Source organism: Vibrio sp. bablab_jr001, assembly GCF_016464285.1.
Taxonomy (GTDB): domain Bacteria; phylum Pseudomonadota; class Gammaproteobacteria; order Enterobacterales; family Vibrionaceae; genus Vibrio; species Vibrio fluvialis.
Map to the genome: position 1 here is coordinate 1 of NZ_JACDWZ010000092.1, position 56,907 is coordinate 56,907.

Sequence of the window (56,907 nt, forward strand, 5' to 3'; positions counted from 1 at the left end):
CACACCAACCTGACCATGCACTGTATCTGAACCGCCGCCGCTACGTCTTAAAATTCTCGAATGTCCTTGAAATGCATCAAGCTGAACACTGCTAAATGCTCGTCCTGAATCAATCCCACGCCCTTGGTCAAGCACACGGAAAAACTCACCTCCCGTTTCAGGAAAATCAATCATTCCTGTTCCAGCGTTTACGAACTCTGGTAGAGCTTCAGCAAGTCGCCAAAAAACAGCGGTTGGTACTGAGTTGCCAAGTACGTTCAAAGTGCCTTCTGGAAATGTCATACTCATCCACGGCCATTGGGTTGAACCTGTGCGAGATTTCTTAAACGGTGTCCAGTAAAACGGCTTGGTTTCATCAATCCAACCCGTTTGACGATTTGCTGTGTTTAATGGGTCTTTACCCGCTAATGACTCAACATTGGAGTACCACTCCCAATAGTTGACTTTTCCGTTTTCGTCTTTGGTATAACAGACCTCGCCTACCGTGTAGATGCGTGTTGAGTTGTATGGGAGGAATTGAGAGATGCCAACGTGAGCAGCATCTTTGTCGTCCGCATATTTCTTGGTAGCTTCAATATCTTCATAGTCCGCATATACACTCGACAGATCAATTTTCGCTACAACATTGTCCGCATTGGAGGAATACATCTCCACTGCATAACGCACTGAATCTGTAGCCCCCTGCTCTAAGGTTGGCTTGTAATCCCCTTTACCACGGGCATAACCGTAGATGGTACCGTCTTCTAATCGAATGCCCACCTCATTGATATAAAAGCCGCCCACATCTGCAGGTAAATCACCTTTGAACACCAGTAGTGTCGGAGTGTCTTCATCAAACAGCAGTGCGCAAGGAACGGCATACTCCTCTTTGATCATGGCCGTTTGTTCACGCGGGTCTTTCTCATCCGCAAGAAAACCACTCCCAAACACCATTTCAGTGACGTTTAAACTTCGGTTAAGTTGAATCGAATTGTTTTCTGCCGCAATGCCAGCGTTGGTTAAGTAACAGCGTAAATCTGTATTTTCATCAGCCATGTTTAATTCTCACTGATTTTACGGAATAAAGTGCAACGGCTCTGGTGTTGTCCATTACATAAAGTGGAGGAACGGGTTCAGCGGCGATAACGCGAATGATGCGAGAACTTTGTAGTAGTAAACCGCGATACTTCTTCGCACCATGCCGCCTTGATAGCGTAATGTTTGATGTGTCTCGCTCGGACTTGTAAGTCATCACACGCGAGTTAATACGCTGAGAGATTTCAGCGGTTAATGGCTGTTCGTCCAGCCTACCTTCAACACTTATCGAATAGGGTTGTTCGCCACGCACGACCGAAGAAGTAAACCCCAATGCTTCCAGTGCCCTTTTAAGCCCGTATCGAGTGCCTGCTTTGCTGTGAATGGCAAATGCATTCGCGGTTGTCTTACGCTGCTGGGCTTTTGAATCACTCGGTTGCCAGTCCGCTACACCACGTTCTGCAGCGAGCAGTACCACAAACTCATCAGGGGTTAACTCAGGATTTTTCAGATCAGGGTAAGGGTTCGCTTGATGCGCCAGAACCTGATCCCAGGCATATTCCAGTGCTTCTTCAATAAGGGTTCGACTTTCAGGCTGAGCACTAACAAAGCCGTTATTCTGCTCGGACATTAACAATCACCTCCGCGCAGTGTGGCGCTTCATCCCAAGCGCACACGACATCTTCAGCCGGTTGCAACACCTTCACGCGCTTAACACCTAGTTCATAAAACTCATGCCCGATTTCTTCGCGGTCAATTACTTCTTCAAACCGGTGCTTGCGCTCGGCAAAGCCTTCACCCGCAGCAACCGCAACAGCTTCAGTCACATGGTTGTTTGGGTTCGCGCCTGTATACAAGTCGACTTCAATCACGTACGGCTTAATTGTTGCCGCTTTCACCGTAACTTCATCGCTCTCCTGAGCAATGTCATCACGGTTTAAATACTTCTGAGCCCGGGCAATTAACTCGGAACTCGGTGTACCGTCTTCACTTTCACGGCTGAGAATGGCAACACTCACTTTGCCTGAATTCGCTGCGGTCATGCGTGCTGCTGCGTCTTTAACCAGAGCCGTTTTCGTGTCTTCCGGGAAGGTATAACGGACAACGACCGCGCCATCTTCCGAGTCAACCGTGATCGTCGGCCGCTCGTCCAAAGTCAAAGCATGGAACTTATAGCCTAAGCGCGTTCCCGTGGTGTGAAACTGATACGCAGCCAAATCGAAACGTCTTAGCAAATCTTCATCGGATTCCATCACCGCCGCTTTGGGCGGAAATACCGAGGTATCCGCAGCTTTTAGCGTTTGACGTTTCAAGCTGTACTGCAGTGCCAGCAAATCCACCATGTCAGACTCGGTGACATACTTGCGAAACATCTGTAGCGCCCAGTAGTTTTTCTCACGAGTGTCGGCAATGTATTTCAAGATCAGTGCTTGAAGCACTTGAGCTAAAAGCTCGCTGTCATTGGTGAGAGCTTCCTGTAAATATTCAGCTTTCTCTTCGTCGCTATCCGCGCAATAAGTCACGGCATAGTCAACGTACTCCGCGAGCAGTGTTTCAAAATCCGGTTCCAAAAATGCCTGAGGCTTAGTCGTCATAAAGGTACGCTCGTGGTTACTTGCTCACCTTGCCAACTACCGACCACAGCCACGGCAAAACCTGTTGCCGTGGCAACGGCCTGACACTGGCTAACAGTAAGCCCTGTCAGGCCATTTTGCTCATTGGTGAGTGCTTCAATGGAAAGGTTCTGGATGATCATCGCTTCAGCAGGGCTTTGATTCTTTCCCAAACGGCCAACAGCCCGATTACCGAAGGTTCTGCGCTTAATGCGTGAAGTCACTTGAGTGGTTAACACTCGCCTGATTCGGCATGTCAGTGCATCAATGCCGGTTACCGTAAGTCCGGTGTCTTGGTTAATCGCTATCATGACATCATCGCCTGACTGGTTGGGCGGTTCTCATCGTCGTAATGGAAGTGAAGTTTCACACTGTAGCCATCCACAACCACATCGCCGTTCGTAATGTTCATGCCGCCTTCGAATATCGCAGCCCCACCGCCAACTCCACCAGAAACTGCAAACGCCCCCTGATGGTTGAACATGCCCGTATTAATGAAGCTGCCCGTGAAAATGCTGTCGCCGGTTCGATTGGTATTACCTGTATGTTCCTGATTACCGATATGAGTTAAGTCAGCAGTCAAGAACATGCCGCCCGGGTAGTCACAAGTCATAGAGCCAGCATCGAGGTCATAAACCTCTTTCATGCCGCCACCGTAATCGGTCATCACTTCGTTTTCTTTGAGCGTAGGAAACGGATACAGGTTGGAACGCAGCCCCATCAACGCCACGGCATTATTCAGGTTATCGCCACTTCCGAGGTTAATCAGAATGCACTGCTCACCCACACTAGGGCGGCGGTAGTGTTTTACCCGCCCTGCTGCAGGTACAAAAAAAGGAGCGCCTTTTGCCAGGTTCGCTCCAGTCTGAACATCAACAGTATCAGCATTGGCCTGTGCGACCGTTCCTAATCGAATGATGTTCTCCAATCGGCGGTTGGTACTCGCCAACTCTTCAGTCAACCATTCAACCTGCTTCTGCAGTGCTGCCATTCGCTTGAGTAATTCCATCCAGTTCCGTCCCGTCAATGTCCAAGTAGGTTTCTTCAACTGGCCCCATACGAACACGCTGGCGCATGGTCAACGTTCGAGTCAGCACCCCCATCTGAGGATCAAAGCGGCTGGGAAGATTAGACACAATTTCAGCATCTTCCACGTCTTCATAAGCACCGAAACGTTGCTTAAGCAGCTCGCGTTCAAGGCGTGTCGAAGCATCCAACGCCTCAAGATCAAAGCCGCTTCTGTTGGTAGGCACTTCAATCAGAAAACGGAGCTCTATATCGTGAGCTTTTCGGCCATCGTTGGAATATTCATTTATCGGTTCAACTTCACCAACGACATAGCTGATCCTCGTATCTTCCAGTGGGCGCGGGCTTCGCACATAAGTAGAACCAATCTCGATACTGAGCGCCTGCTCAAGGTGTTCGATGACCTTAGCGACCCACTCACGCGGCGCGCGAAAGAACGTTTCTGAACTCACGATGGAAGAAATCCTCAAACTTGCGGTTAATGTCAGGTAGGTAGTTATTGATGATGTTTTCGGTATCTTCGGAAATGTCCACCGTCACCATTTCAATACTGCTGCGCGCTTTGCCTGTTCTGCGAAACACCAAAGGCTGATCACTTCGCATCTGTGAAATAAACGCGCCTTCATAGAACTCACTGCCCACCCGAACACCTAACTTGTTTTGAATAGGTTTACCTGTGCGGTGAACTCCAATCTCGTTTACTCCTATCCAGAGCTTAGAAATCTTGCCGTTCTTATAGGTACGAAAACGTGATTGCAGGGCCTTGTTATCAATATGAAGTTCATAACCGAGCTCTGCCATCGTCACTGTTCTTAACCATCGATTGGTTAAGGTAGCAGCTCGCTGTACAGCCTTAGGAACCTCTTTTCCAAACGCTTCATATCTGCGAATAAAATCGGTATCCAGCAACATTCGGTTGTTATTGGTTAGCATACTCCGACCAGCCATCTGCACGCGCTCCATTACCTTTTCGAATCATCACGTATTCACGGGTGATCTGGCTGTCAGTACCATTCCCAGTAACGGGCAACTTGTAAACCAAAATATAGCCGTTACCTTCGTATGTGGTACTGCACTCTTCTGGCAACGATTCATTGGTCAATAATCGATGAACCACATGCTCACCGCGCTTCGCTTGTTTGATGTAACCGTTTATCTCTCGCTGATCGCCTTCTAAAGTGGTTATCAAAATGGGATAGCCAAAGCAATCCGCGATAGATGCCCGAAGTAACCCTCGGGCAGATTCAAATAAGCTACTCATGTTTAAGGGGCAGGCACGAACTCGGTGATCACATCACCAAGCAGCAACACACCGCCATCCATGAACACGCCAACAGCTTGTGCAACAGCACCTTCTGCAGTTGGCTTAGTTTTCGTGAATTCACTCGCTTCGTAGTACGCGGCTTCACAAGTGAAGGCCGGAGCATCACCCTCTTTGATTGGCCCATCAAAATGGCCATCAATATGACACGTCACCGTCACGCCAACTTCTACCGATTGAGTGGGCACGACCACCAAAGCACCAACCAGAGCAGGAACATCTTTCACCAAACCGCCAGCTGGAGCGACTACCGCAATTTTTTTACCATCGCTATAACGCATAGTTTTCACCATAAAAAAGGGCGAGCATCTGCTCACCCATATCAACCAAGTAACCTATACCAGGTTACGCAAATGTCGCTTTCGCAATGCCACGGCGATCCAACACTTTCGACGTAATGTCGTAAGTAATGCGGAACTTCGCACCGTCACTGGTCCAGCCGTCGCCTGTTTCCAACCACGGGTCTTGCTGACCATCAAGGAAGCCCATCACCACCGTGTCGAAGTCTTTCGCCGTTAAACCAATCGCACCTTTAATGTCAGCAACACGGGCGGTCTCAATTACCTTGTTGAACTTCTTATAGGCAGGGTTGAAGCTGTCCGGTTTAGATGCCGTATTCAACACGGCTTCCAACATAGAAGCATGATCGGGGCTGGCAATCAGGAATTCACCACGCAGGTCCAACGCATCACCACCGCCATCTTTTGAACCATCAAAAGGAACAGAGGTGGCTGTCGCGAAAATTTTGTGCAACGCCATGATCAAAGCCTGATAATCACCCGCGGCAACACCTGTTTTTAAGTTGCCCCACTTATCGGCGCTGGGTGGAGCTAAGAAGATATCTTTACCATCACCCATCTTGCCGCTCAGGATAGCGTTAAACATCAGCTTGTCCGACAGGCGGTAACCTGCCTGCATGAACTTACGTGGCACTTTGGCGATCAAACCGATTTCGTCATTGATGATGGCCTGACGGGTAAACTGAATCGCACGGCCAAAGGTTGCCAACTGAATGCGCTCGCCGCTGCCTTTTAAGATTGCCGCTTTGTATTCACCATCCTCACCAATCGACATTAGGTCCGGCGAGTCATTCACCATCACCAATTCCGTTTCTCGGAAATCACTGAGGTTTTCGGTATTCGCCAGTTCTTTCCACAATGGCGCACGCACTTTGGCTTCGTCGCGCATTACGGTGCGAATACTCTCGGTAATGATGTCGCCGAAATCACCTGAGTTAAACGCGCGGTTGACCAGCTCATTTTTGCTCATGGCAGATCCCGCGTTCACACCCAATGCAGCACGCGCCATGTTCAGTAACGATTCATGGCCAAAGCTGTTGTCTTTTTCCAGCTCGCCAACACCTGCCCGGGCATTCAGTGCATTCTGCAGTTCATCTTTGACGTGGTCACCGTTGCCCAAACGCAGGTGAGTAGCGGTAAGATTCGCTTTAGTACCCGCACTGCTTTGATCGCCCAGCACATTCAGCAACTGCTCGCTGGCAGTTTCAATGGTAATGTTCGGGTTGCTCAGAACCTGATTCGTCAGCTCATCACTCAGGTTCAAGCTTTTGCATAGGTTACGCAGGTTTTCTTTCTCGTTACCCATGTTTTGTAGAATCTTAGAGGACGCTTGTTCTACGGTACATTCCGTATCACCAAGCAATTGGTTCGTCAGCTCGTCGCCCACGTTATGCTTTGCGCACAAAGCGCGAATATCCTGCTGGCGTTTAGCTTCTGCTTTCACTGCATTTTGCAGTTCTTCAGGGGTTAGTGGTTTCGGCATATCGCTTACCTGTTCGTCTAAATGGTTTTGTAAATGATTAGGGTCGGCGTCTGCCGCCTGTTGCTGTTTGTCTTCACCGTCTTTATCTGGCTTCACATTCAAACCGTTGATCAGTGAATCGGGGACATTTTTGAAGTTCGATATTTCCTGAATATCTTCTTCACTGAAGCAGTTGGTGAGATCGACAGGGTCGACCACTTCATCAACCAGCCCCCATTCAAGGGCTTTTTCTGCGGTGAACCACGTTTCCTTCTTCATGGCTTCTAAAAAGTCATCTAACGTTTTCTTGCCATCAGCGCGATCAACGTATTCCTGAGAGATGAGATCTCGCGAGTTATTCCACTGCTGCAGCGCAGCTTCTAAATCTTCGTCTTCCCCCCACGCACCAATTTGTGGGTTGTGAATCATCATCGTGGTATTGGCTGGCATTTGGCGCACATCACAAGCACTCAGAACATAAGTGCCGATAGACGCCACAAGTCCATCCACCACACCCGTTGTTTTGCCCTTATGAGCTTTCAGCGCGTTATGAATGGCAATGCCTTCGTACACGCCACCACCGCGGGTATGAATATGAACTTTGATGTCCTTATTCCCAATGGCCTGCAGCGCAGCGACAAGATCAAGGGCAGCAATGTCGTAACTACCAATAATGCCGTGAATGTAGAGTTGCGCTGGCTTGTCTTCGGCTTCGTTGGTTAACGTGTACCAGCGTTTATCAGTTGGTTTAGGCATCGAGTGTTCCCTCGCCGTCTTTGTTGGTGGTGATCGTATCGGCAGACGCAATGTTGTGAGCCGGGTCAGCGGTACTGACGATGCCCATGTCATTAAGCTGCTTGCGCTCTGCCTGAATTTCTTTGCGGGTAGAAAGCGGGTTAATGTTGCGTTCACGCTGAGCCTGACTGAGCGAAAACAAGCTCAGGCGAGTCCCTTTCTCAATCCCTTCCATCTCTTTCTTCGGATCAATCCAGGGCATCACCGGAGCCTGATAAATCGCGTTAAAGAGGCTGTTTGCGTCGACATCCGGCGGCAGCTTCAACTCGCCGCTGATAAGCGCCATCGCCAATGCACGACGATACTGCGGACGGGTCCAGCTCAGTACAAACTTGCGTTGCAACACTCGATACCGGGCGTATGAATCCACCAATTCCTGACGATTCGAAGAATATGCACCGTCATAGTTACGGGTTACCGATGAGTTATTCACCCCGACAGCGCTGCTGACCAGCTTTTGCTGTGAGCTGCGGAATGGATTACTCATCGACTCTTTACGGTTCGATTCCACCACACCGGCATCTTCACCGGGCGCCAGTTCAAACGAGTTGCCCATCCCCAAAAAGATGTCATCACTGCGTTCAAACTCGTTGTCACCCACATTCACTTCACGCTTGATGTAATAAGCAAAACGGGAAGCGATTTCGGCACTCACCATTTCAGACTGATCGTAACTTTCCAAACGGCCGATTAAATCCAACACCGAATGAAGAATGGAAACCCCACGGTTCTGATGAAGCCTGCGCGTGAATTTGAGGTGACAAATAAACTCAGCGTCCACCTCCGTGAATGCAAAACCATTCGCATCTTTCTGAATCAGATAGCTGACCGCTTGCCCTAACACATTGCGCTTAATCCCCTCCATCAAACCGCCTTCAGGTTCCGTAATGTGGCGGGGGACGTATTGCGGCTCAAACGCCTGAATCGCAAATGGAGTTGTTGATGGGTAGATAAGCTCGGGATGCTTCCCCATATACATGCGCCCGAACACTTCCCCATCACGCAACCAGGTGCGGCACGCCAACCATTCGGTTTCGCTGCGCGACGTTTCCTTATCAATATTTTGCGCCAGCGAATGCAGTTCCCACCACTTGGCGATGGCCTGCGCAAATTCAATGTGGACTTCACCTTGATGAGTGAGCGGCTGCGGCTCCACCATAATCCCGTTCGGCCCCACAACGTTGGCGCACAGTTCGTCGAGAATTGCCGTCACAAACGGATTGTTTTCATCGCCATGTCGGGCACGTTCGTAAATGGATTTCGCGCCTTTGTTCAGCTCGTTTGGTGATGATTTAGAGAATTGACGCTTTTGCTTCGTTTTGGGATCTTGAGGAAGAGCTGCGGTGTATTTGTTAAGAAGTGATCGGTCATAGAGTCGTTTTAATCCCTTCTCAGGGCTAAATACTGCCACGACTCTGTCGACTAGGTTTAACCGTCTATTCAAGGTAGTTTCTCCTAATCATTCTTCGCCGCCCGCCATTCACTTCCAACGCAATCAACGTGCTCAAGCGTTGAATTTCCGCTCGGACGGTAGAAAGGCTCGCCAGTGTCAAACGCTCACCTTCGGCGGTGACCACTTCCTGCTGCTTTAAGATCTTCTGCTCTGCCTCGATATACCAGGTAAGGCGCTCACGATTGGTGGGTAATGCTGTCATCCGAAAATGCCTTTTGAATGGTTGTATCGTCGCTTAGGTTTACGCTCGAACTCAGGCGTGACGTCGGCATCAACAACATTGCTGTTGAGCTGCCAGTGTGTCGCCCATAGTGGCGGGTTGTCCCAGTTAATCGTGTCGCCACCTAACTGGTGCATGCCTGCTTCGGCATAACTGCACAGATCGAGCGTTTCGTTAGAAGTATTCGGCGGGCAAACCCAGTTACCTTTATCGTCGATGTACTCCGCGGTCAGTTCTTCGTACCACTCACGCTTGGCCCATTTGGGCAAATGAAAGTACCGAGAGCCGAATTCCAAACGGGAATAGCTCGCCGCCACTCGGTTTTTCAACCGATTGGTATGCAGAAGTAACAAAGGAATTTCACCGTGCGCCAATTTGCTTCGCTTGTCAGGGTGGCTTTCTTTCACCAGCGAATCCATATCGCGGCTTGCCCCTTTCACCAAACGGAACAAATGCGATAAACCTTTTGGCTTTAAGCGGTTGTAGAACTGGTAAGCAAAGTCTGTGACTGAGGTTTTCTTACCGTCTTTTTCGCCACTCGATCCGCCAGAGTCACACAAGGTAAGAACGGGTTTCATCACGCGCCCTGTACCATCGGCTAGCGGATACGTTTTCTTGATCACCTGTTCAATCAGCAAATCCCAGTCTTCGGAATACACCGCCGGGTTCACACGTTCGTTATTGCGGTTTGGGTTGGTCAGAATTTCAAAGCGGTCAATCACCCAACGTTGCAGGCCGACACCAAACACCTGAGCCTGAACAACAAAGCGCGCATTTTTGCTACCGCCCTGAACGTCGATGCTCATAACGAGGAAACGACCATCTGCAGGAACAACGCCGCGCGGATAGTCCACCGCTTTTTCCATCAGCTCATGGGCGCCAATATCGTTGCTTTGAGTTTGAAGAATGTACGGTCTGCCAATATCAACGTTGTAAAACGACATCAGCTTGTTCTCATCACCCGTCGTATGAAACTGTCGTTGAGCCGCCAAATAGAGGCGAACTAACTCGTCCCAACTTTGATAAGTTGCCGCCACGCCTTCAAACCAAAAGGTTGCCCATTTCGACTGCCTTATGTGGCTTTCATCGACGACTTCTTCACCGTACTGATCAATTGCGCCTTCGCGGAACCATCGACCTTCCAAGTTCTTGGCCTGTTTCTGATTTTCGCCGATGATGTGCGTGCAACGTGGACACTTAACGTGGGCCGTTTTAGACATCTCGATATCGTTATCAAGCGAGTCATCCCAATGCAGCACCTCAAACACAGGCATAAACCAGTGTTCACAATCATCACACAACCAATAAAATCGACGTCTGTCACCTTGGTTGTAGATTTCTGCGATTCCCCCACATGGCTGCGCTTCGTGCGCTCCTAACTTTTCTTCTGGTAACGGGTTTCGAACCAAACGACCAGGAGAACTTTCTGCCATCGCCATACCCGACGATTTTGCATTTTGAACACGCTTTCGCATTAGGGAGAATTTATCCCCTTCCTGCCCGATTCCATCATCATCACGGTCATAGTCAGAACACGCGACATAGCGATAAGTTTCTGCCGACAGACTGGTTTCGGTAGCCGAATCCAAGTTGAGATTCATTCCATTCAGGAAGTGTTTGTACGTCAGCGTATCGTCTGACTTTCTGCCGGTTCTGAGCTTGGCGATCCCTTTTGTCGCTGAAAAGCAACGTGCAAGGTCTTTTTTCGCCATGCTTTCTGCTTTCTTTTTCGTAGAGTAGATCAGCAACATATCACCCGGTGATTGGGTGAGAGCGTAGTTAATCCACCCTTCAACCAATGCTTTTGTTTTGCCGCTACGTGCTGGCCCCATTAACGCGACAACGTCATAGATTCGACGCGGCAAGCTGTTCATTGGCTCTCGCATATATGGCACTTGAGACGATAAGAACTTGGTGACGTCCGTACCGTTAGAGATCCACAACTCATCATCGGCAGCTTCTACTGGGGTTTTATCTTCTGGACGACAAAGGTAGGCCAGCTTTCTGCGAATGGAAGCCGCATCAGCAAACTTAACGCCTAAGCAATCATCAAACTTGTTCAAGCTCATCAGTCACCGCCTGTAGATCAAAATTAAATAGCCTTTCCAACTCTTCAAGCTGCTGCGGGGTAATCGTTGAAACTGCTGTTTCTACACGAGTAATCGCCGTTGTTTTAAAACCCTTAATGGCCGTGATACAGCGCCCCAGCTCACTTTCAAAATCGGTAACATCGACCACCTCTTCGGTGTCTTTCATAAACTTGAGCTTTTCGCCTTGCGCCTGAATGTAAGCGCGAAACTCAGCAGCCGTTTTGAACCCCATCAAATCAGGCGCATCACTTTCTTTCACTGGTGCTTGCGTGAGATAAGGCGCAACCTGCACCACATCGTAGAGTGGCGTTGAACCTTTAAAGGCAACAGGCTCGATACCTGCCGCTTTCAATTTTTTTCGGATCGTTGACCTGTGGTAATCAAACAATTCCAGTTCTGTCAGATTCCAGAGGCGTTTCTCATTGTTCATCATTACCTCGTTGGTTATCCCGACTCTCCGAGTGGTCACGCCGCTTGTTCGCCTTAGGCTGACGTTGCCGTTAATGAGAGGTGTCCCCACCTGACTTGTGCCTTATTGAATTTTCACTTGCGCTCACACGAAGGAGTAAGCAATCGGTCAGATTGCTCCATGGTCATAGCTAACAAAGAAAACAGCGAGGCACCCGCGCTAACCGTTGGTTATTGAATAGGGCCACCACCGTAAGCACGTAACACAATGGCCTAAGCCTGCAGAAGCTCGACGACTTCTAATAAGAGATACTTTTTTGCTTTTGGTGGTGAAAGAAAGCCGGGCTAAAACCCAGCGATATTCGACATGTAATCGGCTAACCGATCAAAGAGAGTTATTTTTCAATGCTTCCATACGAGCAGCATGGAACTCAGCATCTTGTGCCGTTCGCCGCTTGTACATTCGCCACTGCATAAAAGACAGAATGACGGTAGAAAGCACACCAATTAACAAAGCAATATTAGAAAGCGACAAATAGCCACCAATCGCGGTAGAAACACTCGCGACATAGCTAGAAGCTGATACTGATTTATCCATAGAAGCCTGATTCATCATTGGTTACCTCGCCGTAACGAGTGGTTGAGCGACACATTCAACAGGCAGCGCTTTTACATATTCTTGCAAGCCGGTTAACTGCTTAATGACTAGTTCGTGTTGGTTTCGGAGACGGAAATAAGCTCGTTCAGCGTTTGCGGTAAGTTGGGCGGTTCGCTCATCATCCATGCTGGCGGCGCCGGGCTTTGCGGACACTGCGGGACAACGGGCATTGACGAGCAGCCGCTTAGCACCAGCAGCCACATCACGCTCAAGCCGTTCAATTTGCGCTTTAGCATCATTCAGTTCCTTGGTTTTGGTTTCAGATATCAAAGCCACTTCTGCGTTATTCCGCTTCATGGTTTCAATAGTGGAAGCATGGGATTCAGAAAGCTTCGTTGATTCATCCAGCTTCAGCTCTAAGCTGCTAATCCGGGATTTCTGAATAAAGAACATCGCCACCAGGAACGCGACCAACACAACACCGATTAACTTGGCATTCATACCGTTCTCGCATAGCCGCACACGGCTTGTTCTATTTCGCGCCGGTTCATCAACCCTTTCCAAGGCTGACCGCCCGCAAACACCCAACGGGTCATTTCATCACAAGCTCCGTTGAGATCACCCAAGTTCAACTTCTTAAGTAAGGTAGAACGAATAAACGCCCCTGCCCCAGTGTTGTATGCAAAAGAATACAAAGCGGCTCTTTGGGTAACAGAAACCGTGATTTGAATATGTGGGTCGATAAGCCCTGCAATATATTTGAGGTCTTTATCAAGCAGTGCCTTACACTCTGCTTCGGAATAGGTTTTATCTTTGATGATGTCATCGCCTGTATGCCCGTAACAAACGGTCAGTACACCTGCGACATCGTAATAAGGTTTGTAACGCACACCTTCTAAATCCATCAGCATTGCGCTTGCAATAGAGAGTGCTGCTGTGGAAATTGCCGCCACAACACGGACAGATAACTTACTCACTCGCTCACCTCCAAGACATAAAAAAAGCGCCCCGAAAGGCGCTTAAAAATAGGATTCCAGAATTGTGCAATTGCCAGAAACGCAAAAGCCCCACCGATTAGGTGAGGCTTAGCAGCGTGGTAATCCTGCTCCATTTAGTGGTGAATGTCAATGCTCACCCACTAAATCATGAAATTTCAGCTTCTTTAAGTCTTGTAACGAACATATTGAAGCTCACATCTCTGCTTGCTAATACATCAAGGCTTGCTGGTGTTTCGTAATAAATTTTTGATACTTTATCGTAAACTCCTGGGCGTTTCTTCAAGTGCGGATGCCCGCCAATGTCATTTAGCAATGCTTTTAAATCATCGAAACAGCTATTTGCATGCAAACAAACCTTAGCATCATCATCGATAAATGTATTAATTAGCCAACACTCTAAGGAGTTGATAGTGATAGCGAAAATAAGTTTATCTTCGTACTTCGCATACATGTTTGGATCGTTGGCATTAATCGCAGCAATTAATCGGCTAACCGCATTTTCGACAATCGTTGCATCTGGTAGTCGTACGCCAGCAGCATCTTTAATCACAATGTCAGCATGAACTTGTTCAGCTATGTCTGTATCAATTTGAATGATGAGATAGTCGTGTGCAGCAAGGTCTTCTTCAAAGCGTTTAGTTCCCAGATATGCTATCAGCCTTAGCCAGTTACCTTCTGCTTTTTTTGCATTTGCGTCAGACTTATCAAGGTGTGGTTGAACAAAAGCGATGTCACTATCATCAATTTCTTCAAAAACACCCATCAAGATGTTTTCTAAAGTGATTTGATCTGTGGGTCCTTCACACGCTAAACCAAATACAGCCATTGATTAGAAACCTTTTGGTAGAGCGTTAGGAATGTAACCACGAAGCATCGCTTCAGATAAACGAATGGGTTCACCGTTAGAATCTTTCGGTTTATCTTTCATCGTTAGTCTTTTTGCTTTGGTTGAACCGTCTCTCTTATTTCGAGATACAACAAAAATACGCTGCTCATCATCACCCAAATCTATACCGTCAAGGACTGCCGGGTTCTGAGTGGTCAAAAATACTTGCTTGTCATATTTCTTAGACAGCTTAACTAACTGTTCAATTAGTGCCTGACATAACTTGGGATTAAGTGCTGCATCAATATTATCAATAGCAAATATTTTAGGTGTATCTTTTGATACGAACAGAGCCATGTAGAACAACATATATAAGAAGCCTTCGTTGGCATTACGCAGTTCTAAGTTTATACTCTTTACATAAGTATCTTTGATTATTAGTGACTGACTAGGAAATTCCGATTCATAATTTATATGAAAATTTTCGTACCAACCGATAAGTTCCAAACCTTCTTCGATATCTTCAATTGCTTCAGGCTGTTTAATGAATATTTCATTGAGTAGGGTTAAAAGTCCTTCACCATAAATACCCAAAGGCTTCAACTTACTCTCTCGGTTTAACTCTTTGAGTTGTTCCACTTGCGGAGAAAATATTGCAAATTTCTTGATATCATCAAATACATCATTAAAAAACTTGGCAAATAAATGAATATCTTTATAAGACTCTAGATAATACGCCACTTGTTCTTCGTCTAAATAATTTCTTCCAATCTCATAGCTAATATTAGCTGACTTATATAATTTAGATAATGTGTCTTTATCTATACCATTTTTAGTGAGCGTGTACATCATTTCAAGGAAAGAAACAAATCCTTCAAAATCAGTTTTTTTCACTGGGTCACCGGCCATACCTTGCACATCAGTTTGTTTTTTAACTTTCCACTCAGAGAATGTCTTGTTATCGTTCGACATTCTATAATGCCGTTCAATCTCCGTACCATGAAGATGGGCCACTTCTGGATCATCAACCTTTGACATTACTGATATTTCAATAGACTCTTCGCAATTATCTGATTTAAAGGCAGAACGCATTAATTTAGGAGAAGCAACTCGAATACCTCTCAACTCCAGAAACTCTTCATCTAAACGGTTAGCTTCAGCAGCTCCAGCCATAGTTAAAGCTTCTAAAATAGTACTTTTACCAGAGCCATTTTCACCAATAAAAACATTCACTCTCCCCAAATCTAACGTTAGATTTGAAGTAGATTTAAAGTTCTTTATTTCAATGGTGTTGATCATATTGCAAATTGCCCTTAATCACTTGAAAACACAAATGAACATAACTGTATAAACTGACGACACCTTACCATACATAGTGGAGGCATGCGCCAACAAATTTAAGCACACTTAGTAAGGTGGTGAACTGAACAGGATTCGCATTACCGCTCATAAGGAGACGGCGCACCGGAGTGCTCCCATTCAGCTCACCAAATCTTCATTCCCTAAATCAACCCACTCTTCACACATAACTTCAACTGCTCATTGATAGCTTGGTTGATGGATAGCAACTCATCTACTTTAAAGTAGCCCGGTTCACTGATGAGTTTGGGGATATCCTCTGTACGGAAGACTACGCTATCTTCAGGGACTACTTGTGTTGATACCACACGACCGTTTTCCATATTCATCAACAAACGCATACGGCTCGGCGGCATGATTGGCATGATCTCGTTTTGCGGTTCGGTATGTTGAGCATCAAAAGCTCGAATCACTTGTAAGTGGAATTTTGCACTGATCCACATGGCATAGGCGTAAACCAATTCTTTGCATACCCAAGTTCCTTGAGTTCTGCCACCTTTAATGACCTTACTGCCGATCTCCAAATCTGGTGATCGCTCAATTTCTCTAATTAATTCATTTGTCTGTTCATTACGCATAAAACGAAATGGCGCATGTTTGGAGTCTCCTCCAGAAGCTTTATGCAGATCATTAAGTGAGTAAAGTCCGTTTAAGGTACGGATTTCTTTCGAAAGAATGGATAAATGTGTCATGTGAAACTCCTTTGGGTTAAAGAGTTCACCATCGAAAGGCTAAAATCGGGTGGTGAACTGAACAGGATTAGCCTTACCGCCCCAAAGGAATGCGGCGCACCGAAGTGCTCCTATCCAGCCCACCATAATTCTATAGGTGTGCGAAATCACGCATAAAAAAACCAGCAAGAAGCTGGCGACAATGCGCCTTTGGGTTATATCTGGAGAGGCTAATCTCACGGGCACTGGATTTTGCCAGTGCACCGAAAGGTTAGCCCCGAAGTTAGGCGCTTGTCAATAGGATTAAAATTGGGAAAGTATTGCGAACTGGTCGTCCATAGCTTCGTACAAATCATCGAATGTATAACAAACAATGTGCTTGCTATCGACTAACAGCCTCTCTACGCGCCCGTCGAATCTTTCCTGACAGTCGCCAAGTTTCAAGCCATCTTTGCGGCCTATGATAAGCGCCCCTGAATACTTGATTGTGTTATGCCCAAACTCTGCTTTCATGTTCTTAGAGTGATCATTAGCAGCTAAGTGCAGGTACCAGTCGATGACTTGGCTGTAACCATGTTCAAAGCGGCTCGCCCAAGGATAAGTAGACGTTTTCTTGTTGATTCTCTGATTAAAAATAGAGTCGAGTTTTGCATTTTCAAACTCAATAAACGAAAAGGTTTTTAGGTTTTTATCGGCTACAACAAAATCTGCACGATACTTCCCAAGAATAGGCAGTTCTTCATTAAAGTTTGCTGGGGCATCAACACCTACAACCCTTCCCATAAGCAATACAAGTTGATCCCTTCGCTTAAAAAACTGAAGTAGCTCTGTTTCACCCAATTCAAGTTTTGACTTTAACAACGCTTTAAACTCATCCAGCTCTTTACGACACTGTTTCGCTTCCAACTGCCCACTTTTCATTAGGATCATTTGCTGACCCTCATTACCTCAGACACTTTCTTTTCTTGGACAATATCGACAATTCTAGTTGTGCCATTCTGCTTGGCATAAACGATCCAGTAGCCTTTTCCTAATGCGCTACGGAATAGTCTTTGCCTCGGTGACAAGGATATTGGCTTGAGGGATCTTTCATTATCGGACTTCAACCAATCCACAGCACGACGAGCATTGACTTGCACATCACGAGGAATAGATTCCATCGCCGACATTGCTTTTGGAGTCACTTTTACGATTTGAGACACGATATTCCCCCTAATACTTTGAACTTTTCATTGTTAACTTAATTATACGGTTACTCAAGCCACTTCCCTCTCAATCCTTTCCATCAAGGCCAGCATGGCGGCGTTGCGTTTGTCTGAAAGCCAGCGGGTCACCTCTTCCAAAACTGGGTGGTAGCGTTTGAACATGGAATAGGTGCAGGCGAACTGGGTGGAACACATCATGGCGAAGCGGGTTTCTTGGTTCCACGGCACACGGCCATCTTCACAGTGAACACAGTTCCGGGTTTGGCGGCGCGGCGTTTTATATACTCCGGTACCGCCGCAACTGGTGCAAATGCGGCCCAATGGCTGAGTGGCTTCTTCAATGGCCGCGTTCACCAAAGCGTACAGCGCCGCTTCGCTTTTCTGGCCTCTCCAGTTACTGGTTTTGTCGATGCACTCCAGCATTACGGCTTTCTCCAGCGCCTTGCGCGAATACGTGCAGCCCTGTGTTTCCACAAACAACACGAGAAAGCCAACCGGTGATTGCTTCCAGGTGATGCCGACCATGGCCAGCTGTTCATCGAGAGAGAACAAGCCTTTGCCGCCACCGTTGTGCATTTGTTCGTAGTTAAGTCCTTTTAAACTGAATTTCGCCAACAACGTTTCTGGTCGCATCACGCGCTCTCCCTTAGTTCGATTGAATCACTGACTTCGTTACCAAACACATCCCAACCTTCCGTTGCTGTTCTGGCAAACATTTCTAAGCGAGGAACATCGCCCGCCAGCTTTACGATGTCCTGACGAAACTCATCCGGCTTTTCGCTGTGCCTGCCGACCGGAGCGCGGCGAACGGCACGCACGCTGCGGCATGCCGGTTTAAATTTGCCTTTGGTCGCGATGATCGCCGATTCGGAGCCTGCGCGGGTGTAATACCCCAAACCAAAGAACGGGTTGTGGTGTTTGGTGAGTTTTTCCCACACAAACCCGTTCATATTGCGAAGCGTGAAACCCCATGCGTGAACCAGATCGATGGCTTCCTGAGGCATGGCCCCAACCCACCACATCACCAACAAACAATCGTCCGCGGCGAGGTCGTTGACTGGCAGCGCCTTCAGATCTTCAATCGTCATGCAATCGTAGATTTGCGCGGCGCCGCTTTTCATATTTCCGCCTGTACGTTTGGAATTGAACGCCCATGGCGGGTCGGCATAAATCACTGAATATTTCTTTGGCGCTTGTGTCATGCGGCCCCCTTCACGCTGCGCAGCTGGCGGCGGTAACTTTCCCATGTGAAGCTCACCCACTCGCCATTCTCAAGCAATCGCTCAATCACCCGGGTGCCGAGAACTTGAGTGAGGTCGTTCGTATTCAGATTGGAAAGGACACCCGTTGGTTTCTCGTTCGTGTAGCGTGAATCGATAATGGTGTTGAGCATAATCGCCTCGTGATCGTTCATACGCTGCACGCCCACTTCATCCAGAACCAATAAATCCACCTCCGCAAGATACTTGAGAAACTGCAGCTCCGTGATGTTCGATTGCTTGTTGTACTTGTCGCGAATCTTCACCATCAGCTCAGCAACGGTGATCACCAAAACGTTTTGTTTGCGAGCCATCAACGCGTTCGCCATCGCACAGGCCAGATGATTTTTGCCCGTGCCGGTAGAGCCAGAGAACACAAAGTTCATTGGGTTACCATCGAAATATTCCGACACCATACGGCGCGCCACGTTGAATGCCTGACGCTGCCCCTGATGCGAGGTGATGTAGTTCTCAAACGTGCACTTGAGATGCTTTTTGCCGATGCCACTGCGGCCCAGCACTCCCTGAACCTTGCAGCTTTGGTGGTGTGCATAGATCTCCTGGCTCGTCTGCTGAATAGACTGATCATGGATCTGAGCCATTTGCTCACGAGTGTACGGAACCACGTGTGCAGGCATGGCCTGCTGTAAACGGTGCATAAAACTCATTGGTCACCTCCCCTTACCCAGCTCGGCGCATCAAACTGGCTGGTATCCATGTGTTCGGAAAATTCTTCAACGTGCGTTACTGGCGGTTTCGCGGTCGCTTGATTTGGCGACTTAAGCGCAAACAGCCCCTGCCACTCTTCGTCGATGGATTGATCAACGATTTTCTGCTGCGCCACCAAATCGCCACGCGAGATTTTGATCAGCTTGAAAATCGCGACCCGCTCTCCCCGTTCAGACTTGTACGGTTTCTTTAAAACTTTTCTGCGGTAATCCAGCCATGCGGCCCAAGCGGTAAGATTCAGCGATTGGGGGTAACTTCCATCCAGAATCAAGCTGCCCTCAAGCGCGTGAGAATCCCCATTGTTTTTAATGACTGGTTCTTTGATAGGTTCAGTGATTGGTTCGGGTGTCATACGATCACCAGGGGGGTGATCCTGTGTCACCACCTCCGTGCGTTGTTTGTCACTAGGTAGTGACAAATTGACACCACTCAAATGAAGCTGATAGACATTGCTGTCGTTCCCCTTTGCACCCTTGCGGGAGCGCACCGAAACCAACCCCATTTCTTCCAGATCTGCGATATGTCTGATAACCGTTCTGCGGCTCATTTCGCACATTTCCGCAATGTGTTCATACGACGGCCAGCAAATACCATCGTCGTTTGCGTTGTCTGCCAGCTTCACCAGAACAAACTTTTTGGCCGCGTTCCCCACTTTGATTTTCAGCGCCTGCGCGGTCAGCAACATACTCATACCGCGATTCTCCCAGCCTGAACCCGATGAAAAATGGATTCCGCTTCATCACGCGAAACCACCCGTTTGCCCTCTGGCCCAACGGCAATCCAAAAGCGAAGCCCGCCCGTAAACATGATGTAAAGGCTCATTGCACAAAGTTCTCCGTGTTCTGCGTTCTAACGTGGTGGTCAGCCACTACGCAGTTGTCTGCTACGCGGCCTTTTGGGCCATCAGTGATTCAAGGTATTTCATGATCGGTGTGTGCGAATCTTTCGCTTCCTGAACTTCCCGGTACGCGCTGCGCAGTTGATCAATCGTGGCGTTCTCACCCAGCGAAATCACCGCACGAAAGGCTTCAGATGTCTCTTTGTTGTGGTCATGCAGCAACTTATCGCGGTTGGCCGTTGTGTCACTGGCGCCAATGCGAGTAATGGAAAAGCCCAGCGGGTTAAATGCCTGGTTCAACATGTCGGTTGCACGATGTGCCGGCATCGCAAGAAGCACCGCAGGTAACAAATCAAGCATGGTAGCCTTAGCCTCGATGCTGCTGCGCTCCACATAGCGGAAGAAGTTTTGTGCGTTGTTTTTGTCGTCTTTGCCCGGCACCTTGAGCAGTTCCTTGCGCTGAGCATCCACCTCATGGCCTAGTCCGAGTTTGTGGTAATGGCCAGCCACTCGATGAGCAATGCACTCTTTGCTCAGTTCGACTCGCCAACTTTCTATCGCGTTACGCATAACGCTCTTAAAGCTGCTGTTCATAGTTTGGTTTCCTTACTGGTTATACATACAGAATGTTGTGAATCACCTATGTCAGGCTGAATCTTGGTATCTTCCTGTTCTGAAGGGTTGGGAAACACTTCCGTGAATTGGCACTTAATGCCTAATGCAGAAAAGGCGTTCACAATCTTCCATCCCATATTGATATTTACCGATCGAATCCCTGATTCGTAGTTTCCGATTGTTGATGGGATAACCCCAACCAACTCACCTAACTTCGATTGACTGATTCCAGCTTGACTGCGAAATAATGAAATATTGTTCATTGGTAGCCCTCCAACGACAGAATACACAAATTGTGTTTACCAGTAAACACAAAAAGTGTGCATACAGCACACACGGAGCGTGTTAATTTATGGATATGAACAAGAAACAAGAAGTGGGATTGCGTCTAAAGCAGTTCCGAGAAGCCCAAGGCATTAGCCAAAAGGCCCTAGCTGAGAAATGCGGCTGGGGAGCTTCGCGTATTGGTAATTACGAATCAGGCGCCAGAAGCATCAACTTAGATGATGCAGAGATAATCGCGTCTGTATTAAAGATTAAGCCATATCAAATTCTATTCGATGCTACAGAGATCGAATCGCTACCAAACCTAGCTCATATCGATATCCAACCAAAATTTCAAACATCATTCCCTCTTTTGAGCTCGGTTCAAGCGGGTCAATGGACTGAAGCATGCGAGGCATACGCGCTGGATGAGATCGATGAATGGTATGAAGCGACAGTTAAGACATCGAAACGCAGTTTCTGGCTGAGAGTTCAAGGTGACTCAATGACCAGCTTAAATGGCGTCAGCGTCCCTGAAGGTACGCTTGTATTAGTTGATACGGAGAAAGAGCATTGTAATGGCTCTCTTGTCGTCGCTAAGTTAACCGATGTAAACGAAGCAACGTTCAAGAAGTTTGTAACCGATGGTGGTCAAGACTACCTAAAACCGTTGAACGAAAACTACAAAATGATTCCAATTAACGGTAACTGCAAGATCATTGGCGTTGTTGTTGAAGCCAGGCTCAGGCTGATTTAAACCCTCCAAATTACTTTCTGCTAAACCGCCTCCATGGCGGTTTTTTTATACTCACCCCGAAAATAAACACATTTTGTGTTTGACACAACAAACACGATTTGTGTAACCTATATCTATCGAAGCAAGTGCGAAGCACGATTTGTGTGCAATGAGCCGCGGCCTGACCAGCCGCGCCCCTCCCCGACTTGACCAATCGGGTAACTGAAAACTTTATGCAATGAGACTTTGAAATGAAAACACTATCTCTGGAACAAGCAAACCAGCTGTTGAACACCATCAAGGTAGTCAACATTGGCTGCCATCAACTTCAGAAGTCGTTAACGAACCTGCCTAAAGACGATCCTGCTCGTATCAGTGCGGAAGCGATTATTGAAGGTGCAGAAGACTTCCGAGGCGTGGAAATGCAAATAAATGAAGCGTCTTACCAACAAGCCGTGAAGCTATTTGATGATCTTGAAAAGCTGCAAGGGCCGTTTAACCAACGTGTCCATGCTTTTCAAGCCTAGAAAGAGAAAACCCCTATCGGTGACCAAACCAACAGGGGCGTTCTTTGTGCAATGAGACTTTCGCCTCGCACGCAGTATAAACGCGGCTGACCACCAAAAACAAGCGTTTAGGCTGAGTGCGGGCATTCACCCACCCAACGTAGGATTCTGTGCAATGAGTACCGTTGTATTTCGTAACTCTCAGGAAGCATTTATTCACAAACACATTTCTAAAATACTGACCGACAAAGGCCATGACGTTTCGGATATCAGCCGGGCTGCTGACTTCGCGGTAGAAACCTACCGTAATACAGCTTCATTTGGCGGAGCTAAAGGCGGTAAGTGTTTCGAATTCTGCCTAGCAAAGGCAGAACAATTACTTGCCCCCGTTAAAAAGCAGGCAGCAAAAAACAAACGTAAGACCAAAGCAGCATGAGCGATGAACGCAAGCGCAAACTCGCTGCAGCACGCGCCCAACGCTTGAGAGATAAACGCAAGAACAGCGGCGAACAAGATATTCGCATATCGCTTTCAGAGTTGGAGCAGAAAAAGCTCACTGAAATTAGCCAGTTCTTCGGGTATCCCAATGGGCCAATTGCCGATGTGGAAACGCTGCAATCTCTTATCCATCGTGTTCATGCAGAGATTCCAACCATCGAAAAGTCACTAGGTAAATGCAGCAAGTGTGGCGAACAACTACCACAAGGCTGCGCCAAGTTACGCGAAGGCGGTTTGTTTAAAGGTGATGCCACTTGCTGGCACACCATCAACCGAAATCGTTTAATTCCACTGAGGGGTCCACAATGAGTGTCATCATCTACGCCCTGGGCTGTGCGGTGTTTTATGCGCTCTATTCATGGAGTGAACGCAATGCAAAGTAAGAAGCAAAGCCTGATTGAAAGTGTGCTGAATGTGATCATTGGCTACGTGGTAGCGCTACTAAGCCAACTGATCATCTTCCCATTCTTCGGGGTGAACCTGCCACTTTCAGACAATCTCTTAATCGGTGCGTTCTTTACCATCGTTTCAATTATCCGCAGCTACACGCTAAGAAGGTTCTTCAACCGCAAGCAGCTGCGTAACCCAATAGCAGGCATGCCGAACTGACCAGCGGCCAACATCAACCAATCAAGGAACTTTGTGCAATGAACTTCGTCGATACCAACTTCAGTTTTAGCTATACCCCACCAAGCTTTCTTGCGACAAAAAAGCAGGAGGCAGCAGCCGCCCCGGTCTATGACGTTCAGAAGTATCCTGAATCATCGGCCACGATCATGTGCCATAAAGAAGTGCTCGACTACTTCCAGAAGGGACGCACCACGATAATTCAGTGGCGCAAAGAACGCGGCTTCCCTGAGCCTATCAGCAAATCACCGCTGCGCTGGATTCGTTCAGCGGTGATGGAATGGGTTGAACATGAAGGTGGGTTTAAAGTGGGCTAATGCCCACACCTTATTGAACTTTAATCTGTTCTTCGATAGCCAAATCAGAAACTTCCCAGTTATACTGGTCCATCAGACGACTCATTTCATTATAAACTGGCTTTTCTTTGTCTATATCCCTGATTGTGAGCAGTATAGTGAATGGAACTTGAACGTCTTCCGCCTCATATCCATCTCTATCCAGAATTTTTACCCTTAATTTCCAGTCTTCAACATCTACCCCTTTGGTGAATCGCTTGTGGTAAACCTTAGTCGGAGACCACTTATCACCATTTTTTACAAGCTCACTCTCAAAATTGCTGCTGTCCTGCTGCCTAGGTATTTTAGAGTCAAATTTCCCTTCTTTTATTTCACCTAAGCCGAGGGTTACATCTACCTGACAATATTCAAACGCGCTCTTAGAGTCGAGCTCTGGTTGGTAAACGAGTGTAATAAAAAACTCCGCTCTTACCTTTCCTTCTTCAGTTCTTAAGCAATCAGGTATAGGGAATGGCAACTTTTGCACTTCAAAGCTCTTTTGTGCATGGCCTTCAAAAACTATTGTGGCTTCGTAACCATTAACTTCAAGAATGGAATCGGCATCTGTAGGAAGCCCCCACCCCATGTACGGTCGAGATTCCTTAGTGACTTTATGTCCAAAGTTTATATTTGCATCGTGAATCATTAATGCCTTTACAAGGTTGGGACTAGCCGAGTCTCCCAACTTATGAAACAAGTTCGCAGCGATGGTCGATACTAATGGCGTAGCAAAGCTAGTACCTATATCGTGGCGTTTAAAGCCATTTGGGCAAATTGAGTTAACGCCTAACGGTATGCTATTACCCGCGAACACCATTACATTTCCACCGAAGTGCATCAGTTCAGGCTTTTGAACAAAGTTAGATACAGGACCTTTCCGAGAGAATGGGGATGGATCCTCATTTTTAACGTGACCATCAACTTGTGCAAGAGAACCTACTGTAATTGCTCTAACTGAATCTCCAGGGCTAGAAACTCCATCGTTATGCTCTCTTTCTGGCGGCCAGTTCCTCAACGACTCGTTATAGTTCCCTGCGGCTATGACACACAAACAATCAAACTTGTCTTGAAACTCGTCTAACATAAGTGCCATCGCAGAAATTTCTTGCATCGAAGTTGGTTCAGATGCTCCTAGAGATAAGTTCCAAACCTTGATTTCTGGTCGTTGACTCGCGACTTCATACATAGCATGAACAATATCAAAAACGTCTCCAACGCCATTTCCTAATACTTCGACACTTACAACTTTAGATTGGCATGTGGGGAATCTGTCGTCTGGATTGAAGTAAGTAGGATTAGAAATAAGTCCACTAACAAACGTTCCATGAGAGCTATCTCGATATGGCTCTGGAACATAGTTATGTCTGTCGATAACCCAACTATTAAGAGGTGAACAGTTCTGGCTAACCCCACTATCCACTACTCCAACAACAGGATAAGAGGTATCTGGTAAAGGATCATTATTTAAAACGTGTTCACTTTCCACCGAGTCTTCTGACATTGGTTGGACAGTTATGCTTTGCGATTTTACCGCACTCTGCACTGTTGCAAAATCAGCCAACTCGTCTAAAAAACCCAAACCATAGTCTTGTACTTTGTAAAGGCAAACATTTTGAGATGGATGTTTTACCCAGACACCACCGTGCTTTTGCAGCAAAGCTTCAAATTTGGTATCTATTGCTTGGTTTAAAAGTTCATCCTGATACCTGAAGAGGCGTACTATCAAAGGCTCTCCAGCACCCACCACATTGCTTATTTCAGGATGATAAACCTCAATTTCTTTTATTGTAGAAAGAGCCTTTACACCAGACTTGGTTTTCGTTGTTTCTACTTTTTTCTTTAGTTCAGCTAAACCGCCTTTGGTAACTTGAATTAGGTATCGACCAAAACCCTCGTCACCAAAAAAAGGACAAGTTTGTTCGTTAAACAGTGAAGTTGGACGATGGGATTTAGCCGTTGCATTGCTTTCCAAAGCAACAACTGCAGTGCATACACCTATATTGTTACTTTTAATTGATTGAGTTAATGAATCTTCAACTACATCCAATGATTGCAACAGTTCAGTTCTAAAGTCATCAGTAACCTCTTTTAAAGGAGTTTGTTTCCCTCCACCGTTAACCGCAGGCTGATAATAATCAGACATTGAAAACTGAACATGTTTTATTGGATGCTTTTCGTTATTCATTATTTATGGTCCTTTATAAGCCGACTAACGTAACTTGGTGTCACGTTCCATAATAGACCTAATAGTTTTCCCGTATACAGTTCAGCATTCAATTGTTTGAGCTTGAACATATTTGCACTGCGATCTGTATCACATTCAAAATCAAGCCAATGATACTTCGAAGAAAGAATCGACTTCATTAAGTCATAGGAAGAATAATCTACTCCTTCGACAATCATCGACCTCAAGTACTCAAATGTAGCAATCTCTATTTCTGCCCCTGTCATTCCTTCCGAAATTGAAGCGAGGGTATCGAGATCTGCTTTAGAAGTCGTAAACCTAAGTAAGAGAGACTCAAAAATCTTGCTTCTTTCTTGCGCTAGTGGGGGTAAAAGCTCCATTTTGTAATGGAAACGACGTCCAATAGCAGGATCAAGCAAATGCGCATGGTTTGTAGCTGCGATAACGATAGTGTCTTTTAACGTATCAATGTTTTGCAGCAGACTGACTACAACGCGTTTTAACTCACCAATTTCATTTTTGTCATCACGAGCTTTCGCTATAGAGTCAAATTCATCTAAAAAGAGAACACAAGGTTCACTCTTTGCGTACTCCATTAACGATCGAATGTTTTTCGAAGTAGAACCAAGATATGAGGATATAAGGGCGTCAGCTCTCGCAGTGACTAACGGCAAACCAACCCTTGCAGCTATATTTGCTGCAAGCTTGCTTTTACCTGTTCCCGGAGGCCCAAATAGAAGCAATGTGGGATTAATCGGAATGTTTAACGCGTTGAGTTCATCTTTTTTTCCCAGATACGAAACGAACGCATTTACCTTTTTGTCTAAATTGTCAGGCAAAAAAACAATCGATTCTTCAAGTTGAGGATGAGTTCTATCAGCCAATTCAAATCTATTATCTTTTTCAACAGGAACTGGACGAGCAAAACTAACCGACTTCTGCCCGACAATGGCGGAATTTGCTCTTCGTTGAGAAAGCTGTTCAGTTAGCCCTTTTGCAGCTAAAACTTCCCCATCACTAGTTAACTTCTCTATTAGCTGCTGTGTATACGCTGATACAACTTGTTCGTCTTTAACAAGGGCTCCTCGAACCAAGTTTGATATCTCTGTAAAATACTTCATCACGTCGCTCATTTATGCATTAATGTACCAATTCTCGCACACAATGAACTAAAACAGCCACAATATTTACAATTCAAATCGACAAAAACACACAAAAGCTCACTTTGTGAACTAACAACACATTGATGGATGTAACGTATAGGGGATACTTACAATTTCTAGAGGTTATCTATATTCAGGCATGGTGCCTATCATCCCTTACGACTTTACATGAAGAACAGTGAGCCTGTTTGAAGTGAGATCGCCGCGTATTAGAAGTCTTTTTTTAGTGCTTAGTGAAGCATTCCTAACACAAAAAATCTGAAATTAATTCCCACCGATCTTCATAACTTTGGTATTCAGGAATATCTCGTAGGTTTACTTTACCCCATTTATCGCTGCGCGGAGCAGCCTCAATTAGAGCTACTGGAAATACATAATATCTAGGCGGAAAAGTTTCTTTTTTACCATCCTTGGAGCCACGGTTGAGTAAAACGACTACGACAAAATCACAGTTGAAATTTTTTATAGGAAAGCCAGCAGCCCCTGTTCGCCAGCGACTTTTAATTTGTACCATCGCTGCCTTATTGGACTCAGGGTTAGTAGCAACTAAGTCGTAACCTGGCATGTTCGTATACGTTTTATATGAAGCAATTCTATGTAACAAAAGTTGGCCAAGTACAAGAAACTCTGCACCTTCAGCTTCTAATCTAGTATCTAATCTCGGCATATAGCTTCCTTGAGGCCTAACGCTGCGTTTGTAGTGAGCAACGCTACTAACACATAGCATCGTGAACACGAAACCCAACATTGGAGTATGATTGCCAAGCGTCGGAAATCACGCTCAAGTTGGTTGATATATGAATCACCTACTACTGTGCCATACACTTTTTGTATATTAGCTCTCTTTCTCTCTTTAGTTGAATTTTTAAATCTTCTGTCAATTCTAGCTTTCCTAAAGGTACAAAAAAACTACGCGGTAAAGTTGAATTACTAGGAAATTCTTTACGCTCAGCTAAAGCTTCACAATAAGTGTGATTTTTGTATTCAACATAAGCGAAATACGCTACACATAAAACCACGACTAATACTGCTAATTTAACCAACTGATCCACTGTTTTATCCCAGTTAAGTGACTATTAGAGACTTTATGCGCATATAGTGCGTATGAAGCACTTAGAGCTGCCTTTTCTTCCATTATCATGCCGCCTTTCATTCGTAGCTTCAAAGCATAATCAGTGAGTTAGTGATCTATAAGACTAATCTCTATGCAAAAGGCTGATTAGATTTCTGCTCCTTTTCATGTTCCAACTCTTTTTGCACTTGTGCAAACAACGCATCTGCAAACTTCTCGTATGCTTCTTTTTGGTCTGATAGCCAATCGTGTTTGTTGTAGATTGCCATTACGCCGACCAGCTCATGCCCGAGCATTTTTTCGGTTACGTGTGGCATGGTGCCTAGTTCTGAACAAGTGGTAGAAATACTGCGTCTAAAATCGTGGGTTCGCCAGTGAGGTAGGTTTAGGTTATCGCGTAACCTTCTTATGTAGCGGTTTGCGGCTGATATAGTGATGGGTTTATGAAGGGATGCGCCAGGGAAAAGGTATTCATCATAGATGTTCATCAACCTTTCCAGCATCGGCTTGATGTGTTTAGGGATGGGTCTGCGAATGGTGTTACCCATTTTGCTGAGTTCTGGAGGGACGGTCCAAATGTCGTTGACCATATCGAAGTGTTCACGCTTGGCCAGACGAAGCTCTGATAATCGGTTACCCCATAACATTGTTATAAGGTGCAGGTTCTTGGTCGTTGTTCCTGCTTTGCTGCGTTCTATGGCTATCCAAACTTTGGCAAGTTCAGGGAGTGATAATACTCGGTCACCAGCTTTGGCCGATTGACCAACATCTTGCTGTCGGATTTTTTCAAAGTGAGTGCCATCAATAAGGAACTTGGATTTACAGAAGTTAAGACAAGCGCGCATTTTGGAAAATGCTGAGTTGGCCGTCTTTGGGTTCTTCTTAGCGATTTCATCGAACCAACACATCCATTCTCGTGCAGAGATCTTCTCTATATCGACATCAGGAAAGGCATTGTAAAAGTAGTTGTTCGCCACTGAACGGTAGAGTGTCTGCGTCCCCTCTTTTTGAGTCGAGACTTTGTGCTCAAACCAATAATCCAAACAATCCTTTAGCGTGAGAAAGTCAGTATCACCAGTAAGGGCAATCTCTGGGTTTCTCCCCTCTTCCTTTAGCTCCAACATGCGTTTGTGAATCTGTCGTGCTTGCTTTAAACTCACACGAGGATACTTGCCGATACGTATACGTTTGTTTTTTCCATTAAATCGGCAGCGATATTGAAACGTGATATTAGCTTTGGGCGACACTTTCGCAACGAGTCCTTCGCCATCATTGATCTCAGATGGCCCGTCGTAGCTGCTTAGTTTCTCAATAGATTTAAGTTGCTTGTCTGTAATGCTCATTCTTCACCCTTGAAAATTTGGACGCAGCACCGACGAAAAATGGACACAGATTTAGACGCAAGTGCAAATGTAAAAAGCAGAAAAACTAAAAATTTCGAAGAAAAACATATCACATAAAACAACTCTAATCGATTGGTAGCAAAGGCTTATTTTGACAGATACCAAACAAGTTAAACAATCAATGAATAACTCAGAACAACCGACATTCTTCTTCTTTGACTACGAGACGTGGGGCACCAGCCCGGCCAAAGATCGTCCGAGTCAGTTTGCTGGTGTACGCACAGACATGGATTTCAACATCATTGGCGAGCCTTTGGTGATCTATTGCCAACTGCCAGCGGATTATCTGCCAGCGCCAGAAGCCGCGCTGATTACCGGCATCATTCCACAAAAAGCGATGGCACAAGGGCTTTCAGAGCCGGAGTTTATTGCCAAAATTCACGCAGAACTGTCGACACCCAACACCACCAGCCTGGGTTACAACAACATTCGTTTCGACGATGAAGTGACACGTTATACCTGCTACCGCAACTTTCTCGACCCATATGCCTGGAGCTGGCAAAACGGCAACTCACGTTGGGATCTGCTCGATGTGATGCGTGCGTGTCATGCGCTGCGCCCGGAAGGTATTGTGTGGCCGGAAAACGATGAAGGTTTTACCAGCTTCAAACTGGAGCATTTGTCGAAAGCCAACGGCATTGAACACGAAAATGCGCACGATGCGATGGCCGACGTGATTGCGACCATTGAACTGGCGAAGAAAGTCAAAGCGGCACAGCCCAAACTGTTCGATTATTTCTTCTCTATGCGCCATAAGCGCAAACTGAATGAACTGATTGATATCGTCAACATGACGCCGCTGATGCACGTGTCCGGCATGCTGGGTCGCGAGTGTCAATACACCAGTTGGATTGTGCCGATAGCCTGGCACCCTACCAATCAGAACGCCGTGATTGTGGCTGATTTGGCCAAAGATCCACAGCCGCTGATCGACTTAGATGTGGACGCTCTGCATGCACGTCTATATACCCGTCACGATGATTTAGCACCGGATGAACTGCCTGTGCCCGTCAAACTGGTTCATCTCAATAAATGCCCGATTCTGGCACCGGCGAAAACGCTGACCGCAGAAAATGCCGCTACCATCGGTATTGATCGCGAATTGTGTCTAGCGAATCTGGCTCGCATTCGTCAGCATCCGGAAATTCGAGAGAAGCTGGCCGCCCTCTTTGGCATTGAACGAGAATTTGAAGCATCGAACGATGTTGATACACAGCTCTATGATGGATTCTTCTCACCTGCGGATAAAGCGGCGATGGAGATCATCCGTTCAACCAAACCTGAGCTGCTTGGCGAGCTGGATATTACCTTCAGCGATAAACGCATCGAACCGCTGCTGTTTCGCTATCGCGCACGTAACTTCCCTTGGACGCTGGATGAAAATGACCAGCGCCGCTGGGCGAACCATTGCCGCGACTACTACGAAACACACCTGCCAGATTACATGCTGAATCTGGAAAACTTAGTTCATGAACATGAAAGTGACGAAAAGAAAATCGCCATTTTAAAATCCGTTTACCAATACGTAGAGAAGCTAGCCTCTTAGTTTCTGAGTTTATTTGATTGCAATTACGGCTGACATTCTCATGGTAAAAACCATCGCACAATATGTGGTCTCAATGGGGTTGATTTTTCTGTGCCTGCTGGCAGGGATCAATCTACAAAGCTGGCTGGAAGTTTCCATTCCTGGCAGTATCATCGGCATGCTTATTCTGTTCTCCCTGATGGCAGGAGGACTGATTCCTGTCGAGTGGGTAAAACCCGGCGCCAACCTGTTCATTCGTTATATGGTGTTGCTTTTTGTTCCGGTCAGCGTTGGACTGATGGCGCATTTTGATATGCTGGTTGCCAATGCCTGGACCATTATTGCCAGCGCGATTGGTGGCACCACACTGGTGATCGTGACACTCGGCGTGAGTCTGGATCGCTTTCTGAAGCGAGGTAAAAAATCATGTGGTTGATTGTCACCATTGTGGTGTTTTTCTTTGCGCGCTGGGTAGCGAAGAAAGGTAATTCCCCCTTCCTGAACCCACTGTTGATTTGTATTGGCATCATTATTCCGCTGCTAATGTATCTGAAAGTACCGTTTGAAACTTACTATGCCGATAACAAGTGGCTGAGCGATTTACTGCAACCCGCAGTCGTTGCTCTGGCTTACCCGCTCTATGAACAGTTACCGCAAATCCGCGCCAACTGGCGCATCATCATGCTCGCTTGCGGCGTAGGCAGTGTGATGTCGATGCTTACAGCCAGCCTGATTGCGGTGGGAATGAAAGCGGATATAACCTTGATTGCGGCCCTGATGGGTAAATCGGTCACCACACCGATTGCAATGGAAGTCGCCAGCAACCTCGGTGGAGAACCGGCTGTCGCTGCCATTCTGGTGTTAATGGTCGGGCTGTTTGGCGCGATTCTCGCTTATCCAATCTACAAGCTGCTGAACGTGACCCACCCTATCGCCCGAGGGCTGACTATGGGGACGGTATCGCACGCACTTGGCACCGCTACCTGTGCGGAGAAAGACCCACGCGACGCGGCATTCAGTTCTCTGGCCTTAGTGGTTTGTGGTGTGATCACCTCCATCCTTGCTCCTAGCTTATTCGCTTTCGCGGTTTGGCTCTCTGCCCTCTAGACTAACAACGTCTTGCTGTCGATGGTCGTACCGCGATCGTCGACAGAGTTCACTCTTTGTCTTTGTGCAATCGATGACATGTGTGACATCACTCTAATTATGAAAACTGAAATGCCGTTACATTTATTTATGTGACAAAAATCTCAGTAAAGATGTGATAGTGACCTAAAATGGAGTTCGATACATTAATAAGGATTCTTTATGAAAAGCCGTATTGAACAGGCGCTAGCGGGCATGCCGAAGCCAATCGCAGAGTTTCTGACTCCGATTACCCTGGCTGATGACTTTGACGCTACCCTTTCTCCCGACCAGTTCAACCAACTGCTTTCCATTTCGGAAATGAGTGATGCTGACCTGCGTGTTGCTTTGCTTCCCTTGGCAGCGGCCTACGCCTATGTGCCAATCTCTAAATTTTACGTCGGTGCCATCGTACGCGGCCTGTCTGGTCGTTTGTACTTTGGCGGCAATATGGAATTTGCTGGTGTGCAGTTGGGTCAAACCATTCATGCCGAGCAAGCGGCTATCAGCCATGCCTGGATGAAAGGTGAAGAAGGTCTGGCAGATATCACCGTCAACTACAGTCCTTGCGGTCACTGCCGTCAGTTCATGAATGAGCTGAACACATCACAGACGCTGTCCATTCAGTTGCCGCAACGTGAAGAAAAATCACTGCAATACTATCTGCCAGAGTCATTTGGCCCATCGGATCTGGGTATTGAATCTGCGCTGATGGCAAAAGTCGATCACGGCAAAACCAGCGATGATGATGAAGCGCTAGTGCAGCAAGCTCTGCAAGCATTGAACCGCAGCTACGCACCTTATACGGCTAATCTGAGCGGTGTGGCACTGCAAACCAGCGGCGGCAATCAGTATCTCGGGGCTTACGCTGAAAACGCGGCGTTCAACCCGAGCCTGCCGCCACTGCAAGTGGCTTTGATTCAGGTACGCATGGCGGGTGAGGAGTTCGAGACCATTGAAAGCGCTGCGCTGGCAGAAATGGCCGAAGGCAGCATCAGTCATCTGGCGGATACGCAAGCGACGTTAGAAGCCATCAATCCGGATATTCCGCTCTCATATCTCTCGCTATAACCAGCAAAAAAGCCAGACAACGTCTGGCTTTTTTATTGCTGAAACCTTATCCGCGCTGGAACGTTTCCAGCGCCAGAGCGGCATCCATCGGTTTATAGAAGTAATAACCCTGGATTTCGTCCACATTCCACACATTGAGTTTTCTGAGTTGCGAGGCGTTCTCAACCCCTTCTGCTACCGTCGTCAGGCCGAGTTCCTGTGACATACTGATAATATTTCGAATCAGCGATTTCGCCTTTTCGTTGGTATCCAGGCCATCAATGTACGATTTATCCAGTTTCACAATATCCAGTGGGAAGTTGCACAGCGAGCTGAACGAAGAGTAACCAGTACCGAAGTCATCCAGTGCCAGTTGCACTCCTAGTGCTTTAATGGCATCCATGCGTTGCAGCGTCTCCTCTTCAACCCCCATCAGAATACTCTCCGTCAGTTCCAGCACCAGTTGGCCGGCTGCCAGTTGATACTGCTCGATCACTTTACGCAGCGTGTCGACCAGACTGCTGTGGTAGAAATGAGGGCTGGAAATATTAACGTGAATACTCACCATCTGTTTGTTGTGAGCCTGCGCCTGCTGAAAGGTTTGCAGAAATTCACACGCCTGATCGAGAATCTGCTCGCCCAGCTCCACAATCAATTTTCGTTGCTCTGCCAGTGGCACAAACACGGCAGGCGACACCATACCAAATTGAGGATGTTTCCAGCGCGCTAACGCTTCAAAGCCCACCAACTGACCGGATGCCGCTTTCACAATCGGCTGATAATGCGCGATGATTTCTCGATTTTTCAAGGCCGCGACGATATCCCGGTTGAGGATTTGCGCCTCCTGCGTTCGTTCAAACTGCTCAGGTGTAACGACCGTTAACTGGTTCGCTACCGATGGGTTGCGGTTCATGACCGTGTAGTATCCACAGTGAGCGATGTTTTCGAAGTTCTCGAAGTCAATGGATGATGGCAGTAAGGCGCCTTTCAAGCCGAGATCGAGTTCCATATCAGCCAAGCTGATTTTCGCTCGATAGGCGGCAAGAATGTGGTTACCCATTCGCTCAACCCGGCCAATTGAACCAGTACAACAAACGACAAATTCACTCTCACTGATTCGCCCGACTTCTTCACGACTGAAATAACGTTTAAGACTGTCGGCAATATGGCGCACACAAGCGTCATAGAGTTCATGGCCATAAACTTCATCAATTTCTTTCAGGCGAGTCGCATTAAAGTACATGATTGAAAACTCGTGATCATCCGACTGATTGCGGAACAAGCTTCGAACCGATTCAATTAAAGTTGGACGGTTCAGCAAACCAGAGATCGGATCGTATTGAGTTAACGTTTGAATCAGTTCCGCCTGTTGTTTCTGTTCGCTGATGTCCTGCACTGCCAACATCACTGAGGACGTGTCGCTGTCCTGGAGCAGCGTCGCTTCCACTGAACACGCGATCTCAGACAAATCAGAGCGCTGCATAAAGGTATCAAACTTATTCTGGCCATTTGCCAACATGACGAAGAACTGCTCGACCGCACACTCCGCATTACTGGTGCCACAAATCGCATCCAGTGTTTTACCGATCAGTTCTTCACGTTGATATCCGAGCAGTTCCAACGTTGCCGGGTTTACATCGGCAATGACTCTATCGCTGAGAAGAATCATGCCCACCGACTGGCCGTGATACAGCGCCTCAAATTTCTGTAGGGTCGCTTTCAGTTGGTCCTGCGCTTGGTTAGAAGACAGCGCTAATGACTCAACCAGTTGAGTAATACGTTCAAATTCATCTTGTTTATTGTCCGAATGTTGCGGCATGCCGCCCAACAAATCCTGAATATTCTGTTCGAAACTGATAAAACGTTTGCCGACCTTGTCCCGGAACAACCAGAACACCACCATCGAGATCAAGGACGTGACCACCAGCATACTGATGATCAGGTAATAAAAGACGTGCTCGCCTTTTTGATAATACAAACGAGGTTCCCAGGTTTTGAGAATCGCGACTTCACTGCCAGTCATATCCCGAATCGAGGCGTAATGAACCAACTCTTGATTGCTTCTGAAAATCGAATGCGGGTTGTCGTCAACACCAAAGGCTTCATGGACACCGGATATCGCATTGGGATCAGTCAGCAATTGGCTTTGCGCCATCAGCAAATCCTGATAAAGCGATGGGAAAGTTCGAGTCAGTTGTTGCCCCCACAGCATCCAACCGACGGTTTCCGACTCACCACTGCTGTCACGGACCGGCGTCATACTGATGATCCACACTTGGTCTCCTATCTTGACCAGACCAGCGTCACTGCTTTTTTGGCTGTCCAAACGTTTCGACATCGTGTGCAAAAATGCGCTTAAGCTTGGTGTCGCGAGTATGCTCTGCACGTCAATATGTGCATCTTCGCTTCGGCCCAGACTGGCGACAAGGTTATAATTGGGGCGCAAAAACGCCATCAAATCGATCGTTAAGGCGTCAAGCGACTCCTCCGTTAAATTTCGTTCGATGTAGTCTGGGTTTTCATCATTAAGCAAGCTATAGGTTTCATCCCAGTAAGCCCAGTCAAAAGAGTTCTTTTCCTGACGATTCACCAGAGATTTAATCACCGCCTGAGCCTGATTGCTGGACCGGTGGATCTCCATGTCTTCGAGTTCATTGATACTGAAGAGAAAAAAGTAGCGAGTGACAAACAGGCAACTAAAAATCACTGCCATGAGTCCCAGTGAGAACAACAAGGCCGTTTTAGTGTGCAGTTTGACGGAGCGAAAGCGAGACATCTCAGCCCTCAGAACGTTAGTAATGGCTAAAATTTTAAACGCTAATGTATCGAATTAAAATAATACACTGCGCTTTTCTATTCGTTGATCATAAAAAAGCCCTGAGATCGTTCCCATCCTAGAATGGGCGAGACTATTCACTGAAAATATGGAATTGGACGAACTAGCCCGCCGTAAATGACGGGCTACACAGATTAAAATCCGTACAAAAAGTTAAGGTTGATGGAGCGGAGTTCCATGTCGATGCCGTCAAAAGAATCGTCATACAACATACGATATTCAACATCCAATATGAAGGGGGTACGGTTTTTGACTCGCATACCGATGCCGTAAGTGAAATCTGTGCCATGCTCATCAAAGCCATCTTTGGCGATCAGACTTAGCCCCGCAACAGCGTAAAAATTAAAATATTCATGAATGGGTAAGATGCCTCGCGCGAGCAACGACGCTTGAGTGTCGTAGACCTCGTCATGTCTGGAGACCCGGAACAGCTCTCGCCCTTCTACCGCAAAATACTTAATCGGTTGATAACCAAACACGATGCCCATCGCTGTCACGTCCGATTTGTTGTCAGAAACAATCGCGTAACTATCACTTTCTAGCTCGGTAAAACTCGTGCCAACGCCTATATAAAAACGGTCAAAATTATCGGTGCTGGCCACACTCACACTGCTTACTACTAAAAGCCCTAATCCTAATCCCAGCAAGGACGATTTCATAAGATGACTCCTTATTGTTGTAGTAATCAAAAGCTTAGTTGAGCGACACCGTTAATCGAATTTTTATCCCTGTCTTTGATTGCACTTTTTGGCGATATCCCGTACTTCAAGGCAGCATCTGTGCACAACACTTGCCGCACGAAACACAACTTGAAGCCGTGACGCTGACTAAAAACCCTGCTAATTTGAACATCTTATGTTCCGTCAACTCAGGTAAGGACACCGATGTTTGAACAGGTTGTCAGTATACTCTTTCCGGTCATGGCACTGGTGTGCGTAGGTTATGCTATCGGCCGCTGGCTTAAACCCGATTTCCGCCCAATCAATCGCATCAACATGGATACGTTTTTGCCTGCGCTGGTATTCTCATCTTTGGCAACCATGCCACTGGACACCGCGCAATTACCGCTGATCTATGCCTCTTTGATCGCAGTGTTGATTCCCGGAATACTGATGATCCCGATTTGTAAACTGGGCGGCTGGAACTTTAAAGCCTGGGCACCGCTGCATATGTTTCGCAATAGCGGTAACCTGGCGATTCCGCTGTTTACCTACACATTTGGTGAGACCGCGCTCTCTTCGGCGGTATTGCTGTTTGTGGTCTCCGCTTGTCTGCATATCAGCCTGGGATTGGCACTGCTGAGCAAAGGTGGTTCGTTTCGTCAGATCTTTACCGCGCCGGTCTTCATCGCCACTGTTGTTGCCATGCTGTTTAACTTATCCGGAACCCCTGTCTGGAAACCGCTCTATGAAGCGACCGCATTACTCGGTCAGGCCGCAGTGCCTGTCATGCTGCTGTCGTTAGGTTCACAAATGACCAATATGCGTCTTGCGGGCTTGCGGGTTGGGTTAATCTCCACCGCCCAATCACTCACTACTGGCGCCGTGGCCTTTGCTCTCATCTACTTCTTCATTCCACTGCCCACCATGCAGCTGCAAATGATGGTGCTGTTTACTATGCTTCCTCCGGCAGTGATGAACTATCTGTTTGCAGAGCGTTTTCACATTGAGCCCACCAATGTGGCTTCGATGGTTCTGTTCGGCAATTTTCTCTGCCTGTTTACCCTGCCGCTATTGCTGATTTTTGCCCTGTCGCTGAAAGGGGGCGGAATGTAAAGATAGGTCAACCCAGGTAAAACAAGATAAAGTCGATTTCGTCTTTTCATTGACAGATCTAATCTATACCCATAGTTAATGAAAGGAATTAGATCATGAAAAAAATTGCCTTAATTGTCAGTTTGTTATGGTTGCCGAATGTATTGTTTACCTGGGAGCCGGACGCGAACTTCTTCTACTGGCGTCATCAGCTCACACTACTGACTGGCGCGATCGGCTTTGCCTATATGGCCGTGTCGATGGTGCTGGCGATGCGTTTACCAAAAGTGGAAGAGTACGTAAACGGGCTTGATAAGGGCTACGCGATCCACAAGCAGATGGGGATCGGTGCGTTAGTTGCGCTGGTGTCACACTGGGTGATCATTGAATCCCCTAAATGGTTGGTCAGCCTTGGATTACTGGACCCGCCTCAACGCCGTGCCCGTTTGGGGCTGGCTGCCGACGGCATCAACTGGATGCACTGGGGAAAAATGGTCGGTGAGTACACCTTTTATGTCTTCGTCGCTTTCGTTGCCATCAGCCTGATTCAGGCGATCAGCTACCGCAAATTCCGTTTCACGCACAAGCTTGCTGGCGCGATTTTCCTTGCTGGTGCATTCCACTCCGTAACCGTTCTGGACTATCAACTGAGTGCGTCAGCGCTGAACATCATCGTTTGGATTTGCGCTGTGATCGGTTCACTGTGCGCAGTGCTCTCTCTCAGCGGACAAATTGGTCGTCGTCGTAAAGTCACAGGTCAAGTGACCATGGTGAAACAGGTAACGGACGAAAGCAGCAACTATCGCGTGCTGCACATCGGCATCACACTGGATGAACCGCTCAATTACAAAGCGGGTCAGTTTGCGTATCTGGATTTTCATGATGGCGAAGCGCCTCACCCGTTTTCCGTGTTGAAGTATGACCCATTTACTCAACAAGCTGACTTTGCGATCAAGGATCTCGGTGATTACACCCACCAACTGTTTAATCAATTGAACGAGGGGCGTCAGGTGACATTGGAAGGTGGTTACGGCCGTTTCCAAATTCCATCGGACGCTCAGCAAGTGTGGATTGGTGCCGGAATCGGGATTGTGCCTTTTGTCGCCTGGTTACAGCACCTGACACAACTGCCGCATTCATCTGGTCGTCATATTGAACTGTTTTACTGCCGTGATAACGACAAACAGCAATATTTCGTCAAGCTGCTGGAACTGTTCGTCAGCAAACTGCCTAATGTCAATCTGCATGTTTTCACGGCCAGCCATAACGAATTTTTGTGTGCAGAGCGGGTGGCTGAACGCCTCAATCTCGCGGAGGCCAGTGTCAGCTTCTGTGGTCCGGTCGGATTTGGATCAAGCCTGAAAAATCATCTGATTAACATGGGGTTATCGCAACAGAACTTCCATTCCGAACGTTTTGCCATGCGCTGAATCCGAGTGTAAGCCAACCTTGCGCAAACGTTTGCTTTTCTGGGTAATTCCAGTATGATTGCCGCTGTTTTTACTAAGGTTATTCCCAGTATTCCACTGATTCTGGGAATCGATGCATAACTATAAGGATTTTCGCTCTATGTTGGGGACTGCTACTCGAGACAGTGCTAAACGTGTACTGTTACTTGGCTCTGGTGAACTCGGTAAAGAAGTGGCGATTGAATGTCAGCGCCTCGGTCTGGAAGTTATTGCCTGTGACCGCTACGCAAATGCACCTGCCATGCAGGTTGCGCATCGCAGCCATGTATTCGATATGCTGGATGCCAAAGCACTGCAACAGGTAATTGATCTAGAAAAACCGCACTATGTCGTGCCGGAAATTGAAGCGATTGCGACCAGCAAACTGGTGGAGCTGGAAGCTCAGGGACTAAATGTGGTACCCACCGCCAACGCTACCCGTCTGACCATGAACCGTGAAGGCATTCGTCGTCTCGCGTCAGAAGAGCTCTCACTCCCAACTTCCCCTTATCGGTTTGCTGATAACTACCAAGATTTTGTCGCAGCGGTCGAGTTCGTCGGCATTCCTTGCGTATGTAAACCGGTTATGAGCTCTTCGGGCAAAGGTCAGAGCGTCATCAAAACCGAACAGGATATTGAAAAAGCATGGCAGTACGCGCAAGAAGGTGGCCGCACTGGCGCTGGTCGTGTGATTGTCGAAGGCTTTATCGATTTTGACTACGAAATTACGCTACTTACCGTTCGTGCAGTGGATGGCGTACACTTCTGCGCTCCAATCGGTCACCGTCAGGAAGATGGTGATTACCGCGAATCATGGCAGCCACAAGTGATGTCTGAAAATGCACTTAAAGCTGCAGAATACGTGGCCGAACAAATCGTCAACGCGCTCGGCGGCTATGGTCTGTTTGGTGTTGAGTTGTTTATTAAAGGCGATCAAGTCATCTTCAACGAAGTCTCTCCTCGCCCACACGACACGGGTATGGTGACGCTGATTTCTCAGGACGTCTCTGAATTTGCTCTGCACGTACGAGCATTTACTGGCTTACCCATCGGCGAAATCACGCAGTATGGTCCTTCTGCCTCCGCCGCAATTCTGGGCCAGGGTACGTCAACGGATATTCAATTCTCAGGTTTAGACGATGCACTGAGCGTTCCGCACTCGCAAATCCGCCTGTTCGGTAAACCTGAAATCAACGGCCGCCGTCGTCTTGGTGTCGCGCTGTCACGCGGAAAAACCACGACGGAAGCAACGGATCGCGCGATTGAATGCGCCAAGGCCGTTAAGATTCACTACTGATTGAATCTTACCAAGATACAAAAAGCGCGCCGTTGAGCGCGCTTTTTTTAATCGTTAACCAGTTGGCTCACCGTATCGGCGACGTTTTGCGCGCCATGACGAATCTCGTCAATCAGGGCCTGGGTCGATTGCAATTGCTGATTGCACTCAATCACTTTGCGCTGAATTTCCGACATGGTTTGTTCAGAAACCTGAGTCAATTCGCTGTTACGTTTAACGATGTTGCCAATTTCATCTGTCGCGTGAGAGGTATTCGCCGCCAGTTTACGCACTTCATCAGCCACGACCGCAAAACCACGCCCATATTCGCCGGCTCTCGCGGCTTCAATCGCCGCATTCAGCGCCAGCAGATTGGTTTGGTCGGCAATGGTTGAAATCGTAGTCACAATCTGTGCGATTTGCTGCGACTGCGCGGTCAGTTTCTCCATCAGAGACGACGCCTGATCCACCGAGCTGTCTATCTGATTTGCCACATCAGCTGCGAGATCGAGTGTTTTTGCTCCATCGTTCGCGATATCCAGCGTGTCCAACGAGGTACGCTGCGCCACCTTGGACGCTTGTTGAATCGCCTGCAAATGGTGAATTCGCGCGGTAATCTCGCTGGCAAATTTCACGACGCGAACAACTTTGCCATTTTGATCTCTGATTGGATTATAGGTTGCTTCTAGCCAGATAACGTCGCCATTACGATTGCGGCGTTCAAATAACCCCGACTTGAATTCACCGCGGGCCAATGACGGCCAAAAATCAGCATGGCTCCGTAAAAACTCCTCGCTGCAAAACATACGGTGATGTTGCCCCTGAATCTCGCGCAGCTTATAGCCCACGCAACGACAGAAATTGTCATTGGCGTTAATGATTTGCCCTTGTGGTGTGAACTCAATGTACGCCAGTGAGGTTTTCAGGGCTTCAAAAATGGCTGCTTGACTGTCGAGCTGTAGCTTCTCTTCCGTGACATCACTGGCCACTTTCACAACTTTGGATACTTTACCCAGCTCATCGACAACCGGAACGTATGTGGCTTCGATCCAAATGTCACGACCATCTTTGCACACTCGACGAAACGTCCCATGTTGTGGTTTACCCTGTGCAAGATCGCGCCAGAAGTTCTGATATGAGGTGGATGACGTCAACTGTTTATCGCAAAACATGCGATGATGCTGGCCCTGCACTTCTTCGAGCGTATAACCCATTGCGCTGAGAAATTGCTCATTTGCGGTCAGAATTCGGCCATCACTGGAAAATTCAATGTACGGCACATTATGTTTGATGGCATTGAGTACCATGCTGGCAGAGCGCATAGCCTCGAGTTGAGCGTTATTGTCTTGTTCTTGTTTACGGCGGCTAAAAAGAAACATACTAGGACCTCATGGTATTACTGGCCGGCTCGATAAAATCGGAAAGTTTGAGATAATGCGCAGCATTCTTGGCGTGCCGCTTATTTTTCAACCTAGCGAAAAGGTGCCGTATCGTACAGCAAATCGGCACCTTTGCAATCCCTGATTAGACCATTTACTCCATTGGCAACAGAATGGATCAGCTCTCAATCAACCACACTTCTTCTGCAAAGCGACTGAGCCCTTTTTGAGCTCGTTTGGGATGCTGTGCATTCGCTTCGTCGCGCACCAAGCGGCGAACCGAAAATCCGTGAAACAGACGCTGGATCTCCGCTTCTCCAACACTAAATGGAGGACCACTTAACTCTTGCTGATCGTAATCAAGTGTCACCAGAAGAATGCGGGCACCTGGGTTAAGCAACTGCTTCAAGCGCTCCACATAATCAGCCCGCATCTCTTCAGGCAATGCAATCAGTGCCGCACGATCGTACACAATATCGACGGTCTGCAGTGGCGCGGTAAAATAATCCCCGGTGTAAATTGACAGCTCATCAAACTGATACAGCTCATGCAAGCTGTTGATCTGCGTCACTGTAGGAGTATAGAAGTGTTCAGCAAAAAAGGCGCGCACGGCAATCGGGCTGAGCTCAACTCCCTGAACATCATTGTGTTTCTCTGCTAACCAAACAAGATCTTCGCTTTTGCCACACAGCGGCACAAATACTCTGTCTTCGCGTTTTGGCTGAGTTGCGTGCCAGTGGTCAGTCAATAATGTATTCACATCGGTCAGGTGGAAACCAATCTGGTTGGAGGCCCATTTGGCATGCCAAAATTCTGGATCTTTCATTGTTCATCTCTGAAGTCATGTGAGCGCGCTAGGGTACCGAATTCTGCTTAAAATCGGTAGCCAGTTTTTATCACTCGGTCAGAGTTTTGTGAAATACACACTTGGTTACACTCGCAAAAGGAACTGTTTATCCTGCTAACAGTCTGAATAGTCGAGCATTGTAATGTGATGGAATACACACTCTGCACATTTGATGTTGGGATGCGATTGAGTTTTACGATTTCAACCCAACCTCTTTATTGAAGAGATTTCTTTGTTTGCACTCTGTTATGGGCCTTCTGATTGCCACTTTTGACCTAACAACGCAAGCTAAGGAGAGTGAATGAGCCTATTCCTACGAACAACGGCACTGATGCTTCTGGTTCTGAGCCGAGCACCTGCTTTTGCGGCTGCTCTGCCATTAGACACGTCACCAAGAGAAGATCGGGGCGAGTCACAAAATCAAGTCAGTTCAAAGCTTTTCAAACACAGCCTCAGCGGCCTTTACGGCATTCAAACCACGCAAAATAGCGTTCTCCAGCCTTATCAGGATTTTGATGTACTCTACAGTAAAGCCCACCAAGCGCAGTGCGAACTGGAAACACTGTGTAAAAGTACGGCCCTGCTAACGTCCACCCAAGCCTATTTTGCCGGCGTTAAATCACAGCATCGCGCGGCAGAAAAAATTGAACTGGATCTTAACGGTCAGCCAGAGCGTATTACCGACCTGGCCCGCGCGACTATCATTGCCAACGACGTCCCGAGTCTGGTTGATGCCTATGAGGCGCTGAGCCGCGAAGCGACCGTTCTTAAGGTGAAAAACCGCTTCAAATCTCCCGCAGACTCAGGCTATCGTGATCTGAACGTACTGGTCCAACTGCCTAAAACAGGCATCATCGCAGAAGTGCAGTTTCACCTTAAAGCGATTGCCGATGTGAAAAGCGGCCCGGAACATGATCTTTATGAGCAGATTCAGAAGATTGAGCGCAACGCAGGACGCGAACAGCGAGCACTCAATGATTGGGAAGTCGCGAAGATTAAGCAGATTCGTCGCGAGTCGCAAAACCTTTACCAGCAGGCTTGGCAGCCTTACATCACCACACACATCCAGGCAGCATAAGCCAAATATGAAAAGACCACGCGAAAGCGTGGTCTAATGCTCGGTCTTTTTACGACTTTTTAATGTTCTCGACTCGGGCTTTTAGTTTTTGCCCTGGGCGGAACGTTACGACACGTCGAGCGGTGATAGGAATATCTTCACCCGTTTTTGGATTTCGACCCGGACGCTCGTTTTTGTCTCGCAGATCAAAATTACCAAAACCGGAGAGTTTTACCTGTTCGCCACCTTCGAGTGCTTTACGAATTTCTTCAAAAAACACTTCAACCGTTTCCTTGGCATCCCGTTTACTAAACCCTAGTTTTTCAAACAGGTTCTCAGCCAAATCGGCCTTTGTGAGCGCCATAAAACTTCCCTCAAAGCTATGTTAAACCTTGCTGCGCAGTGACAGCACCAAAGCAATTTTTGCTTAGCCAATCAACGACATATCGGCTTTACCTGAAAAGTGTATGCCAAGCTTATGATTTTCGCCAACTTTTTTATTGAGACTAAACAAAGTCTAACGGTAAAAAGAGGCGCATATCCCGCGCTTAGAAGCAAAATTTGTCTTCATATTGAAAGAAAAACTACTGATATTTTAGTTACTTATGCCACTTTCTTTAAAATACTCAGAGGTTCTCTCTAATTACAGCGTAGGAAAAATTTTTCGTTACGCCAAAAAAATTTTTTAAATTTATCTGTAAATCAGGCGGTTGCTCAGGACACATGCCAAACTTGTCGCTTCATAGCAAAATTGCAGGCGTAAAAAAAGCAGGCTCTCAAGCCTGCTTTTTCGCACTCAATAACAACGATCAGTCGCGCAGTGTTGCGCCAAATTTCGCTGATACGTGAGCAACAATCGCTTCAACCGCACCGGCGATATCGGCATCTTCCAGCGTGCGTTCTGCGGATTGCAGAGTCAGGGCAATTGCCAGGCTCTTCTTACCATCTTCAACGCCTTTGCCAACGTAAACGTCGAACAGTTTAGCGTCTTTCAGGAACTCGCCGCCCTGCTCCAGACACGCGTTAACGATGTCACCAGACGCCACTGCGTCGTCCACTACAACCGCGATATCACGACGGTTTGAAGGGAACTTAGACAGTGCGACAGCTTCAGGAATCACTTTGGTATTGATTGCCGACCATTCGATTTCAAACACTATAGTACGACCGTTCAGACCAAATTTACGTTCAAGCTCAGGGTGAACCGTACCGATCACACCGATCTCTTTGCCGTCCAGAACAATCGCTGCTGACTGGCCAGGGTGTAGCGCTGGATGTTTTGCCGCCGCGAAGCTGTACGCTTTGCCGTTGGCCGTCAGTTCCAGAATCGCTTCGACATCACCTTTCAGGTCGAAGAAATCCACCGTTGCTGTTTCCAGGTTCCAGTGCTCTTCACCGCGAGTACCAGAAATCACACCCGCCAGGATTGGCTCTTGACGCATGCCGTTTTCAGCCGCTTGATCCGGAATGAAACGCAGACCTTGTTCGAACAGACGAACACGTGGTTGCTGACGTTTTTGGTTATGAACCACAGTGTTCAGCAGACCTTGAATCAGGCTCAAACGCATAGCAGACATATCTGCAGAGATTGGGTTTGGCAGAATCAAAGGCTCAACATCTGGCACGATCAGTTTTTGCTGCTCTGGCTCAACGAAGCTGTATGTGATCGCTTCGTGGTAACCACGGTCAACCAGCAGATCACGAACGCGTTTCAGAGGCAGGTTCGCTTCTTTGTGCAGGTTCATGTTCAGCGCAGCCGCTGGCGCCTGGTTTGGAATGTTGTCGTAACCGTAGATACGGCCCACTTCTTCCACCAGATCCTGCTCGATTGCGATGTCAAAACGCCAGGTTGGCGCTGTCGCTGTCCAGCCTTCCGCAGTGGTTTCAACGGTCATACCCAGACGTTGCAGGATTTCAACCACGTCCGCATCCGCGATGTGGTGACCCAGCAGGTTGTCCAGTTTAGTGCGGCGCAAAGCCACGGTGTTCGGTTTTGGCAGATCGGCATCAGATTCAGCCGCAACCACTGGCGCAACTTCACCACCACAGATGTCGATCAGAAGCTGAGTTGCACGTTCCATCGCAGCAAATTGCAGTGCGTAGTCCACACCACGTTCAAAACGCATTGAAGAATCGGTGTGCAGACCGTAGCTGCGTGCGCGGCCACGGATATGATCCGGAGCGAAGAATGCACATTCTAGCAGCACATCTTTGGTTTCAGTGCTCACGCCCGAGTGCTCGCCACCAAAGATACCCGCAATCGCCAGCGCTTTGTTGTGGTCTGCAATGATCAGTGTGTCGGCGTTCAGTTCTGCTTCGCTGCCATCCAACAGGGTCAATTTCTCGCCCTGCTCTGCCAGGCGCACCACAATACCACCGTCGATCTTCGCCAGATCAAACGCGTGCATTGGTTGGCCTTGTTCCAGCATCACATAGTTCGTGATGTCGACAACCGGGTCGATAGAACGAATACCACAGCGACGCAGCTTCTCTTGCATCCAAAGTGGAGTTTGTGCCTGAACGTTCACGTTCTTAACAATACGACCCAAGTAGCGAGGACACGCCGCTGGCGCTTTGACTTCAATAGAAAGGGTGGCATCGATTGCCGGTGCAACTGGTGCAACCGAAGGCTCAGCCACATCGGCACGGTTAAGTACGCCCACTTCACGAGCCATACCACGCAGGCTGAAACAGTCCGCGCGGTTTGACGTCAGGTCTACATCAATAGTGACGTCATCCAGAGCCAGGAATTCACGGAAATCCGTACCGATAACGGCATCTTCCGCCAGCTCCATGATGCCGCTTGATTCGACATCAATACCCAGTTCAGAGAATGAACACAGCATGCCGTGAGAAGGCTGGCCACGTAGCTTCGCTTTCTTGATTTTGAAATCGCCTGGCAAAACAGCGCCAACCGTCGCAACCGCGACTTTCAGGCCCTGACGGCAGTTTGGCGCGCCACACACGATATCGAGCAGTTCTTCTTCGCCCACATCCACTTTTGTCACACGCAGTTTGTCTGCATCTGGGTGCTGACCACATTCCACAACGTGACCCACTTTAACGCCAGTAAAAGTACCCGCTACAGGAAGGACATCGTCAACTTCCAAGCCGGCCATAGTAATTTGGTGAGTAAGCTCGCCAGTGGTAACCGCTGGGTTAACCCACTCACGAAGCCAAGATTCGCTGAATTTCATTGTGATTAAACCTCTGGATTACTTGAACTGTTTTAGGAAACGAAGATCGTTTTCGAAGAACGCACGCAGGTCGTTCACACCGTAACGAAGCATGGTAAGACGCTCTACGCCCATACCGAATGCGAAACCAGAGTATTTTTCAGGGTCGATACCAACACTGCGCAGCACATTTGGATGCACCATACCGCAGCCCAGTACTTCCAGCCATTTACCATTCTTACCTTTCACGTCCACTTCGGCTGAAGGCTCAGTGAATGGGAAGTAAGACGGACGGAAACGCACTTCCAGATCTTCTTCAAAGAAGTTGCACAGGAAGTCGTGCAGAATGCCTTTCAGCTGCGCAAAGTTCACGTTTTCGTCAACCAGCATGCCTTCCACCTGATGGAACATTGGCGTGTGCGTTTGGTCGTAGTCGTTACGATAAACACGGCCAGGAGCGATGAAACGCAGCGGTGGCTGGTTCTCTTCCATGGTACGAATCTGTACGCCAGACGTGTGAGTACGCAGCATCAACTTTGGATTAAAGAAGAAGGTATCGTGGTCAGTACGCGCTGGGTGATCATCTGCGATGTTCAGAGCATCGAAGTTATGGAAATCGTCTTCGATTTCAGGACCAGACTCAACGGTAAAGCCCAGTTCACCAAAGAAGCTTTCAATACGCTCGATTGTGCGGGTTACTGGGTGCAGACCACCGTTCTCGATACGACGACCAGGCAGGGTCACGTCGATAGTTTCTGCCGCCAGCTTCGCTTCCAGCTCTGCACGTTGCAGGCTATCTTTGCGCGCAGCAATGGCTTTTTGAACCGTTTCTTTTGCGACGTTAATTTCCTGACCAGCGGTACGGCGCTCTTCTGGTGGAAGCTTGCCCAGGCTTTGTAGTTGAGCGGTCAGCTCACCTTTTTTGCCCAGGTACTGAACACGCACGTCATCCAGTGCGACTAACGACTCTGCAGCGTTGATGGCTGCGGTCGCGTTAGCAATAATCTCTTGTAGATGTTGCATCGTTTCCTCGTCTGCTGATGAGCAGTTTCCTTAAGGAGCCCGAAAGGGTTACCTTGGTGCCCTTTTGGGGGCCGATAAGGCTGACCGTAAGGGATTCTTGGGGTTTTTCAAATAGCTGTACATAGTAACTAAAGCTGCTGTCAAAGCCAAATTGAAATCGGCCTGAATCACACTTTCAGCACGAGGAAAATGCGCTTTCGTTTAATTGTTAAACAGCCAGATTTATTGCTGAGAACTATTTTCATTGGTCATCACTTTTGGTTATGCCTGTTAGTGCAAATTTTGATTTCTGTTTATACTTATCACCACGTATGGTAAAGACTCATTCTCAACCATTTATCGAGGTCGACATGCAACCCCACATCCTGCCCATCAGCGCGGAATATGACCAAACCATCTGCGATATCATTAAAAAAGTGGGCGCCGAATTTGGCGCAATTGGTGACGGCTTTGGCCCGTCGGACGCCGAAGTACTGGCGATGAGCAAGCATTACCTACCACAAGATCGCAGTGGTTATTGGCTGGCGACATTGAATGGCAAAGTCGTCGGTGGCGGTGGCATCGCACCATTCAATGGCAGCGATTCAGTGTGTGAGCTGAAGAAGCTGTTTCTGCTGCCTGAAAGTCGCGGATACGGCCTCGGCAAAGCGCTGGCGCAACAGTGTCTCGCCTTTGCCAAGCAACAAGGTTTTGCTCAGTGTTACCTCGATACGCTGTCCAACATGAGCACTGCGGTGCGCTTGTATGAAAACCTGGGCTTTGAACATTTACCTGCCCCCATGCCGGGTACCGAGCACAACGGCTGTGATGTGTGGATGCTCAAACAGCTCTGAGGAATCGATGAACAATTACAAACTGCTGCCTGCGCTCATGGCGCTGCTCGAAACCCGTAACCTGACGGATGCCGCGCGCAGGCTGAACGTGACTCAGCCCGCAATGAGTAAAGCACTGCGCCTGATACGCGAAGAGTTCCAGGATCCCATTTTGATCCGCGATAGTCAGCAGTTTACCCTGACACAACGTGGCGAGCAGTTGAAAGAACGTCTGCCAGCATTGTTGTTTCAACTTGACCAACTCTACCTACCTCCGCAGGCAAACATTCAGCACTGCGAACGGTCATTTCGTCTTGCTTTCAATAGCTTTGTCTCAATGGATATTCTGCCTGCGCTCTGCTCAGAACTGTATGAGAAGGCACCTCAGGCAGGTATTCAGACCTCGTTGTGGCAGAACGCATCCCTGAGTGAATTGGGAGAAGCCGACGTCGATCTGCTGGGCACACTGGCCGTGACCGTACCGGAAAACCTGTATGGAAAAAAACTCGCCAGTGATCACTACGTGATCTGCTGCTGTGAGCAAAACGATATCGCGATTAAGGGGGTTTCACTGGAGCATTACTTTGCGGCCAGGCACATTCTGGTCAGCGGATTACATGAAGAGAGCCGCCAGGTGGATAATCTGTTCCGCCAGCACAAAAAACAAAGGCGCGTTTTCGCCACCTTGCCGTCGCTGCGTCTGGCATTGGAAACGGTGATTGGTACGGAATGTCTGGTGACGGTACCGCTGCATATCGCGGCACAATACGCCAAACATTACCCGCTAGCGGTACTAAGCGCGCCATTTGAGCTCGCAACCCATAATTACTACCTGCTGTGGCATGCCAAATTTCAGAATGACGATGAGCATCGCTGGTTTCGCGAACTCTGCTTTACTCATCTGCAACGGGATTTTCAGGCTAAGTTGGCGTTAGGTTCCGCGCTGATTTCCTCATCAAATTGAGCGATACAAACGCGGTTTTTGCCTGCTTTTTTGGCGCGATAAACCGCAGTGTCGGCCAGTTTGATCAGCTCATGGTGGTCATTCATAAAGCCGTGAGATTCCGCGACCCCCACACTGATACTACCGCGCCAAGGTTCCATGCCTGTCGGGACTAACAGATTATTGACCTGCTGACGGGTGAGCTCTGCAATGTGCAACCCACCTTCCAAATCTGTATTGGGACAAATCACCAGAAATTCGTCACCGCCGAGGCGGCACACCAAATCGTCGCTGCGAAACGCATGTTGTAGCGTATGCGCCAGTTCCACCAGCACTCTATCGCCCGCATCATGCCCGCAACTGTCGTTAACTTGCTTGAAATAGTCTGCATCGATCATGATGCATACCAATGGTGCCCCTAACTGCATTGACTCTTTCCAATATGCTTCAAGCTGACACAAAGCTTTACGCCGGTTTGGTAAGGCGGTCAGGCTATCGGTCATCGATAATGCTTCCAGCTTCTGATTGGCCTTCATTAACTGTTGGGTACGTTCATGAACTTTCTCTTCCAGCGACTGATTAAGCTTGACCAGTTCACGGTTACGCTCAGAGACTTGTTCAAACAAACCATTCAGCGCATTCAGTAATGGTTCTGTAGCACTGTCGCGTTCGCGCTCCTCGCGCTCATAGGCCTGCTGAGGAGACAGACCGTTTTCAATCGCTTTGACCTGACGGGCCATATTCTGATCAATGCCGAGAATATGGTATGCAAGCCAATGGATCAGGAATTCCAGTAATTGCACCGCCGGTCTGTCATCAGTATCACTGAGAAAAGCTTGCATGCTGAAAATTTCCGCCATGAATGTACGATGGACTTTGATGTGTTCGCTCAAGTGCGCTTCTGCGATACCCGCATTGCGCATCAGTTGCTCTTCTTCCTTGAAATGAAATTCCGCATAGCGTGACAATTCAAACAGCGCCAAGCGCACATCCTGCAATGACATGCTGTTTTCTGCCAGCAGCTCACCGTACTTGTTGATAAACCCCACCAAATACTGGTGCTGCTCATCAACATCGTCGATGCCCGTTTCAAAATAGCGATCCCATAGGAATGATTTCATATCGAGAAAAGTCCACGCTGAATATTCTGATGTTATATGTGCATAAACCACAATAAATACATGGACTATGACATACACAAGATCAATAGGTTGTGAACCAAAGCAGAGTTTATCAAGCTCAACCTGACGCATTGGCAGCCAGATATTGTGAGAATAGAAAGAAAATCAGCCAATTTTTCTTGCAAAACATGAAGATACATCAGCATCACAATTAGAGATCTTTATTCCAAAAAAATACAGTAACTAGACCAAAGTATAAGGACAGGAATCGAGTACCCCATCGTTCAAACTGACGATTTGGTAAACACTGCTAAACTGTCTTTATTATTCAGTGAGTAAGTAAGGATGCCATCATGACCCGCTTATTGTGTTGCCTGTTGTGGCTTTTCAGTTTTAACGCCGCTTCATATGAGGCAGAAAAAGTCATGAGTGGTTTACTCGTTCCCTGGGGAATGGCATTTGTTTCTGCCACTCAACTGCTCGTCACGGAGCGCAACGGCGACATCGTGCTGGTCGACTTGGGCACACAGTCTAAAAAGTCCGTATTGAAAGTCGATTCTGTTTCGGCAAACGGGCAAGGCGGTCTGCTCGATATCGCGCTCTCCCCTATCGACCCTACCGTATTTTACTTTACCTACAGTAAGAGAAATGGCGCAGAAACAGATACCACGCTTGCCATGGCTCACTGGGATGGAAAAGTCGTCACCAAATGGCAAGATCTGCTGGTCACCGTGTCGAACTCCAACACCACCCGTCACTTTGGCAGCCGAATAGCATTTGATGCGACGCATCTTTATTTCACTGTCGGCGATCGCGGAATACGACCAAACGGGCAGAATCTCCAAACCCACGCCGGCAGCGTGTTGCGTTTAAATCTCGACGGCACGACTCCAGACGATAACCCGTTTGCGGGAAGAGCCAACGCACAGGCGCAAATCTGGAGTTTTGGCCACCGCAACCCACAAGGGTTGTTCTACGACACGCCAACCAAAACATTGTGGGAAATCGAACATGGCCCGCGAGGCGGAGATGAAATTAACCTGATTCGAAAAGGGGCCAACTACGGCTGGCCAAATACATCTTATGGCAAGGAGTATTGGGGCCCCGTGTCCGTTGGCGATAGTGAAGAGGCGGATGGGATAGAATCGCCAAGGAAAGTCTACATTCCCTCAATTGCACCAAGCGGGTTGTTGCTCTATCGAGGCAAGCGTTATCCCGAGCTCAACGGTAAGTTACTGACTGGTGCACTCAAACTCACGCACATTAATGTGATTACCTTAGATGATAATCAGAGCGCCAGTGATGAAACCCGCTTACTGGAGTCCTTGGGAGAACGCATTCGCGATATTCGCCGTTCACCCGATGACTGGATCTACTTCTCCACCGACAGCGGCAATATTTATCGCCTAAAGCCGTAAGGTTGCCGTGAGTAGAAAACCCTATGACAAACGTCAGATGACAAATTTTTGGTAGCAAAAAGCCCGACCATTTCTGATCGGGCTTCTTTTATTTGGAGCGACGCGACCAGCTTGGGCACGAGGTTCGCCCTCTTCGCATGTGCCAGATAGCAAAAAACCCGACCATATTTGATCGGGTTTTTCTTGTTTGGAGCGACACACGAGGTTCGAACTCGTGACCTCAACCTTGGCAAGGTTGCGCTCTACCAACTGAGCTAGTGTCGCATGTTCTACGCAGAGTAGATATATGGTGCCCCGGGCCGGACTTGAACCGGCACGACTCGAAAGTCGAGGGATTTTAAATCCCTTGTGTCTACCGATTTCACCACCAGGGCACGCTAATTTGTTGCGATGGTTTTACCATCTAAGCATCGATATCGGATACTTGAATTTTTAGTAACACGACCAACTCTGGCCACATCACTTTAATTTGGAGCGACACACGAGGTTCGAACTCGTGACCTCAACCTTGGCAAGGTTGCGCTCTACCAACTGAGCTAGTGTCGCAAATGGAGGCGCGTCCCGGAGTCGAACCGAGGTCCACGGATTTGCAATCCGCTGCATGGCCACTCTGCCAACGCGCCTCTGACACTCATTTGGACTGCACTAACTGCGCATTCCTCTTGAGTACGGGATGCATTCTACGGAATCGGCAAAATGAGTCAACACAATTTTTTTGATTTTAAATCGTTTGTCTATTTTACATTCAAAAAGCTTTGCTTTGGTCAATTTAGTCGCAAAAAAGCTCATGTTTTCCGCAAGATAACTAAAGTCAGACAGCGAGTTTACCATTCCTGCTCCGTCTCACTTTATCACTCTGTCGACCAACATAAAAAAACGGGCTGTCGCCCGTTTCTTCATTGATGTTCTTCGCTGAGTAAGTCGTCTTTCGCCGCCGCCAGATATTGCACCATCGACCAGTAAGTCAGGATCGTCGCAACATAAATCGAAGCGTAGCCAAGCCAAATCATCCAATCATCGTAGCGCCAAATCAGCACCCACAGAGCGAACATCTGCGTCAGCGTTTTTACTTTGCCAATCCAGGACACGGCCACACTGGCTCGTTTACCAATTTCGGCCATCCACTCACGCAGCGCTGAGATAATAATTTCGCGCGCAATCATGGTCACCGCCGGAATGGTAATCCAGATGTTGTGGTAGTACTCGGTGATCAGAATCAGCGCGGTGGCAACCAGCACTTTATCTGCAACCGGATCGATAAACGCACCAAAACGCGATGTTTGACCAAGCTTGCGAGCTAACATCCCATCCAGCCAGTCAGTAAAGCCAGCTACCCAGAACACCATCGCTGCTGCGAACGGAGCCCAGTTGTATGGTAGATAGAAACATACGACAAAGACCGGAATCAGGAAAAGTCGTAGTAAAGACAGAATATTGGGAATGTTAAAACGCATATTTTTAGGCTCTTATCGACTGCGCGTTTATGGTGCGGTATTTTTCTTATTGTTTCAATGTTTGATAAATGATTTCTGCCAAAGAATGACTGATGCCCGGCACTTTGGCGATTTCTTCTACAGTCGCCCGCTTGAGTTCTTGCAAACCACCCATGTATTTGAGTAACGCCTGACGACGTTTTGGCCCGACCCCTTCAATACCTTCCAACGCGCTGGTACGACGCGTTTTACCGCGTTTTGCTCGGTGGCCAGCAATCGCATGGTTATGACTTTCATCACGAATATGCTGAATCAGGTGCAGTGCAGGCGCATCACTTGGCAAATGGAACTCATCTCCGTCAGTGGTGATCAGTGTTTCCAGACCAGGCTTACGTGTCACCCCTTTGGCAATACCAATTAATCGTGGGCGTTTTGGCCAATCCTGCCAACATTGTGTCATGATTTCATGGGCACGATTGAGCTGACCTTTACCGCCATCGATGAAGATAATGTCCGGAATTTTGTCGACATCAAGCTGTTTACCGTAACGTCTTTCCAACACCTGCCCCATCGCTGCATAGTCATCACCACCAGTAATCCCCGTAATGTTATAACGGCGATATTCTTGTTTGACCGGGCCTTCTTGATTAAACACCACACAGGATGCGATCGTACTCTCACCCATGGTGTGCGAAATATCGAAACACTCCATACGCAGGATGTTTTCAATACTCAACTCATCCTGCAACGCTTTGAAACGTTGGTTGATGGTCATCTTATGATTAATCTTAGTTGTGATGGCAGTCAAAGCGTTGGTATTCGACAGTTTGAGATAACGTCCGCGCGTACCCGTCGGATTGACATGGAAGGTGACTTTTCTGCCTGCCAGCTGAGCCAGCGCATCCTGCATCGGTTTCGCATCCACCAGCAAACCTTCATTCAAAATAATGCGGCTTGGAATCGTGCGCGCTTCATTGTGGCTGAGGTAATACTGACTGAGGAAACTCTCGAACACTTCCTCCTGAGAAGTGTTTTGCGGAATTTTAGGAAAATGGCTGCGACTGCCGAGCACTTTGCCCTGACGAATCATCAGGATGTGGATACAAGCGATGCCCTTTTCCTGCGCGAAACCTAACACATCCATGTCGTCCATGCTGTCTTCAGAAACGAACTGCTGCTCCTGAACGCGGCGAATGGCCTGAATCTGATCACGGAATTTCGCCGCATCTTCAAATCGCAGCGTCATACTGGCTTTTTCCATCTTTTCGATGAGAATTTCCAGCACTTGCTTATCTTTGCCCTGTAAGAACAGGCGCACATAATTCACCAACTCAGCGTAATCGTCATCGGAAATGATGGTACTGACGCAAGGGCCTGCACAGCGACCAATCTGATACATCAGGCACGGACGAGTCCGGTTACTGTATACCGTATCTTCACATTGACGAACCGGAAAAATTTTCTGAATCAGATGCAGCGTTTCACGCACCGCCCCGGAGTCCGGATACGGGCCAAAATATTCGCCTTTGCGTTTCTTCGCCCCTCGATGCATAGACAATCTTGGATGGCGATGTCCACTGATGAAAATGTACGGATAGGATTTGTCATCACGCAGCAGCACGTTGTATTTCGGCAAATACTGCTTGATGTAGTTGTGCTCAAGGATCAGCGCTTCAGTTTCGGTGTGCGTCACCGTCACATCGATCTTATCAATGTGACTGACCAAAGCGCGTGTCTTCTCGCTGTCTATCTTCTTACGAAAATAACTGGAGAGGCGCTTCTTGAGATCTTTGGCTTTACCGACATAAATAACCTCAGCCTCGGTATTGTACATGCGGTACACACCGGGCTGATTGGTTACTGTTTTCAGAAAGGAGATTGAATCAAACGAGGACACTATAACTTCTCAGTGTCGAGCATCCCGTGTCGAATCGCCAGATGCGTCAGTTCCACATCACCACTGATGTCTAGCTTAGCAAACAGTCGATAACGGTAACTATTGACCGTTTTAGGACTCAAATTCAATTGCTCTGAAATATCGGTTACTTTCTGTCCTTTGGTGATCATCAGCATGATCTGGAGCTCACGCTCGGACAAGTCAGCAAATGGATTTTCTGAGGCTGGTGAAAATTGGCTTAACGCCATTTGCTGGGCAATTTCCGGAGAAATATAGCGTTGACCGCTGTGCACGACGCGAATGGCGTTCACCATTTCATCTGGCGCGGCACCTTTGGTCAAATAGCCTGCCGCTCCGGCCTGCATAACTTTGGTCGGGAACGGGTTCTCTGTATGAACGGTTAACACGATGATTTTCACGTCAGGATTGAAACGAAGAATCTTCTTCGTCGCTTCCAGGCCACCAATGCCCGGCATGTTCATATCCATCAGTACGACGTCAGCATGATGGTTGCGACACCATTTTACTGCTTCTTCACCGCTATCAGCTTCCCCTGCTACGTTCATTCCACGGACGTCTTCAATAATACGTCGTATCCCTGTGCGAACCAGCTCGTGATCATCTACAAGGAAAACACTTATCAAACTTGTATCTCCACACTTATTTATTGGCTCTGCACCCACCGAGGTAGTGGATAGCAGCATGGCTGCCTAGTCTAACTAAAATTCAGAATAATTTCTTATCCTGAATATGTGCTCAAACGGAAACTTTAGCAAGCACTTATTTTCGCTTGCTGTCACGCATTGAGAATCGATTAATAAATCAACAGGTTAAGAATTATATCAAACCCTTTTCGAGTGGTTTATCGCAAGCAGCCATTATTTTGAACGGGATCAGATACTGAATAGAAATTATATTAATTTCAATGAATTGGTAAAATTCACCAGTGAATAATAAGCGAGCAACATGACTAATAATCATGCATGTACAACAGATATTCCCCGCTTTAATCAACGGAGTTTCAGAATTTTGATATAGTCTGCGCTCAGCACAACAGTGTGTTTTAAATATCAGTAACGGATCGGCGATTTGAGTATTCAGCAAGGCTTTTTATTAACCAGACAAGCTCGGGATATCCAGGGGCAGACACAGATTGAACTCTGGTTAGCCACGGATGAAGGCCCGGCGCAGCTGATCGT

The 56,907-nt window shown here is 47.6% G+C and carries 62 protein-coding genes and 4 tRNA genes (1 of these 66 only partly in view); 18 read left to right on the forward strand and 48 right to left on the reverse strand.

Annotated elements, in window-relative coordinates:
• The 28 genes from JIG40_RS13650 to JIG40_RS13785 all read right to left on the reverse strand — a co-directional run.
• A partial coding sequence (locus JIG40_RS13650) for a phage tail protein (RefSeq protein ID WP_199465498.1) occupies positions 1-1,035 on the reverse strand: 1,035 nt, incomplete at its 3' end.
• A complete protein-coding gene (locus JIG40_RS13655) occupies positions 1,028-1,645 on the reverse strand; it encodes a phage tail protein I (protein ID WP_199465499.1) in 618 nt (205 codons plus the stop codon). The genes JIG40_RS13655 and JIG40_RS13650, both read right to left, overlap by 8 nt.
• Entirely contained in the window at positions 1,629-2,609 is a 981-nt protein-coding gene (locus tag JIG40_RS13660) for a baseplate J/gp47 family protein (protein WP_020327548.1), read from the reverse strand. The genes JIG40_RS13655 and JIG40_RS13660 overlap by 17 nt, the downstream gene beginning before the upstream one ends.
• Positions 2,606-2,938: a phage baseplate protein gene (locus JIG40_RS13665; protein WP_199465500.1), complete on the reverse strand. Its 333-nt coding sequence runs from the start codon at positions 2,936-2,938 to the stop codon at positions 2,606-2,608. Before JIG40_RS13665 ends, JIG40_RS13660 begins: the two co-directional genes overlap by 4 nt.
• On the reverse strand, positions 2,935-3,636 hold the full coding sequence (locus tag JIG40_RS13670) for a phage baseplate assembly protein V (RefSeq protein WP_244662676.1): 702 nt from the start codon (positions 3,634-3,636) through the stop codon (positions 2,935-2,937). Before JIG40_RS13670 ends, JIG40_RS13665 begins: the two co-directional genes overlap by 4 nt.
• Positions 3,593-4,105, reverse strand: a complete 513-nt coding sequence (locus JIG40_RS13675) for a hypothetical protein (protein WP_199465501.1) — start codon at positions 4,103-4,105, stop codon at positions 3,593-3,595. Before JIG40_RS13675 ends, JIG40_RS13670 begins: the two co-directional genes overlap by 44 nt.
• Positions 4,071-4,601, reverse strand: a complete 531-nt coding sequence (locus tag JIG40_RS13680; protein ID WP_199465502.1) for a phage tail protein — start codon at positions 4,599-4,601, stop codon at positions 4,071-4,073. Before JIG40_RS13680 ends, JIG40_RS13675 begins: the two co-directional genes overlap by 35 nt.
• On the reverse strand, positions 4,573-4,842 hold the full coding sequence (locus JIG40_RS13685) for a hypothetical protein (protein WP_244662677.1): 270 nt from the start codon (positions 4,840-4,842) through the stop codon (positions 4,573-4,575). Before JIG40_RS13685 ends, JIG40_RS13680 begins: the two co-directional genes overlap by 29 nt.
• A 74-nt stretch (positions 4,843-4,916) precedes the next feature.
• A complete protein-coding gene (locus JIG40_RS13690; RefSeq protein ID WP_199465504.1) occupies positions 4,917-5,255 on the reverse strand; it encodes a hypothetical protein in 339 nt (112 codons plus the stop codon).
• A 64-nt stretch (positions 5,256-5,319) separates the two neighbouring features.
• The gene (locus JIG40_RS13695) at positions 5,320-7,491 is read right to left on the reverse strand and encodes a head maturation protease, ClpP-related (RefSeq protein WP_199465505.1); all 2,172 of its coding nucleotides are present in this window, start codon (positions 7,489-7,491) and stop codon (positions 5,320-5,322) included.
• A complete protein-coding gene (locus tag JIG40_RS13700; protein WP_038126960.1) occupies positions 7,484-8,974 on the reverse strand; it encodes a phage portal protein in 1,491 nt (496 codons plus the stop codon). Before JIG40_RS13700 ends, JIG40_RS13695 begins: the two co-directional genes overlap by 8 nt.
• Positions 8,967-9,185 carry a hypothetical protein gene (locus JIG40_RS13705; protein ID WP_199465506.1) on the reverse strand — a complete coding sequence of 73 codons (219 nt, stop codon included), beginning with the start codon at positions 9,183-9,185 and terminating at the stop codon, positions 8,967-8,969. Before JIG40_RS13705 ends, JIG40_RS13700 begins: the two co-directional genes overlap by 8 nt.
• A complete protein-coding gene (locus tag JIG40_RS13710; protein ID WP_199465507.1) occupies positions 9,182-11,272 on the reverse strand; it encodes a terminase gpA endonuclease subunit in 2,091 nt (696 codons plus the stop codon). Before JIG40_RS13710 ends, JIG40_RS13705 begins: the two co-directional genes overlap by 4 nt.
• Entirely contained in the window at positions 11,253-11,723 is a 471-nt protein-coding gene (locus JIG40_RS13715; protein WP_020327561.1) for a hypothetical protein, read from the reverse strand. Before JIG40_RS13715 ends, JIG40_RS13710 begins: the two co-directional genes overlap by 20 nt.
• A gap of 363 nt (positions 11,724-12,086) precedes the next feature.
• On the reverse strand, positions 12,087-12,314 hold the full coding sequence (locus JIG40_RS13720; protein ID WP_038126964.1) for an HP1 family phage holin: 228 nt from the start codon (positions 12,312-12,314) through the stop codon (positions 12,087-12,089).
• A 6-nt stretch (positions 12,315-12,320) separates the two neighbouring features.
• Complete coding sequence (locus JIG40_RS13725; RefSeq protein ID WP_199465508.1) at positions 12,321-12,800, reverse strand: lysis protein; 480 nt, start codon at positions 12,798-12,800, stop codon at positions 12,321-12,323.
• Positions 12,797-13,276: a lysozyme gene (locus tag JIG40_RS13730; protein ID WP_348541340.1), complete on the reverse strand. Its 480-nt coding sequence runs from the start codon at positions 13,274-13,276 to the stop codon at positions 12,797-12,799. The genes JIG40_RS13725 and JIG40_RS13730 overlap by 4 nt, the downstream gene beginning before the upstream one ends.
• A 166-nt stretch (positions 13,277-13,442) precedes the next feature.
• Entirely contained in the window at positions 13,443-14,123 is a 681-nt protein-coding gene (locus JIG40_RS13735; protein WP_199465509.1) for a hypothetical protein, read from the reverse strand.
• Positions 14,124-14,126: 3 nt separating this feature from the next.
• Positions 14,127-15,422 (reverse strand): ATP-binding protein, encoded by a 1,296-nt coding sequence (locus tag JIG40_RS13740; protein ID WP_199465510.1) that lies wholly within the window; start codon positions 15,420-15,422, stop codon positions 14,127-14,129.
• Between the two features lie 203 nt (positions 15,423-15,625).
• Positions 15,626-16,174 (reverse strand): KilA-N domain-containing protein, encoded by a 549-nt coding sequence (locus JIG40_RS13745; RefSeq protein ID WP_199465511.1) that lies wholly within the window; start codon positions 16,172-16,174, stop codon positions 15,626-15,628.
• Positions 16,175-16,456: 282 nt separating this feature from the next.
• Positions 16,457-17,074 carry a Shedu anti-phage system protein SduA domain-containing protein gene (locus tag JIG40_RS13750; protein WP_199465512.1) on the reverse strand — a complete coding sequence of 206 codons (618 nt, stop codon included), beginning with the start codon at positions 17,072-17,074 and terminating at the stop codon, positions 16,457-16,459.
• 5 nt (positions 17,075-17,079) lie between these two features.
• Positions 17,080-17,355, reverse strand: coding sequence for a hypothetical protein (locus JIG40_RS13755; RefSeq protein ID WP_199465513.1), 276 nt, complete (start codon positions 17,353-17,355; stop codon positions 17,080-17,082).
• A gap of 54 nt (positions 17,356-17,409) precedes the next feature.
• The gene (locus tag JIG40_RS13760; RefSeq protein WP_199465514.1) at positions 17,410-17,991 is read right to left on the reverse strand and encodes a hypothetical protein; all 582 of its coding nucleotides are present in this window, start codon (positions 17,989-17,991) and stop codon (positions 17,410-17,412) included.
• Positions 17,991-18,605, reverse strand: a complete 615-nt coding sequence (locus JIG40_RS13765) for an MT-A70 family methyltransferase (RefSeq protein WP_199465515.1) — start codon at positions 18,603-18,605, stop codon at positions 17,991-17,993. Before JIG40_RS13765 ends, JIG40_RS13760 begins: the two co-directional genes overlap by 1 nt.
• On the reverse strand, positions 18,557-19,285 hold the full coding sequence (locus JIG40_RS13770; RefSeq protein WP_244662678.1) for an ATP-binding protein: 729 nt from the start codon (positions 19,283-19,285) through the stop codon (positions 18,557-18,559). Before JIG40_RS13770 ends, JIG40_RS13765 begins: the two co-directional genes overlap by 49 nt.
• Positions 19,282-20,037: a helix-turn-helix domain-containing protein gene (locus JIG40_RS22880; protein WP_238851785.1), complete on the reverse strand. Its 756-nt coding sequence runs from the start codon at positions 20,035-20,037 to the stop codon at positions 19,282-19,284. The genes JIG40_RS13770 and JIG40_RS22880 overlap by 4 nt, the downstream gene beginning before the upstream one ends.
• Positions 20,038-20,229: 192 nt before the next feature.
• On the reverse strand, positions 20,230-20,778 hold the full coding sequence (locus tag JIG40_RS13780; RefSeq protein ID WP_161417841.1) for a hypothetical protein: 549 nt from the start codon (positions 20,776-20,778) through the stop codon (positions 20,230-20,232).
• Entirely contained in the window at positions 20,775-21,062 is a 288-nt protein-coding gene (locus JIG40_RS13785) for a helix-turn-helix transcriptional regulator (protein ID WP_161417839.1), read from the reverse strand. Before JIG40_RS13785 ends, JIG40_RS13780 begins: the two co-directional genes overlap by 4 nt.
• Before the next feature lie 89 nt (positions 21,063-21,151).
• Between JIG40_RS13785 and JIG40_RS13790 the strand changes: the two genes are divergently transcribed.
• The 6 genes from JIG40_RS13790 to JIG40_RS13815 all read left to right on the forward strand — a co-directional run bounded on the left by JIG40_RS13790 (position 21,152) and on the right by JIG40_RS13815 (position 23,747).
• Positions 21,152-21,820 (forward strand): LexA family transcriptional regulator, encoded by a 669-nt coding sequence (locus JIG40_RS13790; RefSeq protein ID WP_199465516.1) that lies wholly within the window; start codon positions 21,152-21,154, stop codon positions 21,818-21,820.
• A 230-nt stretch (positions 21,821-22,050) separates the two neighbouring features.
• Positions 22,051-22,326 (forward strand): hypothetical protein, encoded by a 276-nt coding sequence (locus JIG40_RS13795; RefSeq protein WP_140229901.1) that lies wholly within the window; start codon positions 22,051-22,053, stop codon positions 22,324-22,326.
• Between the two features lie 154 nt (positions 22,327-22,480).
• On the forward strand, positions 22,481-22,741 hold the full coding sequence (locus JIG40_RS13800; RefSeq protein WP_199465517.1) for a hypothetical protein: 261 nt from the start codon (positions 22,481-22,483) through the stop codon (positions 22,739-22,741).
• Positions 22,738-23,112 carry a hypothetical protein gene (locus JIG40_RS13805; protein ID WP_199465518.1) on the forward strand — a complete coding sequence of 125 codons (375 nt, stop codon included), beginning with the start codon at positions 22,738-22,740 and terminating at the stop codon, positions 23,110-23,112. Before JIG40_RS13800 ends, JIG40_RS13805 begins: the two co-directional genes overlap by 4 nt.
• Before the next feature lie 63 nt (positions 23,113-23,175).
• Positions 23,176-23,412 (forward strand): hypothetical protein, encoded by a 237-nt coding sequence (locus JIG40_RS13810; protein ID WP_199465519.1) that lies wholly within the window; start codon positions 23,176-23,178, stop codon positions 23,410-23,412.
• A gap of 38 nt (positions 23,413-23,450) precedes the next feature.
• A complete protein-coding gene (locus tag JIG40_RS13815; protein ID WP_199465520.1) occupies positions 23,451-23,747 on the forward strand; it encodes a hypothetical protein in 297 nt (98 codons plus the stop codon).
• Between the two features lie 10 nt (positions 23,748-23,757).
• On the opposite strand, the gene JIG40_RS13820 is transcribed toward JIG40_RS13815, so the two are convergent.
• The 5 genes from JIG40_RS13820 to JIG40_RS13840 all read right to left on the reverse strand — a co-directional run bounded on the left by JIG40_RS13820 (position 23,758) and on the right by JIG40_RS13840 (position 29,528).
• Complete coding sequence (locus JIG40_RS13820) at positions 23,758-25,950, reverse strand: S8 family peptidase (protein ID WP_199465521.1); 2,193 nt, start codon at positions 25,948-25,950, stop codon at positions 23,758-23,760.
• Positions 25,950-27,071, reverse strand: a complete 1,122-nt coding sequence (locus tag JIG40_RS13825) for an ATP-binding protein (protein ID WP_199465522.1) — start codon at positions 27,069-27,071, stop codon at positions 25,950-25,952. Before JIG40_RS13825 ends, JIG40_RS13820 begins: the two co-directional genes overlap by 1 nt.
• Before the next feature lie 286 nt (positions 27,072-27,357).
• Complete coding sequence (locus JIG40_RS13830; RefSeq protein ID WP_199465523.1) at positions 27,358-27,780, reverse strand: hypothetical protein; 423 nt, start codon at positions 27,778-27,780, stop codon at positions 27,358-27,360.
• A gap of 142 nt (positions 27,781-27,922) precedes the next feature.
• The gene (locus tag JIG40_RS13835; protein WP_199465524.1) at positions 27,923-28,165 is read right to left on the reverse strand and encodes a hypothetical protein; all 243 of its coding nucleotides are present in this window, start codon (positions 28,163-28,165) and stop codon (positions 27,923-27,925) included.
• Positions 28,166-28,316: 151 nt separating this feature from the next.
• Positions 28,317-29,528, reverse strand: a complete 1,212-nt coding sequence (locus JIG40_RS13840; RefSeq protein ID WP_199465525.1) for a site-specific integrase — start codon at positions 29,526-29,528, stop codon at positions 28,317-28,319.
• Positions 29,529-29,709: 181 nt separating this feature from the next.
• On the opposite strand from JIG40_RS13840, the gene sbcB reads away from it, so the two are divergent.
• From sbcB to cdd, 4 genes are all read left to right on the forward strand, one after another.
• A complete protein-coding gene (sbcB, locus tag JIG40_RS13845) occupies positions 29,710-31,134 on the forward strand; it encodes an exodeoxyribonuclease I (protein WP_199465526.1) in 1,425 nt (474 codons plus the stop codon).
• Between the two features lie 40 nt (positions 31,135-31,174).
• Entirely contained in the window at positions 31,175-31,549 is a 375-nt protein-coding gene (locus tag JIG40_RS13850) for a CidA/LrgA family protein (RefSeq protein ID WP_020327588.1), read from the forward strand.
• Positions 31,540-32,220 carry an LrgB family protein gene (locus JIG40_RS13855; RefSeq protein WP_020327589.1) on the forward strand — a complete coding sequence of 227 codons (681 nt, stop codon included), beginning with the start codon at positions 31,540-31,542 and terminating at the stop codon, positions 32,218-32,220. Before JIG40_RS13850 ends, JIG40_RS13855 begins: the two co-directional genes overlap by 10 nt.
• A gap of 201 nt (positions 32,221-32,421) precedes the next feature.
• Positions 32,422-33,309 (forward strand): cytidine deaminase, encoded by an 888-nt coding sequence (gene cdd / locus JIG40_RS13860; protein WP_020432570.1) that lies wholly within the window; start codon positions 32,422-32,424, stop codon positions 33,307-33,309.
• A 46-nt stretch (positions 33,310-33,355) separates the two neighbouring features.
• Here cdd and JIG40_RS13865 read toward each other — a convergent pair whose 3' ends face one another.
• Together JIG40_RS13865 and JIG40_RS13870 are read right to left on the reverse strand one after the other, a co-directional pair.
• A complete protein-coding gene (locus JIG40_RS13865) occupies positions 33,356-36,064 on the reverse strand; it encodes an EAL domain-containing protein (protein ID WP_199465527.1) in 2,709 nt (902 codons plus the stop codon).
• Positions 36,065-36,258: 194 nt separating this feature from the next.
• A complete protein-coding gene (locus JIG40_RS13870; RefSeq protein ID WP_158151206.1) occupies positions 36,259-36,783 on the reverse strand; it encodes an outer membrane beta-barrel protein in 525 nt (174 codons plus the stop codon).
• 225 nt (positions 36,784-37,008) lie between these two features.
• On the opposite strand from JIG40_RS13870, the gene JIG40_RS13875 reads away from it, so the two are divergent.
• From JIG40_RS13875 to purT, 3 genes are all read left to right on the forward strand, one after another.
• Positions 37,009-37,899, forward strand: a complete 891-nt coding sequence (locus JIG40_RS13875) for an AEC family transporter (protein WP_055451976.1) — start codon at positions 37,009-37,011, stop codon at positions 37,897-37,899.
• Positions 37,900-37,994: 95 nt separating this feature from the next.
• Positions 37,995-39,308 (forward strand): ferric reductase-like transmembrane domain-containing protein, encoded by a 1,314-nt coding sequence (locus JIG40_RS13880; protein WP_199465528.1) that lies wholly within the window; start codon positions 37,995-37,997, stop codon positions 39,306-39,308.
• A gap of 139 nt (positions 39,309-39,447) precedes the next feature.
• Entirely contained in the window at positions 39,448-40,623 is a 1,176-nt protein-coding gene (gene purT, locus JIG40_RS13885) for a formate-dependent phosphoribosylglycinamide formyltransferase (RefSeq protein ID WP_199465529.1), read from the forward strand.
• 47 nt (positions 40,624-40,670) lie between these two features.
• On the opposite strand, the gene JIG40_RS13890 is transcribed toward purT, so the two are convergent.
• On the reverse strand, positions 40,671-41,924 hold the full coding sequence (locus JIG40_RS13890) for a PAS domain-containing methyl-accepting chemotaxis protein (RefSeq protein ID WP_199465729.1): 1,254 nt from the start codon (positions 41,922-41,924) through the stop codon (positions 40,671-40,673).
• A gap of 235 nt (positions 41,925-42,159) precedes the next feature.
• A complete protein-coding gene (locus JIG40_RS13895) occupies positions 42,160-42,807 on the reverse strand; it encodes a thiopurine S-methyltransferase (RefSeq protein WP_020431438.1) in 648 nt (215 codons plus the stop codon).
• A gap of 322 nt (positions 42,808-43,129) precedes the next feature.
• Here JIG40_RS13895 and JIG40_RS13900 point away from each other — a divergent pair, with 322 nt between their 5' ends.
• A complete protein-coding gene (locus tag JIG40_RS13900; protein ID WP_199465530.1) occupies positions 43,130-43,906 on the forward strand; it encodes a phosphoribosylglycinamide formyltransferase in 777 nt (258 codons plus the stop codon).
• A gap of 49 nt (positions 43,907-43,955) precedes the next feature.
• Here JIG40_RS13900 and ihfA read toward each other — a convergent pair whose 3' ends face one another.
• The 3 genes from ihfA to pheS form a co-directional block, all read right to left on the reverse strand.
• Positions 43,956-44,249 (reverse strand): integration host factor subunit alpha, encoded by a 294-nt coding sequence (ihfA, locus tag JIG40_RS13905; RefSeq protein ID WP_004726208.1) that lies wholly within the window; start codon positions 44,247-44,249, stop codon positions 43,956-43,958.
• Positions 44,250-44,694: 445 nt separating this feature from the next.
• Positions 44,695-47,082: a phenylalanine--tRNA ligase subunit beta gene (gene pheT, locus JIG40_RS13910; protein ID WP_061056594.1), complete on the reverse strand. Its 2,388-nt coding sequence runs from the start codon at positions 47,080-47,082 to the stop codon at positions 44,695-44,697.
• Positions 47,083-47,100: 18 nt separating this feature from the next.
• Positions 47,101-48,084, reverse strand: a complete 984-nt coding sequence (gene pheS, locus JIG40_RS13915; RefSeq protein WP_024374222.1) for a phenylalanine--tRNA ligase subunit alpha — start codon at positions 48,082-48,084, stop codon at positions 47,101-47,103.
• A 350-nt stretch (positions 48,085-48,434) separates the two neighbouring features.
• Between pheS and JIG40_RS13920 the strand changes: the two genes are divergently transcribed.
• Complete coding sequence (locus tag JIG40_RS13920) at positions 48,435-48,917, forward strand: GNAT family N-acetyltransferase (protein ID WP_199465531.1); 483 nt, start codon at positions 48,435-48,437, stop codon at positions 48,915-48,917.
• 7 nt (positions 48,918-48,924) lie between these two features.
• The gene (locus JIG40_RS13925; protein ID WP_199465532.1) at positions 48,925-49,860 is read left to right on the forward strand and encodes a LysR family transcriptional regulator; all 936 of its coding nucleotides are present in this window, start codon (positions 48,925-48,927) and stop codon (positions 49,858-49,860) included.
• Here JIG40_RS13925 and JIG40_RS13930 read toward each other — a convergent pair.
• Complete coding sequence (locus tag JIG40_RS13930; RefSeq protein ID WP_024374219.1) at positions 49,812-50,960, reverse strand: GGDEF domain-containing protein; 1,149 nt, start codon at positions 50,958-50,960, stop codon at positions 49,812-49,814. The two genes, JIG40_RS13925 and JIG40_RS13930, sit on opposite strands and share 49 nt — an antisense overlap.
• 353 nt (positions 50,961-51,313) lie before the next feature.
• Here JIG40_RS13930 and JIG40_RS13935 point away from each other — a divergent pair, with 353 nt between their 5' ends.
• Positions 51,314-52,378, forward strand: a complete 1,065-nt coding sequence (locus JIG40_RS13935) for a PQQ-dependent sugar dehydrogenase (RefSeq protein ID WP_229601580.1) — start codon at positions 51,314-51,316, stop codon at positions 52,376-52,378.
• A gap of 188 nt (positions 52,379-52,566) precedes the next feature.
• On the opposite strand, the gene JIG40_RS13940 is transcribed toward JIG40_RS13935, so the two are convergent.
• The 7 genes from JIG40_RS13940 to uvrY all read right to left on the reverse strand — a co-directional run bounded on the left by JIG40_RS13940 (position 52,567) and on the right by uvrY (position 56,352).
• A tRNA-Gly gene (locus JIG40_RS13940) sits at positions 52,567-52,642 on the reverse strand.
• 23 nt (positions 52,643-52,665) lie between these two features.
• Positions 52,666-52,752: transfer RNA gene (locus JIG40_RS13945), tRNA-Leu, on the reverse strand.
• Positions 52,753-52,848: 96 nt separating this feature from the next.
• Positions 52,849-52,924 (reverse strand) — tRNA-Gly (locus JIG40_RS13950).
• 3 nt (positions 52,925-52,927) lie between these two features.
• A tRNA-Cys gene (locus JIG40_RS13955) sits at positions 52,928-53,001 on the reverse strand.
• 273 nt (positions 53,002-53,274) lie between these two features.
• Entirely contained in the window at positions 53,275-53,832 is a 558-nt protein-coding gene (gene pgsA, locus JIG40_RS13960) for a CDP-diacylglycerol--glycerol-3-phosphate 3-phosphatidyltransferase (protein WP_020327606.1), read from the reverse strand.
• A 46-nt stretch (positions 53,833-53,878) separates the two neighbouring features.
• A complete protein-coding gene (gene uvrC / locus JIG40_RS13965) occupies positions 53,879-55,711 on the reverse strand; it encodes an excinuclease ABC subunit UvrC (RefSeq protein WP_061056596.1) in 1,833 nt (610 codons plus the stop codon).
• The gene (gene uvrY, locus JIG40_RS13970) at positions 55,708-56,352 is read right to left on the reverse strand and encodes a UvrY/SirA/GacA family response regulator transcription factor (RefSeq protein WP_024374216.1); all 645 of its coding nucleotides are present in this window, start codon (positions 56,350-56,352) and stop codon (positions 55,708-55,710) included. Before uvrY ends, uvrC begins: the two co-directional genes overlap by 4 nt.
• 445 nt (positions 56,353-56,797) lie before the next feature.
• On the opposite strand from uvrY, the gene JIG40_RS13975 reads away from it, so the two are divergent.
• Positions 56,798-56,907, forward strand: partial view of a DNA polymerase II gene (locus JIG40_RS13975; RefSeq protein ID WP_100268325.1) — the 5' end (the start) only. The gene runs 2,254 nt beyond the window's last position; only the first 110 of its 2,364 coding nucleotides appear in the window; the start codon lies at positions 56,798-56,800; the stop codon falls past the right edge of the window.

Excerpts from the sequence above, each read along its gene's own strand:
- JIG40_RS13655 (WP_199465499.1), bottom strand. The coding sequence starts at position 1,645 with ATGTCCGAGCAGAATAACGGCTTTGTTAGTGCTCAGCCTGAAAGTCGA.
- JIG40_RS13660 (WP_020327548.1), bottom strand. The coding sequence starts at position 2,609 with ATGACGACTAAGCCTCAGGCATTTTTGGAACCGGATTTTGAAACACTG.
- JIG40_RS13665 (WP_199465500.1), bottom strand. The coding sequence starts at position 2,938 with ATGATAGCGATTAACCAAGACACCGGACTTACGGTAACCGGCATTGAT.
- JIG40_RS13670 (WP_244662676.1), bottom strand. The coding sequence starts at position 3,636 with ATGGAATTACTCAAGCGAATGGCAGCACTGCAGAAGCAGGTTGAATGG.
- JIG40_RS13680 (WP_199465502.1), bottom strand. The coding sequence starts at position 4,601 with ATGGCTGGTCGGAGTATGCTAACCAATAACAACCGAATGTTGCTGGAT.
- JIG40_RS13690 (WP_199465504.1), bottom strand. The coding sequence starts at position 5,255 with ATGCGTTATAGCGATGGTAAAAAAATTGCGGTAGTCGCTCCAGCTGGC.
- JIG40_RS13695 (WP_199465505.1), bottom strand. The coding sequence starts at position 7,491 with ATGCCTAAACCAACTGATAAACGCTGGTACACGTTAACCAACGAAGCC.
- JIG40_RS13705 (WP_199465506.1), bottom strand. The coding sequence starts at position 9,185 with ATGACAGCATTACCCACCAATCGTGAGCGCCTTACCTGGTATATCGAG.
- JIG40_RS13710 (WP_199465507.1), bottom strand. The coding sequence starts at position 11,272 with ATGAGCTTGAACAAGTTTGATGATTGCTTAGGCGTTAAGTTTGCTGAT.
- JIG40_RS13715 (WP_020327561.1), bottom strand. The coding sequence starts at position 11,723 with ATGAACAATGAGAAACGCCTCTGGAATCTGACAGAACTGGAATTGTTT.
- JIG40_RS13720 (WP_038126964.1), bottom strand. The coding sequence starts at position 12,314 with ATGAATCAGGCTTCTATGGATAAATCAGTATCAGCTTCTAGCTATGTC.
- JIG40_RS13725 (WP_199465508.1), bottom strand. The coding sequence starts at position 12,800 with ATGAATGCCAAGTTAATCGGTGTTGTGTTGGTCGCGTTCCTGGTGGCG.
- JIG40_RS13735 (WP_199465509.1), bottom strand. The coding sequence starts at position 14,123 with ATGGCTGTATTTGGTTTAGCGTGTGAAGGACCCACAGATCAAATCACT.
- JIG40_RS13740 (WP_199465510.1), bottom strand. The coding sequence starts at position 15,422 with ATGATCAACACCATTGAAATAAAGAACTTTAAATCTACTTCAAATCTA.
- JIG40_RS13745 (WP_199465511.1), bottom strand. The coding sequence starts at position 16,174 with ATGACACATTTATCCATTCTTTCGAAAGAAATCCGTACCTTAAACGGA.
- JIG40_RS13750 (WP_199465512.1), bottom strand. The coding sequence starts at position 17,074 with ATGAAAAGTGGGCAGTTGGAAGCGAAACAGTGTCGTAAAGAGCTGGAT.
- JIG40_RS13760 (WP_199465514.1), bottom strand. The coding sequence starts at position 17,991 with ATGCGACCAGAAACGTTGTTGGCGAAATTCAGTTTAAAAGGACTTAAC.
- JIG40_RS13765 (WP_199465515.1), bottom strand. The coding sequence starts at position 18,605 with ATGGGAAAGTTACCGCCGCCAGCTGCGCAGCGTGAAGGGGGCCGCATG.
- JIG40_RS13770 (WP_244662678.1), bottom strand. The coding sequence starts at position 19,285 with ATGAGTTTTATGCACCGTTTACAGCAGGCCATGCCTGCACACGTGGTT.
- JIG40_RS22880 (WP_238851785.1), bottom strand. The coding sequence starts at position 20,037 with ATGAGTATGTTGCTGACCGCGCAGGCGCTGAAAATCAAAGTGGGGAAC.
- JIG40_RS13780 (WP_161417841.1), bottom strand. The coding sequence starts at position 20,778 with ATGAACAGCAGCTTTAAGAGCGTTATGCGTAACGCGATAGAAAGTTGG.
- JIG40_RS13785 (WP_161417839.1), bottom strand. The coding sequence starts at position 21,062 with ATGAACAATATTTCATTATTTCGCAGTCAAGCTGGAATCAGTCAATCG.
- JIG40_RS13790 (WP_199465516.1), top strand. The coding sequence starts at position 21,152 with ATGGATATGAACAAGAAACAAGAAGTGGGATTGCGTCTAAAGCAGTTC.
- JIG40_RS13795 (WP_140229901.1), top strand. The coding sequence starts at position 22,051 with ATGAAAACACTATCTCTGGAACAAGCAAACCAGCTGTTGAACACCATC.
- JIG40_RS13800 (WP_199465517.1), top strand. The coding sequence starts at position 22,481 with ATGAGTACCGTTGTATTTCGTAACTCTCAGGAAGCATTTATTCACAAA.
- JIG40_RS13805 (WP_199465518.1), top strand. The coding sequence starts at position 22,738 with ATGAGCGATGAACGCAAGCGCAAACTCGCTGCAGCACGCGCCCAACGC.
- JIG40_RS13810 (WP_199465519.1), top strand. The coding sequence starts at position 23,176 with ATGCAAAGTAAGAAGCAAAGCCTGATTGAAAGTGTGCTGAATGTGATC.
- JIG40_RS13815 (WP_199465520.1), top strand. The coding sequence starts at position 23,451 with ATGAACTTCGTCGATACCAACTTCAGTTTTAGCTATACCCCACCAAGC.
- JIG40_RS13820 (WP_199465521.1), bottom strand. The coding sequence starts at position 25,950 with ATGAATAACGAAAAGCATCCAATAAAACATGTTCAGTTTTCAATGTCT.
- JIG40_RS13825 (WP_199465522.1), bottom strand. The coding sequence starts at position 27,071 with ATGAAGTATTTTACAGAGATATCAAACTTGGTTCGAGGAGCCCTTGTT.
- JIG40_RS13830 (WP_199465523.1), bottom strand. The coding sequence starts at position 27,780 with ATGCCGAGATTAGATACTAGATTAGAAGCTGAAGGTGCAGAGTTTCTT.
- JIG40_RS13840 (WP_199465525.1), bottom strand. The coding sequence starts at position 29,528 with ATGAGCATTACAGACAAGCAACTTAAATCTATTGAGAAACTAAGCAGC.
- sbcB (WP_199465526.1), top strand. The coding sequence starts at position 29,710 with ATGAATAACTCAGAACAACCGACATTCTTCTTCTTTGACTACGAGACG.
- JIG40_RS13850 (WP_020327588.1), top strand. The coding sequence starts at position 31,175 with ATGGTAAAAACCATCGCACAATATGTGGTCTCAATGGGGTTGATTTTT.
- JIG40_RS13855 (WP_020327589.1), top strand. The coding sequence starts at position 31,540 with ATGTGGTTGATTGTCACCATTGTGGTGTTTTTCTTTGCGCGCTGGGTA.
- cdd (WP_020432570.1), top strand. The coding sequence starts at position 32,422 with ATGAAAAGCCGTATTGAACAGGCGCTAGCGGGCATGCCGAAGCCAATC.
- JIG40_RS13865 (WP_199465527.1), bottom strand. The coding sequence starts at position 36,064 with ATGTCTCGCTTTCGCTCCGTCAAACTGCACACTAAAACGGCCTTGTTG.
- JIG40_RS13870 (WP_158151206.1), bottom strand. The coding sequence starts at position 36,783 with ATGAAATCGTCCTTGCTGGGATTAGGATTAGGGCTTTTAGTAGTAAGC.
- JIG40_RS13875 (WP_055451976.1), top strand. The coding sequence starts at position 37,009 with ATGTTTGAACAGGTTGTCAGTATACTCTTTCCGGTCATGGCACTGGTG.
- JIG40_RS13880 (WP_199465528.1), top strand. The coding sequence starts at position 37,995 with ATGAAAAAAATTGCCTTAATTGTCAGTTTGTTATGGTTGCCGAATGTA.
- purT (WP_199465529.1), top strand. The coding sequence starts at position 39,448 with ATGTTGGGGACTGCTACTCGAGACAGTGCTAAACGTGTACTGTTACTT.
- JIG40_RS13890 (WP_199465729.1), bottom strand. The coding sequence starts at position 41,924 with ATGCGCTCTGCCAGCATGGTACTCAATGCCATCAAACATAATGTGCCG.
- JIG40_RS13895 (WP_020431438.1), bottom strand. The coding sequence starts at position 42,807 with ATGAAAGATCCAGAATTTTGGCATGCCAAATGGGCCTCCAACCAGATT.
- JIG40_RS13900 (WP_199465530.1), top strand. The coding sequence starts at position 43,130 with ATGAGCCTATTCCTACGAACAACGGCACTGATGCTTCTGGTTCTGAGC.
- ihfA (WP_004726208.1), bottom strand. The coding sequence starts at position 44,249 with ATGGCGCTCACAAAGGCCGATTTGGCTGAGAACCTGTTTGAAAAACTA.
- pheT (WP_061056594.1), bottom strand. The coding sequence starts at position 47,082 with ATGAAATTCAGCGAATCTTGGCTTCGTGAGTGGGTTAACCCAGCGGTT.
- pheS (WP_024374222.1), bottom strand. The coding sequence starts at position 48,084 with ATGCAACATCTACAAGAGATTATTGCTAACGCGACCGCAGCCATCAAC.
- JIG40_RS13920 (WP_199465531.1), top strand. The coding sequence starts at position 48,435 with ATGCAACCCCACATCCTGCCCATCAGCGCGGAATATGACCAAACCATC.
- JIG40_RS13925 (WP_199465532.1), top strand. The coding sequence starts at position 48,925 with ATGAACAATTACAAACTGCTGCCTGCGCTCATGGCGCTGCTCGAAACC.
- JIG40_RS13930 (WP_024374219.1), bottom strand. The coding sequence starts at position 50,960 with ATGAAATCATTCCTATGGGATCGCTATTTTGAAACGGGCATCGACGAT.
- JIG40_RS13935 (WP_229601580.1), top strand. The coding sequence starts at position 51,314 with ATGACCCGCTTATTGTGTTGCCTGTTGTGGCTTTTCAGTTTTAACGCC.
- pgsA (WP_020327606.1), bottom strand. The coding sequence starts at position 53,832 with ATGCGTTTTAACATTCCCAATATTCTGTCTTTACTACGACTTTTCCTG.